Origin of the sequence: Sharpea azabuensis DSM 18934, from assembly GCF_000702165.1 — a bacterium.
Lineage (GTDB): Bacteria > Bacillota_I > Bacilli_A > Erysipelotrichales > Coprobacillaceae > Sharpea > Sharpea azabuensis.
In genome coordinates this window covers 1-46,767 of the sequence record NZ_JNKU01000018.1, presented here as the reverse complement: position 1 = coordinate 46,767, position 46,767 = coordinate 1, and the positions used below count along the sequence as shown (strand labels likewise).

The 46,767-nt window shown below is 38.2% G+C and carries 47 protein-coding genes, 1 rRNA gene and 1 pseudogene; 38 read left to right on the top strand and 11 right to left on the bottom strand.

The annotated features are described in order from the left end of the window. The coding region (locus T529_RS0105395) for an IS30 family transposase (protein ID WP_156032170.1) at window positions 1–271 on the top strand (271 nt) is incomplete at its 5' end. Window positions 272–322: 51 nt separating this feature from the next. Here T529_RS0105395 and T529_RS0105390 read toward each other — a convergent pair. Beyond that, window positions 323–859 carry a hypothetical protein gene (locus tag T529_RS0105390; RefSeq protein ID WP_033162592.1) on the bottom strand — a complete coding sequence of 179 codons (537 nt, stop codon included), beginning with the start codon at window positions 857–859 and terminating at the stop codon, window positions 323–325. Between the two features lie 556 nt (window positions 860–1,415). On the opposite strand from T529_RS0105390, the gene T529_RS0105385 reads away from it, so the two are divergent. Continuing rightward, window positions 1,416–1,823, top strand: a complete 408-nt coding sequence (locus T529_RS0105385) for a C-GCAxxG-C-C family protein (protein ID WP_033162591.1) — start codon at window positions 1,416–1,418, stop codon at window positions 1,821–1,823. 76 nt (window positions 1,824–1,899) lie between these two features. Here T529_RS0105385 and T529_RS0105380 read toward each other — a convergent pair whose 3' ends face one another. Beyond that, window positions 1,900–2,748 carry an AraC family transcriptional regulator gene (locus T529_RS0105380; RefSeq protein WP_033162590.1) on the bottom strand — a complete coding sequence of 283 codons (849 nt, stop codon included), beginning with the start codon at window positions 2,746–2,748 and terminating at the stop codon, window positions 1,900–1,902. A gap of 182 nt (window positions 2,749–2,930) precedes the next feature. On the opposite strand from T529_RS0105380, the gene T529_RS0105375 reads away from it, so the two are divergent. The 7 genes from T529_RS0105375 (at window position 2,931) to nudC (ending at window position 11,569) form a co-directional block, all read left to right on the top strand. Continuing rightward, a complete protein-coding gene (locus T529_RS0105375) occupies window positions 2,931–4,199 on the top strand; it encodes an ABC transporter substrate-binding protein (RefSeq protein ID WP_033162589.1) in 1,269 nt (422 codons plus the stop codon). A gap of 18 nt (window positions 4,200–4,217) precedes the next feature. Next, a complete protein-coding gene (locus tag T529_RS0105370) occupies window positions 4,218–5,090 on the top strand; it encodes a carbohydrate ABC transporter permease (protein WP_033162588.1) in 873 nt (290 codons plus the stop codon). Beyond that, the gene (locus tag T529_RS0105365) at window positions 5,090–5,920 is read left to right on the top strand and encodes a carbohydrate ABC transporter permease (protein WP_033162587.1); all 831 of its coding nucleotides are present in this window, start codon (window positions 5,090–5,092) and stop codon (window positions 5,918–5,920) included. Before T529_RS0105370 ends, T529_RS0105365 begins: the two co-directional genes overlap by 1 nt. A gap of 29 nt (window positions 5,921–5,949) precedes the next feature. Next, window positions 5,950–8,136, top strand: coding sequence for an alpha-galactosidase (locus T529_RS0105360; RefSeq protein ID WP_033162586.1), 2,187 nt, complete (start codon window positions 5,950–5,952; stop codon window positions 8,134–8,136). Further along, window positions 8,123–9,229, top strand: coding sequence for an ABC transporter ATP-binding protein (locus T529_RS0105355; RefSeq protein ID WP_033162585.1), 1,107 nt, complete (start codon window positions 8,123–8,125; stop codon window positions 9,227–9,229). The genes T529_RS0105360 and T529_RS0105355 overlap by 14 nt, the downstream gene beginning before the upstream one ends. Before the next feature lie 151 nt (window positions 9,230–9,380). Then, window positions 9,381–10,196, top strand: coding sequence for a TIGR02452 family protein (locus T529_RS0105350; protein WP_033162584.1), 816 nt, complete (start codon window positions 9,381–9,383; stop codon window positions 10,194–10,196). A gap of 542 nt (window positions 10,197–10,738) precedes the next feature. Further along, window positions 10,739–11,569 carry an NAD(+) diphosphatase gene (nudC, locus tag T529_RS0105345; protein ID WP_033162583.1) on the top strand — a complete coding sequence of 277 codons (831 nt, stop codon included), beginning with the start codon at window positions 10,739–10,741 and terminating at the stop codon, window positions 11,567–11,569. 27 nt (window positions 11,570–11,596) lie between these two features. Here the strand turns inward: nudC and T529_RS0105340 are convergent, their stop codons facing one another. Further along, window positions 11,597–12,970 (bottom strand): aminopeptidase, encoded by a 1,374-nt coding sequence (locus tag T529_RS0105340; RefSeq protein WP_033162582.1) that lies wholly within the window; start codon window positions 12,968–12,970, stop codon window positions 11,597–11,599. Window positions 12,971–13,061: 91 nt separating this feature from the next. Here T529_RS0105340 and T529_RS0105335 point away from each other — a divergent pair, with 91 nt between their 5' ends. Together T529_RS0105335 and T529_RS0105330 are read left to right on the top strand one after the other, a co-directional pair. After that, complete coding sequence (locus T529_RS0105335; RefSeq protein WP_051646869.1) at window positions 13,062–14,783, top strand: glycoside hydrolase family 2 protein; 1,722 nt, start codon at window positions 13,062–13,064, stop codon at window positions 14,781–14,783. Continuing rightward, complete coding sequence (locus tag T529_RS0105330; protein ID WP_033162581.1) at window positions 14,776–15,723, top strand: AEC family transporter; 948 nt, start codon at window positions 14,776–14,778, stop codon at window positions 15,721–15,723. The genes T529_RS0105335 and T529_RS0105330 overlap by 8 nt, the downstream gene beginning before the upstream one ends. Before the next feature lie 13 nt (window positions 15,724–15,736). Here T529_RS0105330 and T529_RS0105325 read toward each other — a convergent pair whose 3' ends face one another. From T529_RS0105325 to T529_RS0105310, 4 genes are all read right to left on the bottom strand, one after another. Then, a complete protein-coding gene (locus T529_RS0105325) occupies window positions 15,737–16,441 on the bottom strand; it encodes a gamma-glutamyl-gamma-aminobutyrate hydrolase family protein (protein ID WP_033162580.1) in 705 nt (234 codons plus the stop codon). 74 nt (window positions 16,442–16,515) lie between these two features. Next, window positions 16,516–17,028, bottom strand: coding sequence for an ECF transporter S component (locus tag T529_RS0105320; RefSeq protein WP_051646868.1), 513 nt, complete (start codon window positions 17,026–17,028; stop codon window positions 16,516–16,518). Window positions 17,029–17,082: 54 nt separating this feature from the next. Then, window positions 17,083–17,718 carry an HD domain-containing protein gene (locus T529_RS0105315; RefSeq protein WP_033162579.1) on the bottom strand — a complete coding sequence of 212 codons (636 nt, stop codon included), beginning with the start codon at window positions 17,716–17,718 and terminating at the stop codon, window positions 17,083–17,085. Further along, complete coding sequence (locus tag T529_RS0105310) at window positions 17,711–18,409, bottom strand: deoxynucleoside kinase (RefSeq protein WP_033162578.1); 699 nt, start codon at window positions 18,407–18,409, stop codon at window positions 17,711–17,713. Before T529_RS0105310 ends, T529_RS0105315 begins: the two co-directional genes overlap by 8 nt. 151 nt (window positions 18,410–18,560) lie before the next feature. Between T529_RS0105310 and T529_RS0105305 the strand changes: the two genes are divergently transcribed. The 22 genes from T529_RS0105305 (at window position 18,561) to T529_RS0105200 (ending at window position 40,901) form a co-directional block, all read left to right on the top strand. Further along, window positions 18,561–19,955, top strand: coding sequence for an MATE family efflux transporter (locus T529_RS0105305; RefSeq protein ID WP_033162577.1), 1,395 nt, complete (start codon window positions 18,561–18,563; stop codon window positions 19,953–19,955). Between the two features lies 1 nt (window position 19,956). Next, window positions 19,957–20,829, top strand: a complete 873-nt coding sequence (locus tag T529_RS0105300) for a YitT family protein (RefSeq protein ID WP_033162576.1) — start codon at window positions 19,957–19,959, stop codon at window positions 20,827–20,829. A 57-nt stretch (window positions 20,830–20,886) separates the two neighbouring features. Further along, window positions 20,887–22,089 carry a class I SAM-dependent rRNA methyltransferase gene (locus T529_RS0105295; RefSeq protein WP_033162575.1) on the top strand — a complete coding sequence of 401 codons (1,203 nt, stop codon included), beginning with the start codon at window positions 20,887–20,889 and terminating at the stop codon, window positions 22,087–22,089. Between the two features lie 15 nt (window positions 22,090–22,104). Further along, window positions 22,105–22,425, top strand: a complete 321-nt coding sequence (locus tag T529_RS0105290; RefSeq protein ID WP_033162574.1) for a hypothetical protein — start codon at window positions 22,105–22,107, stop codon at window positions 22,423–22,425. Window positions 22,426–22,471: 46 nt separating this feature from the next. Then, window positions 22,472–23,257 carry an amino acid ABC transporter substrate-binding protein gene (locus tag T529_RS0105285; protein WP_033162573.1) on the top strand — a complete coding sequence of 262 codons (786 nt, stop codon included), beginning with the start codon at window positions 22,472–22,474 and terminating at the stop codon, window positions 23,255–23,257. A 41-nt stretch (window positions 23,258–23,298) separates the two neighbouring features. Beyond that, on the top strand, window positions 23,299–23,949 hold the full coding sequence (locus tag T529_RS0105280; protein WP_033162572.1) for an amino acid ABC transporter permease: 651 nt from the start codon (window positions 23,299–23,301) through the stop codon (window positions 23,947–23,949). 13 nt (window positions 23,950–23,962) lie between these two features. Then, window positions 23,963–24,733 carry an amino acid ABC transporter ATP-binding protein gene (locus T529_RS0105275; RefSeq protein WP_033162571.1) on the top strand — a complete coding sequence of 257 codons (771 nt, stop codon included), beginning with the start codon at window positions 23,963–23,965 and terminating at the stop codon, window positions 24,731–24,733. A 67-nt stretch (window positions 24,734–24,800) separates the two neighbouring features. Continuing rightward, complete coding sequence (locus T529_RS0105270; RefSeq protein WP_033162570.1) at window positions 24,801–26,606, top strand: ABC transporter ATP-binding protein; 1,806 nt, start codon at window positions 24,801–24,803, stop codon at window positions 26,604–26,606. Further along, complete coding sequence (locus T529_RS0105265; RefSeq protein ID WP_033162569.1) at window positions 26,603–28,399, top strand: ABC transporter ATP-binding protein; 1,797 nt, start codon at window positions 26,603–26,605, stop codon at window positions 28,397–28,399. Before T529_RS0105270 ends, T529_RS0105265 begins: the two co-directional genes overlap by 4 nt. Window positions 28,400–28,531: 132 nt before the next feature. After that, on the top strand, window positions 28,532–28,870 hold the full coding sequence (locus T529_RS0105260; protein ID WP_033162568.1) for a hypothetical protein: 339 nt from the start codon (window positions 28,532–28,534) through the stop codon (window positions 28,868–28,870). Between the two features lie 180 nt (window positions 28,871–29,050). Continuing rightward, complete coding sequence (locus T529_RS0105255) at window positions 29,051–30,268, top strand: iron-containing alcohol dehydrogenase (RefSeq protein ID WP_033162567.1); 1,218 nt, start codon at window positions 29,051–29,053, stop codon at window positions 30,266–30,268. 92 nt (window positions 30,269–30,360) lie between these two features. Further along, the gene (locus T529_RS0105250) at window positions 30,361–30,543 is read left to right on the top strand and encodes a hypothetical protein (RefSeq protein WP_033162566.1); all 183 of its coding nucleotides are present in this window, start codon (window positions 30,361–30,363) and stop codon (window positions 30,541–30,543) included. Between the two features lie 97 nt (window positions 30,544–30,640). Then, window positions 30,641–31,504: a patatin-like phospholipase family protein gene (locus tag T529_RS0105245; protein WP_033162595.1), complete on the top strand. Its 864-nt coding sequence runs from the start codon at window positions 30,641–30,643 to the stop codon at window positions 31,502–31,504. Further along, a complete protein-coding gene (locus tag T529_RS0105240) occupies window positions 31,488–32,399 on the top strand; it encodes a transglutaminase domain-containing protein (protein ID WP_033162565.1) in 912 nt (303 codons plus the stop codon). The genes T529_RS0105245 and T529_RS0105240 overlap by 17 nt, the downstream gene beginning before the upstream one ends. A gap of 54 nt (window positions 32,400–32,453) precedes the next feature. Further along, window positions 32,454–32,693 (top strand): hypothetical protein, encoded by a 240-nt coding sequence (locus T529_RS0105235; protein WP_033162564.1) that lies wholly within the window; start codon window positions 32,454–32,456, stop codon window positions 32,691–32,693. Continuing rightward, window positions 32,693–33,157 (top strand): hypothetical protein, encoded by a 465-nt coding sequence (locus tag T529_RS0105230; RefSeq protein ID WP_033162563.1) that lies wholly within the window; start codon window positions 32,693–32,695, stop codon window positions 33,155–33,157. Before T529_RS0105235 ends, T529_RS0105230 begins: the two co-directional genes overlap by 1 nt. Window positions 33,158–33,271: 114 nt before the next feature. Beyond that, window positions 33,272–34,054, top strand: coding sequence for a hypothetical protein (locus T529_RS0105225; protein WP_033162562.1), 783 nt, complete (start codon window positions 33,272–33,274; stop codon window positions 34,052–34,054). Window positions 34,055–34,111: 57 nt separating this feature from the next. After that, window positions 34,112–37,867 (top strand): chemotaxis protein CheB, encoded by a 3,756-nt coding sequence (locus tag T529_RS0105220; RefSeq protein ID WP_051646866.1) that lies wholly within the window; start codon window positions 34,112–34,114, stop codon window positions 37,865–37,867. A 23-nt stretch (window positions 37,868–37,890) separates the two neighbouring features. Beyond that, window positions 37,891–39,219, top strand: a complete 1,329-nt coding sequence (locus T529_RS0105215; RefSeq protein WP_033162561.1) for a replication-associated recombination protein A — start codon at window positions 37,891–37,893, stop codon at window positions 39,217–39,219. Further along, window positions 39,212–39,622, top strand: a complete 411-nt coding sequence (locus T529_RS0105210) for a peptide deformylase (RefSeq protein ID WP_033162560.1) — start codon at window positions 39,212–39,214, stop codon at window positions 39,620–39,622. The genes T529_RS0105215 and T529_RS0105210 overlap by 8 nt, the downstream gene beginning before the upstream one ends. A gap of 8 nt (window positions 39,623–39,630) precedes the next feature. Then, window positions 39,631–40,431: a TrmH family RNA methyltransferase gene (locus T529_RS0105205; protein ID WP_033162559.1), complete on the top strand. Its 801-nt coding sequence runs from the start codon at window positions 39,631–39,633 to the stop codon at window positions 40,429–40,431. A gap of 77 nt (window positions 40,432–40,508) precedes the next feature. Beyond that, window positions 40,509–40,901 carry a GtrA family protein gene (locus T529_RS0105200; RefSeq protein WP_033162558.1) on the top strand — a complete coding sequence of 131 codons (393 nt, stop codon included), beginning with the start codon at window positions 40,509–40,511 and terminating at the stop codon, window positions 40,899–40,901. Between the two features lie 187 nt (window positions 40,902–41,088). Here the strand turns inward: T529_RS0105200 and T529_RS13735 are convergent. Further along, window positions 41,089–41,461: pseudogene (locus T529_RS13735) on the bottom strand (IS1634 family transposase); the annotation flags it as partial. 57 nt (window positions 41,462–41,518) lie between these two features. Here T529_RS13735 and T529_RS13080 point away from each other — a divergent pair. Further along, the gene (locus tag T529_RS13080; RefSeq protein ID WP_156032166.1) at window positions 41,519–41,677 is read left to right on the top strand and encodes a hypothetical protein; all 159 of its coding nucleotides are present in this window, start codon (window positions 41,519–41,521) and stop codon (window positions 41,675–41,677) included. A 230-nt stretch (window positions 41,678–41,907) separates the two neighbouring features. Here T529_RS13080 and T529_RS13660 read toward each other — a convergent pair whose 3' ends face one another. Together T529_RS13660 and T529_RS13655 are read right to left on the bottom strand one after the other, a co-directional pair. Continuing rightward, window positions 41,908–42,249: a glycyl-radical enzyme activating protein gene (locus T529_RS13660; RefSeq protein ID WP_338010838.1), complete on the bottom strand. Its 342-nt coding sequence runs from the start codon at window positions 42,247–42,249 to the stop codon at window positions 41,908–41,910. Then, a complete protein-coding gene (locus tag T529_RS13655; RefSeq protein WP_338010839.1) occupies window positions 42,206–42,748 on the bottom strand; it encodes a glycyl-radical enzyme activating protein in 543 nt (180 codons plus the stop codon). Before T529_RS13655 ends, T529_RS13660 begins: the two co-directional genes overlap by 44 nt. A gap of 398 nt (window positions 42,749–43,146) precedes the next feature. Between T529_RS13655 and T529_RS0105190 the strand changes: the two genes are divergently transcribed. Then, window positions 43,147–44,130, top strand: a complete 984-nt coding sequence (locus tag T529_RS0105190; protein WP_033162593.1) for a Gfo/Idh/MocA family protein — start codon at window positions 43,147–43,149, stop codon at window positions 44,128–44,130. After that, window positions 44,114–45,148, top strand: coding sequence for a Gfo/Idh/MocA family oxidoreductase (locus tag T529_RS0105185; protein ID WP_033162557.1), 1,035 nt, complete (start codon window positions 44,114–44,116; stop codon window positions 45,146–45,148). Before T529_RS0105190 ends, T529_RS0105185 begins: the two co-directional genes overlap by 17 nt. A 104-nt stretch (window positions 45,149–45,252) precedes the next feature. Here the strand turns inward: T529_RS0105185 and T529_RS0105180 are convergent, their stop codons facing one another. Continuing rightward, on the bottom strand, window positions 45,253–45,930 hold the full coding sequence (locus tag T529_RS0105180; RefSeq protein ID WP_033162556.1) for a beta/alpha barrel domain-containing protein: 678 nt from the start codon (window positions 45,928–45,930) through the stop codon (window positions 45,253–45,255). A 126-nt stretch (window positions 45,931–46,056) separates the two neighbouring features. On the opposite strand from T529_RS0105180, the gene T529_RS0105175 reads away from it, so the two are divergent. Together T529_RS0105175 and T529_RS0105170 are read left to right on the top strand one after the other, a co-directional pair. Next, entirely contained in the window at window positions 46,057–46,326 is a 270-nt protein-coding gene (locus T529_RS0105175) for a dihydroxyacetone kinase (protein WP_033162555.1), read from the top strand. Between the two features lie 238 nt (window positions 46,327–46,564). Further along, window positions 46,565–46,767 (top strand): 16S ribosomal RNA (locus T529_RS0105170); the annotation flags it as partial.

Here is a 46,767-nt window from a genome sequence, read left to right as displayed (position 1 = left end):
CTTCGACAGAGGAAAGGAATTCGCAGAGTATGAAAAGATCGAAGCAGCATTAGGATGCAAAACCTATTTCTGTGATCCTTACTGTGCGTGGCAAAAAGGAACCAATGAGAATACGAACGGATTACTGCGGGAGTTTTATCCTAAAGGAATGGATCTGTCTGAAGTGGACCCGGAGGAATTGAAAAAGAATCTGAATTTAATGAATAACAGGCCACGTAAATGCATAAAATATAAAACACCTAAAGAAGAATTACTGGGTAACTCATCGTAGGTGTTGCACTTAATTTGACAAATCATCCATAAGAAAACATGAATCAATGATTCATGCTTGCGTTAAATAGTCTATAAGATTAACATTGCTGAGTTTCTTGTAATCATTTGATAATGCTTCAAAATGCCATTGAGTATCATTAAATACATTAAGGGCACTTTCAAGTAAATCAATATCATTAACTGATATCGTATACATATTGGCCCAAAGTCCTCCTTCATTTTTATGAAAGCTGATATCTAGCTGATGGACATTGCTTGCAAGAATCATCAGGTAGCTTGCGAGAGTGCGGGCAAGAATATCATGGAGCTTACTAGGAAGATATTTATGCGCCTGCTTTGTATAAAAAGACTGTAAGGCATCTGGAAGATTGTAAAGGGTGGCATATGTGGCATCAAGAACAATCCCTTCCTCTTCGCAATGCTCCATAAAGGCATAGAAATAATCAAAAAGAATCTGTATGGCATTGATTTCATCTTGTGAGAGATGCTTCTTAAAGCCTGTTAAGCCTTCATTGAGTTCACCACGATCAAATTCTTCATAAATACCTGCCATCATCTTAAGACGGTTATTTTGAAAATATTGCATACTATCACTCACTTTCCTCACTATTATAGCATCCTTTTTCATCAAACTAAAGCTATACAATTATTCCTGATAGTGATACGATAGGTGCACATAAGGAGGAAATATAAGTAACTAAAAACCGAATTAAATGTGAGTCAATGTACTCAAAGGCACTCAAAACCCAGAGTGTTAGTTGGTGACTTAAAACCACTGAAATCATAGGAAAGATAAGCCAGTGCAAGTTGAAATAGTCTTGTTAACTATAGGGTAGAACCTTGATGGTAATGATTGAGTAATGGTAGAAGTCTACGAAAACCAAGTAGCAAAAAAGAAAAATATCAAGAAAGGAAAAGCTATTTAGATGAAAACCTATATCTAATCAATGAAAAAGAATTTATAGGTATGTACCGATGGCTTAGTCGGGAATTTACGACTGTGGAGTGTACAGGAACTTGTGAGTAGCGTATTGCTTGCAATCGCCAAAGCATACACAATGAAACAGTAACTACAAATCGTGAGATTGTAGCGAATCATCTAGCATGTACACAATTGTATATGTTTTTAGTAGCAGAATTGTATGAGTAAATATTTAGATGAAGCGATAAAATTAAGAGCACGTACTGATCGTCATTATAACTGTGCCCAGGCTGTTTTCGTACCATTTGTAAAGGATGCCAATCTTGATGAAGAGACGGCTTACAGAATTGCTGCTAACTTTGGCTCAGGCATGAAGATGGCTTCTACTTGTGGGGCAATTACAGGTGGCTTAATGGTCTTGGGACTATATGGCGTAGATGATCCTGCAACAATCACCCAGTATTATAAACGATTCAAAGATGCCCATGAAGGCATGATGAACTGTGCTGATCTTCTTAAAGCAAATTTTGAAAAGGGTGGGGCAAAAAAGCCACATTGTGATGCAATGGTTTATGAAGCGATTAGTTATGTCGAAAATATATTGCAGGAAAGACATATTATTGACTAGAAGGGTGAAATGCTCTTCTTTTTTTATTGCCATATGAGAGATGTTTTGACATTAAACAAGCCTACAACAATATGCACTATCTTTCGCGATTCAGTTTTCGCCATTGTAAGGGAGATAAGCCATAAATGTTTTTAAAAGCACGAGAGAAATGAAGCTGATTTTCATAGCCAACAGCTTGAGAAATATCAGCAATATGCATTTCAGTTCTTTTTAAGTACTCACAAGCTTTAATCATACGGTAATTGAGTAAAAAGGATTGCGGTGTTTTACCGGTTTCACGCTTAAAAAGCTTGCCGAAGTAGGAACGGTTGAGACCAATGTTATTGGCAATATCTTCAATGGAGATATCGTACATATAGTTTTGTTCAATAAAGACCATTGTTTCATGCATATAATAATCAACCAGACGATTACCAGAATGTTGTTCAGTGATCTTGATTGAACGCATCATATTATCAAGCGTCAGATACAAATGACCAATTAAATCGAAAGGCGTGGAATTCTTGCTTGTAGCAATATGCATCATATGCTTTACCATTTCTTTATGCGTATCTTCATAGATATAATGATAGATTGGAGAAGAAAGTGTTAAACCGACTGTATCCAATGCTTCTTTGACACGTAAACCATCAAATTCAATCCACATATATTCCCAGGGATCATGTGTATCTGCAATATAAGTTGTAATCTGGCCAGGGAAAATCATGAAGCCATCACCAGCCTTTAAGCGATAGCTAACATCAACACCTTTATCATTAATAGCCCGCAGGATGCCCTTACCTTTTAAAATATAATGGAAAAGATAATGATTTCTTGTTGCTGGACCAAAGAGATGTGAAGGCTTGCATACTTCACCGCCATACTGATAAAGCGTTAAATCAATAAATGTCTGATTGGGGAAAATGGAAAACTGCCAGTCTTGCATATATATCACCTCAGATAGGATTATACCATGATGAGATTTAATATGACAATATTCGAGTGAATAAGCGAATAAAGGTATAAAAAAAGCGTTTTTAAGGTATTCTAAGTCGCAAAATGGAATGTTACACTATAGGTGCCAAATGAAAAACAGCTGTTGAGGTAAAAAATGAATAGGAGGTCACTATGAGACTCAAAAAAGTTATGCGTGTTCTTCTTACACTGACGATGGTCTTATCCATTGCAGGATGTCAAAATTCGTCTTCTAAGAAAACCACGATTGAAATTATTTCCTATAAGCAGGAGGCTGCAACCTATTTTGATAAAGTTGCGAAAGAATTCAATGCTACACACACTGATATTAAACTCAAGATCTCTTCACCAAATGATGCTGTTACAGTTATGAAAACACGATTTATTCGTGAAGACTATCCAGATATCATTGGTATTGGTGGTGACGCAACATTCTCAGAATTTGTTGATGCTGGCATTTTAGCAGATATCTCTGATTTTGGTGATATCAAATTGATCAAAAAAGCCTATATTGATATGCTTGATCAGCTCGAATATGTTCCTACAAAAGGTATCTATGGTTTGCCTTATGTTGCTAATGCTTCTGGTATTCTTTACAACAAAGACATCTTTGAAGAACATGGCTATAAAGTTCCTGATACGTGGAATGAATTAATGGCTTTATGTGAACAAATGAAAAATGATGGACTTTTGCCATTCTATTTCGGCTATAAGGACACCTGGACAACAATGGCCCCATGGAACTCATTAGCTGTTTCCCTAGCACCGGCTAATACAACACAAAATGTCAATGCAGGCAAAACAACATTTACGAAGGAATATGATGAAACAGCACAGAAGATCAAAACATTATTAAAGTATGGGGAGAAAGAAGTAGCTGCATATGGCTACAATGATGCTTGTACAGCATTTGCAAAAGGGCAGTCAGCAATGTATACAATTGGTTCTTATGCCATTCCTCAGATTCTTTCATGTAATCCTAAAATGCATATTGGCTCATTTGTAATGCCTGCCAATAATGGCAAAAATAAGAATTACTTAAACTCAGGCATTGACCTGATGTTTGGTGTGACTAAAGCCTGCAAAAATAAAAAAGCAGCTTATACAGTCTTAGAATACTTATTAGAAAAAAAGAACTTACAGAAATATATTAATGCTCAAATGTCATTACCTTGCCGCACTGGTGACTTTAATTTACCAAAGCAGTTTGATGACATGCGCCCATGGATTGAGAGTGGCAAGATGATTGACTATCAGGATCACCATTATCCATCAACAATGGGATGCGATGCCATTGTCCAGAGTTATCTCTTAAAGGGTGATAAGAAAGCCTTCTTAGCTAAATGGGATAAGGACTGGAAACGCTACAATCGTGACATTATCCGCAAGGTTCAAGAATACAATAAAACGCATCAAAGCTAGGAAAGGAAAAGAAATGTTATGAAGAAAAAAAGCAAACTTGACTTCGATAAAACATACGTCTGGATGACAATTCCTCTCGTTGCACTGTTCTTCTTATTTAATACATACCCACTGATCAAGGGCTTTTTATACAGCTTTACAAATTTCCGTGGATATGGGTCATATCAAAGTGTTGGTCTAAGAAACTATCTTGATTTATTTACAGATGCACGTGTAGACCATTCTTACTTATTTACATTTGGGGTTGCCATTTGTGTCACTATTCTTGTTAATGTGATTTCCCTTGTACTAGCCCTAGGTTTAAATTCAAAAATTAAGTTTAAGAGTGGCTTACGTGCCTTATATTTCGTTCCTAATATCTTAGGTGCCTTAGTTGTTGGTTACATTTTCAATTATTTCTTTACCTATATTTTGCCAGCTTTCGAGAAGATGTTATTTGGTAGTGGCAGTTCTATTCTTGCTTCACAAAAATGGGCATGGGTTGCAATTGTCATCGTTTGTGCATGGCAGGCTATCGCCATGCAAACAATTATCTATATCTCTGGCTTGCAGACTGTTCCAGAAGATGTTTATGAAGCAGGAGCAATCGATGGATCATCGGGATGGACGAAATTCAGAACTTTAACATTACCTCTCATCTTACCATTCGTTACCATCAACCTTGTTCTCACAATGAAGAATGCATTAATGGTATTCGATCAGATCATGGCCTTAACGAAAGGTGGTCCAGCTCAGTCAACAGAATCCATATCCTACCTCATTTACAATAATGGAATGTCCGGTGGACAGTTTGGATTCCAAAGTGCTAATGCCGTTTTATTCTTCGTTGTCATTGTGCTCATATCAATCTTCCAGTTAAAATTCATGGGTAAAAAGGAGGAACAGTTATAATGAAAAAGAAATATAATTGGCCAGTCACAATCCTCTTAATCTTAGGCTTAGTAACTGTCCTATTCCCACTCTATATCACTGTAGTCATTGCCTTTAAGCAACCTAGCGAAATGGGCAATAGTGTTGCTTCCATCTTGTCTTTGCCAAAATCATGGAGTTTGTCAAACTTTGCACAAGCAATGAAGGTAACGGATTTCTGGCATAGCTTATTGAACTCAGTCTTAATCACGGGCGTAACAGTCATCTTGTCCGTTCTCTTACATTCCATGGCTGGTTATGCCATTGGCCGTATGAAGAAACGCCATAAATGGTTTAATCGTGCTTATTTCTATATTGTATCCGGGATGTTTGTACCATTTGCCATCTTAATGATGCCCCTCGTTAAAGAAACAGCAGACTTACATATTGCGAATATTGTTGGTGTTATTGTTTGTTATTTGGTGTTCTTTATGCCTATCAATGTCATGTTATATAGTGGTTATCTGACAAATATTCCAGAAGCACTAGAAGAAGCTGCTAAGGTTGATGGAGGCACAACATGGTCAACATATTGGACAATCATTTTCCCAATTATGAAACCTATGCATGCCACAGTGGCAATCCTGACAGCTTTAAGTACATGGAATGACGTTATGACCCCATTAGTCATCATGTCTGGTTCTGGTGCTAATACATTACCTTTAGCTCAGCTTACTTTCCAGACACAATTTGGGACAAACTATAATTTAGCTTTTGCCTCATATTTATTAGCTTTATTGCCAATGTTAATCTTCTATGTATTTGCACAAAAGCAGATCTTGAATGGAGTAGTTAATGGGGCAGTAAAATAAACACTTATTAAGGATAAAGGAGTATTATTATGTCGATTTCAATCAATGAGCGAACATTCGCTTTACATACGAAAAACACAACATATATGATGCAAGCTGATGACTATGGTTATCTATTACATCTCTATTATGGAAGAAAGGCAATCCTGCCTCCTGAATACCTGCTTGTAAAGAAAGACCGTGGCTTTAGTGGGAATCCATACGATGCTTTAAAAGATCGTACCTACTCACTAGATGTATTGCCTCAGGAGTTTCCTTTTGATGGCAGTGGTGACTTTCGTAGTACTTCATTTTCCCTACATACGCAAGAAGGTGTTTATGGCTGTGACTTACGCTTTAAAAAAGCAGAAGTCATTCAAGGAAAGACAGTTTTAAAGGGTCTTCCTGCGATGCGTGAAGTGAATGCTGAATCATTGGAAATAACGCTAGAAGACTCCTTTCTTCACTTAGAAGTCATCTTGGCATATTCTGTTTATGAAGATGTGGATATCATTACCCGTAGTGTACGCATTATCAATCATGGTCAGCCAATTATTATTGACAATATCAAATCAGCTTCATTGGATTTTGTTTCTGGCAACTATGATGTTATAAGTTTTTATGGCCGTCATACAATGGAGCGTATACCTAACCGTCAAGCCATTCAACATGGCATTTACAAGGTCTCTTCAAAACGAGGCACCTCTAGCCATCAATACAATCCAGCCTTGATTCTCTGCAGTCATGATGCTACAGAAACCAGTGGTGATGCATATAGTATGAACTTTGTTTATAGTGGCAGTTTTGAGGCTTTAGTCGAAGGTGATCAGTATAATCAGAAACGTATGGCTATGGGTATTGCTGCCGATTACTTTGATTATCCATTAGGAAAAGAAGAAACTTTCTATGCTCCAGAAGTCATGCTAAGTTATTCTTTTGAAGGCTTAACGAAGTTGTCACAAAACCTCCATCAGGGTATGAACAAATATTTAATTCGTGACCCTTATCAGGGAGAATTAAGACCAATCTTAATTAATAGCTGGGAAAGCTGCTATTTTGATTTTGATGGTGAAGCCATCTATCAGTTAGCGAAAAGTGCTAAGGATTGTGATATTGATATGGTTGTCATGGATGATGGCTGGTTTGGCAAGCGTAATAATGATGATGCAGGTTTGGGTGACTGGTATGTTAATGAGGAAAAATTAGGGGAATCCCTAGCTTCCTTAACACATCGCATTCATGAATTGGGTATGAAATTTGGCATTTGGTTCGAACCAGAATGTATCAATGAAGACAGTGATCTTTATCGCAAACATCCTGATTATGCTTTAAAAGTACCCGGTCACAAGTTTATTCGTTCAAGAGATCAGCTTGTTCTTGACTTCTCACGTCAGGAAGTTGTTGATGCAATCTTTAATCAGGTTTGTGATGTTTTAGATCATGCTGAAATTGATTATATCAAATGGGATTTCAACCGAAGTATTTCTGATCTTTATTCATCAACAACGATGCAAGGCAAAGTAATGTATGACTATGTCCTAGGGCTCTATGACTTCTTAGCACGGCTTATTAAACGCTATCCTTCATTGCTGATTGAAGGATGTAGCGGGGGCGGTGGACGCTTTGATGCAGGAATGCTCTACTATACACCACAGATTTGGCTATCGGACAATACGGATGCTATTGACCGCTTAACAATCCAGTATGGGTCTTCATTCATTTACCCAATCAGTAGTTTTGGTTCCCATGTCTCAGCGGTACCTAATCATCAGAATGGACGAATCACACCGATGAATACACGTGCCGTTGTTAGTATGAGCGGAAGCTTTGGATATGAGCTTGATATCACCAAGCTAAGCGATGATGATAGAGCAACGATAAAGAATCAGGTTAAAACATTTAAAAACTATGCTTCATTAATTCATCATGGTCTCTATTACCGCCTAACAAATCCACTTCATGATGAAGTAGGAGCTTATGCTTTCGTTAGTGAAGATCGCCAAGAAGCACTCATCTTTGCAGTAAGAATCATCACACAAAGTGCACGCTATGCACATTTTATTAAAGTAGAAGGTCTTGAAAAGGATGCATGTTATAAGGATGATCAAGGTCACTTCTATGAAGCCAATGTATTAAAAACACAGGGCCTACCACTCATTATTGAACAAGGTGAGTACCAGGCTTATACAATACACTTAACAAAATTAAAGGGAGAAAAAGAAAATGGCAAGAATTAGTTTCCAACACGTGGAAAAAACTTATGATAATAATGTTACTGTTGTCCCAGATTTAAATCTCGATATCAAAGATAAAGAATTCGTCGTATTGGTTGGTCCTTCAGGCTGTGGGAAGTCAACAACATTGCGTATGATTGCTGGTCTAGAAAGTATCACTTCAGGTGAGCTGTATATTGGTGATCGCGTCGTCAATGAGTTACAGCCAAAAGATCGTGATATTGCAATGGTATTTCAGACTTATGCACTTTATCCTCATATGACAGTTTATAAGAATATGGCCTATGCTTTGCAGTTGAAGAAAACACCTAAAGATGAAATTGATCGAAAAGTCAAACATGCTGCAGAAATCTTAGGATTAACGGAATACTTGAATCGTAAGCCACGTGCCTTGTCAGGTGGACAGAGACAACGTGTTGCATTAGGACGTGCAATGGTGCGTAATCCAGAAGTTTTCTTATTAGATGAACCATTATCTAATTTGGATGCAAAGCTGAGAACAGAAATGCGTGCTCAGATTGCAAAATTACATAAGCAGCTTGATACAACATTTGTGTATGTCACTCATGATCAGACAGAAGCCATGACAATGGCAGATCGTATTGTTGTCATGAATAAAGGTGTGATCCAGCAGTTCGATACACCAGCACATATTTATGATCATCCAGCTAACTTGTTTGTTGCTACTTTCATTGGTTCACCAAAAATGAACTTAACAGACGTTCTTTTAGAAAAGAAAGGCAACACATATTATATTAAGAATGAAGATCTTCATTTTGCTATTCCTGCTGGAAAAGTCAATGCCACATTTGATCAGTATGTTGGCAAAACTGTTACATTAGGCATTAGACCAGAAGACCTACATATAGAAAAGATCATGGTCGATACTTACCCTGATGCTATCTTTAATGCAACTTTGGACTTGGTTGAAAATACTGGCTCAGAAATGAATTTATATTTTAATTATCATGGAAAGGATATGATTTTAAAAACACCATCACGTTTTGATTACAAAGATGGTGATACAATCTCAATGGCTATTGATAAGAATAAGATTCACTTATTCGATAAGGAAACGGGAAAAGCTATTTCATAAACATAAGGGTCAGCATATGCTGATCCTTTTTGATTATTCCAACTCAATTTGTGCTTGAGAGAAATAATTCAACATAAAAACAATATAATCAAATAGAATAGTAGGCATGTGTTTCTATTTTGTTTTATAATAGTAACAGGGGGGAATTGATATGAATCTTGGAAAAATCGCAAAAGAAACATTAAAGATTGTTGATCAGGGCTATTATGAAATAGATCATCAAGCACATTCACTGAAGCTATCAAGGGATGAAATAGATAAAGTTATTGTTGTTAAACCTGAGTTAGTCAGAGAACTCTCTGAGGAAGCAAGAGAATATGAGGGAGAAGGTATGATTCAGGTTGTTGGAAAGGACAGCTTTGAAGCTGCAAGATGTCTTAAAGATGACACAATCGTCCTGAATTTCGCTAATGCTCTTAATCCTGGTGGCGGATTTCTAAAAGGGGCTAATGCTCAGGAAGAAGCTCTTTGTCGTCATTCAACGCTTTTCTTCTCCATTGGCAACAAGAAAGCGAGTGAAATGTATCATTATAATTTTGAAAACTTGAATGGCTTTGATTCAGAATATATGCTGGTTTCACCAAGAGTAGAAGTCTTTAGAGATGCTCAAGGTCAGCTTGTTGAAGACTCATTTGTTACAAGTGTGATCAGCTATGCAGCACCTAACCTCAATGGCCGGGCAGGCCATATTCCACAACGTTATCTTATGCCCATTATGAAAATCAAGATCAGGGATTTATTGAATGTCTGCATTCATTTCAACTATCGCAATGTCGTGCTTGGGGCATGGGGATGTGGTGCTTTTGGCCATGATGCAAAAGAAGTTGCTAAAATGTTTTATAGTATTCTTGTTGAAGAAGAATATCGGGATCATTTTGATCAGGTCGTGTTTGCGATTCCTACATTTGCCTCATCACGCAAGAATTATGAAGCATTCGAGGAGGTCTTTCATCAAACACAATCATAATAAAAATAAAACGCCATTATTTGGCGCTTTATCAAGGTAAAGAAGCAGAATCCCGTCGGCATATGCCTGATCTTACTTCTTTCACGCCTTTATCATAGGGGAATGACATCATAAATGTAATATTTTAAATTTTGCATGAATGATATTGTTCTTTAATGTTTGGCGTATTCTCTATAATAGAATCTTTGATTATTAAAATGCACAAGGAAGAGTTCAATAACATAATCAAATACTTATACATAGTAATCGTAGTGATAGGCATACTGGTTCTCTCGTATATACCTTCTTTATCACTTCCTTTTGTTGTTAAAGGCATGATTTACTGTACTATTTTCTTGCTCGTAGTCTTAATTATAAAGAAAATTAGTAAAAAAACCTTAAGGGATTATTTGTATCACAATTCAATACATAAAAACAGGAGGCTTCGAAGGCCTCCTGTTGAATTTATTGGAGTGATGATAGAGTTCAAGAAGTATTCAAAATCTGTGTAGATGATTTTCTTTTCTTGGGCAATTGGTGTATTCTCTTTTTGAGGTGAAATTATGATACAGGATATTGAACCACATCAGCTCATCAATCCTTATGATCATGATTATGAACATGATGTAAGAGATGACGATGTTATTTTTATTTTTGATAATAAACGTGTTCTTGTCAAAGAGCATACGGACCATCTTGTTTTTCCAGTCAAGAAGGAATTAAAAGAGAAACATGACTATATCTTTCTTTTCAAGATTGATGATATTCGTTGTTATCTTATTCGTGATAATGAAGAAATAGAAGGCTATGTCTTTAAGGATGTCTGGTCATTAAGAACGGATGATAAGCATTCAGCAAGTTTCCTCTATGCCCTGGTTACAGCCTATCAGCTTGCGAACTGGTATGATAATAATCAGTATTGTGGAAGATGTGGCGACAAGATGATCAGGGTGAAAGAAGAACGTGCGCTATCATGCCCATCATGCGGGCATCGCGTCTATCCACGTATTGTTCCGGCGGTGATTGTGGGCATTATTGATGGTGATCGCATCTGCATTACACAATATGCTCAGGGTTATGGCCATAATGCATTGGTGGCAGGATTTGTGGAAATCGGGGAGACGATTGAGCAGACTGTGGAGAGAGAAGTGATGGAAGAAGTGGGCTTGAAGGTCAAGAATATTCGTTACTATAAATCTCAGCCATGGGGCTTTGTCGATGACTTGTTGCTAGGATTCTATTGTGATGTCGATGGAGACAATACGATTCATATGGATCGTAATGAATTAAAGATTGCTCATTTTGTAAGACGTGAAGATATTGTCTTACAGCCCGATCATCTTTCACTCACAAATGAAATGATGCAAAGATTTAAAGAAGGCAAGACATGTTAAAAGGGACTCGTGATGAGTCCCTTTTGCTTACTTCATATCTCTTAAGAATGCTTCATATGCTCTTACTGCTTCATAAACATCAGCCTTTGAACTGATTTCAGCAGGAGAGTGCATACATAATACGGCAAGACCAGCATCAATTACTTCCATGCCATAGTTAGCCATGATATAGGCGATTGTTCCTCCGCCACCTACATCAACTTTACCAAGTTCTGCTGTCTGGAAGGCAACATTGTTGTCATCCATCACTTTACGAATCTTAGCCATATATTCAGCATTGGCATCATTGCTGCCAGATTTACCTCTTGAACCTGTAAATTTGTTGAAGACAATACCTTTGCCTAGGAATGCAGAGTTCTTTGCTTCAAATTTATCAGGGAAGAGTGGGTCAAAGCCAGCTGAGACATCACTTGAAAGCATTGTTGAGTGTGCTAAAGTTCTTCTTACGGCAATATCACTTTCCTTGCCCATTAAGTAAAGAATTTCTGCAAGCATGTTTTCAAAGAAGTGAGAATGCATACCACTTGCTCCAACAGAACCAATTTCTTCTTTATCCACTAATAGTGTACATGAAGTTCTTGTTGGATTTTCGACATTCAGCATCGCAAATAATGATGTCCATGCACAAATCTTATCATCCTGACCATAAGCAAGAACCATTGAGCGGTCAAAGCCTAAATCTCTTGCTTTATCAGCAGGAACAACTTCAAGTTCAGCCGATAAGAAATCTTCTTCCTCAATACCATACATCTCGCTTAAAAGCTTCATTGTATTAGACTTAACACGTTCCTTAACATCTTCACCATTATCAGTGACAGAACCAACGAGTAAGTCTAAATTTTCCCCTTCAATAACAACATTAGCTTTCTTTTGCATCTGTTCTTGAGCTAAATGCACAAGTAAGTCAGTAATTGTGAAGACTGGATCATCTTCCTTTTCACCAACACAGACATTGACAACAGTGCCATCTTTTTTCACAATCACACCATGAATGGCGAGAGGAATAGTCACCCACTGATATTTCTTAATACCACCATAATAATGTGTATCAAGATAGCTAAAGCCCTGTGCTTCATAAAGTGGATTCTGTTTGATATCGAGACGTGGTGAATCGATATGTGCACCAAGAATATTCATACCATCTTCAATAGGATCAGTACCAATATTAAATAAAGCAATTGTTTTATTATTATAAGTTGCATAGATCTTGCTGCCAGGCTTAACTTCCTTGACATCCTTTAAATCTACATAACCAGCTTCTTGAGCCATCTTTGTTGCGAGGGTTACACATTCTCTTTCAGTCTTACCAACATTCAAGCAATTCTTATAACGTTCATTAACTTCATTCATGTTTCTCAACTGATTTTCATCATATGTTTCCCATAAAAATTTTCTTTCCATTTCAAATCCTCCTTGCCTATCTATTCTATCTTTTTTATACGCTACATTCAAGCAAATGAATCTATATGTTATACTTGTTGGGGTGATAAAAATGCAAGAACAAAAAAACTATCCACGTCCGCAGTTAAGACGTGATGAATATACAACATTGGATGGCTATTGGGATTATGGCTTTTCCATCAATAAGGAAATTGATGACTATGATGGTAAGATTCTTGTACCATATCCTCCTGAAAGTCAAAAATCAGGAGTTGAGCGTATTTTGCTTCCGGGCAATTATTTGCATTATCGTCGTACTTTTCATCTCACAAAACATGCGCATCAACGCCTTCTTCTCCATTTTGAAGCAGTCGATGCATATTGTGAGGTCTTTCTTAATGGCTGCTTCGTTGGGAAGCATGATGGGGGCTATCTGCCTTTTAGCTTTGATATAACCAATGAGATTGTTGAAGGTGAGAATGAGATTAAGGTGGTTGTCCAAGATGATACGGATTATGGCAATCATGCCAGGGGCAAGCAGCGCCTTCACCATGGAGGAATGTACTATACGCCAGTAAGTGGTATCTGGCAGACTGTATGGTATGAATGGGTTGATGAACAATATATTACAGATGTCTTGTTTAAGCCTGACTTACAAAAACAAGGTGTTTATCTTGAAGTCTGTACAATGGGTGATCTAGAAGATGTTGAAGTGATTATTCACCAGCCAGATACAAAAGAATCTACAACTTACCATATTCCTGCTTGTCAACAGGCATTCATCGCATTAAAAAATATTCAACTCTGGTCACCTGATCATCCATGTCTCTATGATGTAGAACTCATTTATGGTCATGATCATGTTACAAGTTATTTTGGGATGCGGGCATTTAGTCAAGTGGAAATCAATGGCCATCACTATATGGCAATAAATGGCAAGCCCATATTCCATTATGGCTTATTAGATCAGGGGTATTATCAGGGAACTTTGATGAGTCCACCAAGTGATGAAGCTGTTATCAAGGATTTGAAGCTTGTCAAGTCATTGGGCTTTAATACTATCCGTAAGCATGTCAAGATTGAAAATAGTCGTTTCTATTACCGTTGCGATCAGTTAGGTATTCTTGTCATGCAGGATATGGTCAATGGGGGAGAGAGATATGATGATCAGTTTGTCACTGTTCAACCCAATCTTTTTCCTGCTTTACAATCCAAGCGTGATGATCATAACTATATCCAGATGAAACGTCCTGATCCAGATAACCGAGCAGCATATTATCGTGAGGTCAAAGAGACAATAGAACATCTTAGGCACTTTGTGTCCATTGATACATGGGTTGCATTCAATGAAGGCTGGGGGCAGTTTGATAGTCAAGAAGTGACGGATTATATCAAGAAACTTGATCCAGAACGCTTTGTCGACAGTGCTTCTGGTTGGTTTGATATGAAAGCAGGGGATTTTCTTTCCATTCATAACTACTTCCGTCCTCTTCATCTTAAAAAGAGTCAACGCATCATTATCTTAAGTGAGTTTGGTGGGATGAACTATCAAATCAATAATCATTTCTATGGCAAAAAGAATTATGGCTATAAACGAGTTTCAAGTCGTAAAGATTTTATGATAGCCTACCGTAAACTGATGATCCGTGATATCATGAAGAACATCCCCCATGGTCTTGCTGGAAGCATCTATACCCAGTTTTCAGACATCGAAGATGAAGTCAACGGCTTAATCACTTATGACAGAGAAGTTGTCAAATGTGATCAGGAGATCATGAGAGGCATTGCTCAAAGAATCTATGGACTCTTTGACAGGGAGGTTGGAAATGAATAATTTGATTTTTAGTTTGAATGCGACAATGCCGGTCTTTCTTTTGATGGTCTTTGGCTATTTTCTTAATAGAATTGGCTGGATGGATGATGAACTGGCAGCTAAGCTCAATACCTTCGTCTTTCGTATCCCTTTGCCTGTGTTGCTTTTCCATCAGCTAGCAACAACAGACTTCATTAAAGCCTGGGATACTAAATTTGTCCTCTTCTGTTTCTTTGCGACATTTGCGTCCATTTTAATCGTTACGCTTTTATCAAGTCTTTTGATTAAACAGCGTGACCTTCAGGGAGAATTTATTCAGGCAAGCTATCGTTCAAGTGCTGCACTTCTTGGTATTGCCTATATTAGTAATCTTTATGGACGTGCGACCATGGCACCCTTGATGATTATTGGCGCCGTACCACTTTATAATATCATGGCTGTTGTAGTGCTTTCGTTAACAGAACCAGGAGCAGAAAAGCTCAACAAAGCTGTCTTAAAGAAAACCATTCTAGGTATTTTTAAGAACCCAATTATTATTGGTATTGTTTTAGGTTTCTTCTATTCCATCTTGAATCTTCCACTGGGCAAGATTCCTGATAAATTCTTAAGTGAAGTGGCAGCTCTTTCTACGCCACTCGGCTTAATGGCCATGGGAGCTAGCGTGGATGTGAAGAAAATTGGTGGTCAGCTTAAGAATGCCATTGTTGCTTCCTTTATTAAGCTTGTCGGCCTTGAAATCATCTTCTTGCCTCTTGCAATCAAGTTCGGCTTCAGATATGACAAGCTTGTTGCCATACTCATCATGCTTGGTTCAGCAACGACAGTATCAAGTTATGTCATGTGTCGTAATATGCATCATGAAGGCATTCTTACAAGCAATACCGTCATTCTTACAACAATCCTTTCAGCTTTTACACTCACGTTCTGGATTTTCCTGCTTAGAACATTACATACGATTTAAAAAGACTGTTGGCTTATTGGCCAGCATTCTTTGTGCTTGTGATGAATTGTTGGAAGATGAGACGGCTCTTTTCATCATTGTGGAAACTATGCTCAGGATGCCATTGAATACCCCAGATGAATGTCTTATTGGAAACGTCAATAGCTTCAATAAGACCATCTTCACTTGTTGCCATGACTTCAAGATGATTGCCAAGTTTTTGGATGGCCTGATGATGTCTGGAATTTACGCCAATTGTATCCTGCTTCAAGAGCTTTTGTAGAGGCGTATCTTGCTGAAGGGTGACTTGATGGCAAGGTGCATCATAGGGCTTAAGCATATCATGTTTGATAGAAGAAGGATGCAGGGAAGGCAAATCCTGATAGAGGGTACCACCATGAATGACATTTAAGAGCTGAAGCCCCCGACAAATACAAAGAGCAGGCATATCTTGATCGAGCACTTCCTTCATTAGCTTTATTTCAAAATAGTCTCTTGCCTCAAGATAGGGACCACACCTCTCTAACAAATCTTCGCCATAAAGAAGTGGATTAATGTCCTGACCACCTGTAAAAAGCACACCATCAAGATGAGGCATGATGGCTTCAATATCTACATTATAAGGTAAAATAATAGGAATCCCCCCGGATTTATTAATCGCTTCTGTATATTCAGGTAACATCCAATAGCTATGACGCTTTTCATCATATAAAGCAACAATGCCAATAATTGGTTTCATATTCTCACATCCTTTTTTGTCCATACAGTATATCTTGATAGATATGGAGTCAAGGAAAAAGATAGCCGCAACGACTATCTCTTAAACAACTGTTTCACTTTTCCAGCATTAAGTGCACCATAAATTATATAGAATGCAACCATATTCACAATCCCTTCAACAATCAGGCCAGGAGCCTGCATAAGACCAGTAGGCAAGGAGTGATAAATGATTGCCCCAACAAGAGAATAACCAATAATCCCTTCAAGTGTTCCAATGAGTGAGGCAAGTAGGAGATAGGGTGAATGAAGGGAAGTTACCTCCTTCTTCCCAATTATACCAACAAGATAGCCCATCAGGCCTTTTAAGAAAAATGTTGGAATAGCCCACATACTCCAGCCGCTAAGCAAATCGGCTAAAGCTGAACCAACACCACCAATAATGAAGCCAGCTTTTTCATTTAAGAACATCGCAAACAAGAAAACAAAGCAGTTTCCTAAATTCGCATAACCTAGGGGAATAGGAATTTGAATGAACATTGTGGAAATAAAGACAATGGCAATACCTAAACCATAAATGGCAATATGGTAAGTCTGATTATGTTTCATGGCAAGACCTCCTAGGCCAATTATAGAAAAATCCTATTTATTGTAAAGAGGAATCTATTTCTTGCCTTCTACTTCATCAAAGAATTCTTCTAAATAGTTTACCATGAACTGATGACGCTGATCAGCGAGAACTCTAGCACACTCCGTATTCATCATATCCTTAAGAAGTAGGAGTTTCTCATAGAAATGATTGATTGTACTTGATTGATGCTGACGATAGCTTGCTTCATCCATGTTGCGTTCTGGCTTTTCATCATTGTAGAGAGGACGGTTGTGGTTGCCACCAAAGGTAAATGCCCTGGCAATGCCAATTGCTCCAATGGCATCAAGACGATCAGCATCCTGTACAATCTTGCCTTCAAGTGTAGAAGGGGACTTGCTTTGATTGCCCTTAAAGGAAACATCCTGAATAATCGCAATGACTTCTTCCTGTGTTGCTTTATCAATGCCATATCTATTCATCAATAAGCGGGCATTTTGATAGTTGATGCTTTGCGTTAGCTTGACATCATCGACATCATGAAGAAGAGCAGCTAAGCTCACAATCTCAAGATTGGCGTGCTCTTGTATTGCGATATTGTTGGCAAGCTTATAGACACGCATTGTATGGTTAAAGTCATGACCACTATAATCATCCTTAAAGAATTTTTGAAGATCGCTAAGTAAGCTATCAAGAACTTCTTTAGTCATCAAGCTGCATCCTTTCAAGCTTCAGCATTAAGCTGGCATATTCATCTTCATCAATCTTGCCAATTTCCAGAAGCTTGTCATCAATGCTTTTAAGAACAATCTTACGGTCTTCAAGAGAGTTGACAAAGTCATATTGGGATGCATCGATGGTCATCTTTGGGGAAGCATCATAGGCTTCATACCAAGGGGTATAATGTTCTAAGAGGTTGATATAGTATTCTCTTAAAGTTGGATCATTCTCTATCTGTTCATAATCACGACCACGCTTTTTAATATGAGCAAGCATTGTTGTGATATCGATATCAATATGGACAAGAAGATCGGGTGCTTTTTTATGGGCGGCATAGGGAAGTTCTTCCATCATGTTCTCAAGAAGGTCATCGTAGACCTTGACTTCTTCTTCATTGCAGCGCCCCATTTCCGCATTCATATGGAAGAAGAGGCTGTCTTCATAGATGGAACGATCAAGGACATTGTTGTCATTGGTCATCGCTTCTTTGATCATCGCAAAACGCTTATTTAAGAAATAAATCTGAAGTAGGAAGGCATAATGGTTGGGATCTTTATAGAAAAGTGGCAAAATAGGATTATCGCCCACGGGTTCAAAAAATGCTTCTGTTCCAAGATGCTTGGAAACAAATGTCGTTAAATTGCTTTTACCTGCGCCAATAGCGCCAGACATAATTATCATCAATACTGTAACTCCTTTTTCTAGAATCTAACTGAGTATAATATGTTTTGCTTCGGCAAACAACCATGACGATAAAGATTTCCTAATTTAGGAAGTTGCTTTTTGGATAAAGGAAAGCGTGCTATACTACGAACGAAAAGAAGGTATGAATATGGATAGAAAAACACAGGAACAATATGAAAAACTTGTCTTAACACCTATTAAAGTTATCATTCCTCAGCTTGCCATTCCAACCATTATCTCGATGATGGTATCAATGATCTATAATTTAGTTGATGCTTATTTTGTCGGCAAGATTGGGACGGCGGCGGCTGCTGCGGTGGGCATTTTAATGAGTGTTCAGGCCATCTATCAGGCAATTGGCTTTATGTGCGGTCATGGCTCTGGTTCCAATATTTCTCGTCTCTTAGGGCAGGGCCGTGTTGATGAAGCTAGCAACTATGCTTCAACAGCGTTTCTGATGTCAATTGTCATCACCACAATTCTCACTATTCCAGCACTTATTTTTATTACCCCACTCATGCATATGTTGGGCTCAACCACAACCATTCTTCCCTATGCGAGAATTTATGGCTATTATATGTTGATATGTGGGCCTGCATTAGCGGCAAGCTGTGTCTTGAATAATATCATGCGTTATGAAGGCAAAGCATCACTGGCGATGATTGGGTTGGTATCTGGTGGTGTTTTGAATATGATCGGTGATCCCATCTTTATGTTTGGCTTGAAGATGGGCATTCATGGTGCTGGTCTTTCAACGGCACTTTCGCAATATGTCTCACTTGGCATTCTCTTCTATATGTTTTATTCAGGCAAGACCATCAGCAAGATTTCTTTCAAACATTTCCATTTACGCAAACTTGCCATTGGTAATATTGTCTCAAATGGATTACCAAGTTTACTGCGTCAGGTGCTTAACTCAGTTTCTACCATGACTCTTAATATTGCAGCCAATCCTTATGGCGATGCAGCCATTGCCGCAATGACGATTGTTGGACGTATTGTCGCTTTCTTTGCCTCAATGATGGTTGGTATTGGCCAGGGCTATCAGCCTGTTGGTGCTTATAATTATGGGGCAAAAAAATATAAACGTATTCGTCAGGGCTTCTATTTTACATGGGGGCTAGGGGAAATACTTTTAATGGGGGCAGCGATTGTCGGATTGCTTTTTTCAAGAGAACTTGTTAGTATATTCAGGGATGATCAAGCCGTTATCGCAATTGGTGTAAGAGCTTTGCGTTTTCAGTGCTTTGCTTTGATTTTGCAGCCTTTGGGCATTGTCTGCAACATGATGTTCCAGTCCATTGGTAAGGCAAAAATTGCCAGTCTGCTTGCCTCACTAAGAAGTGGGCTCTACTATATTCCTGCACTTATCATCTTACCAATGTTCTTAGGTATCACAGGGGTAGAAATCTCGCAGTTAGTTGGTGATGCACTGACTTTCTTGACATGTGTCCCAATTGTCATACGCTTCTTTAGACAATTACCAAATAAGAATATCGAAACGGAGATTGATCACGCCTATCAACAAGCAAAGGAGGAATAGTATGCGTCGTTTTGAATTTGTCATAAAAATTCTTATCGGATTATTATTGTTGGCACTTTCAGTGAATGTCTTCGTATTACCTTTTGGCTTTATTTCTGGTGGAACAACCGGTTTAGGTCTTATTGGCCGTCATTTCTGGCATTGGAATTTCAATATGGTTGTAACGGGTGTTAATATCATCATGTTTATTGTGGGCTTCATCTTTATGGGAAAGAAGTTTGCTGCTACAACACTCCTGGCAACATTTATATACCCTCTCCTTCTTGAAGTCACAAGTTATTTTACAGATCAGATTCACCTCACAAATGATCCTCTTATAGCCTGCGTGATGGGTGGCATTCTAGCTGGTGCAGGGATTGGCCTAGTCATTCAAAGCGGGGCAAGCACGGGTGGTATGGATATTCCACCCATTGTCCTCAACAAATTCTTCCACTGGCCAGTTGCTGTTGTGATGAATCTCCTTGATTTAACAGAACTCTTATTCCAGGCTACATTTTCTCCAATCACCAAGACAGTCTGTGGTATCATTATGCTTTTTACGACAACCTTCATCATGAATCGTATTCTGACATTCGGTCATACAAGTTATCAGGTTCTTCTCATATCCACACAATATGAAGCAATCAGAAATCTTCTCATTCATGATCTTGATAAGGGCTTGACTTTATTAAAGGTTGAAACAGGTTATCATTTGGATGATTCCAAAGCATTACTATCCGTAGTCAATCAAAAAGACTTACATAGCTTAAGAAGTGGTGTTTATGCGATTGATCCGCATGCCTTTATGATTGTCAGCAAGGTCACTGAAGTCAGAGGTGAGAACTTTACGGACTGGACAAAAATCAATAGAACAGAAAGATTTCTCAATTCTTAAGAAAAATATTGCACTCATGCAATATTTTTTTATAATCTTTTTTTGAGGTATTAAAAAATGGAAAACACAATTGTAACACTCAAAAAAGGTGAAGGTAGATCTTTTAAACAAGGTGGTTTATGGATCTATGATAATGAAATAGAAACAATTAAGGGAAGATTCAAGAATGGACATTTAGTCGAAGTACATGACTACAATGACTATCCATTAGGTATTGGCTATATCAACCAGAACTCTAAAATACGCGTACGCATGCTGAGCCGTAATGTGCAGCAGGAAATAAATGATGCGTTCTTTAAGATGCGTCTCTCTCACGCCTGGCAATATCGTAAAGATACAGTTGATACATCGAGCTGTCGTATTGTCTTTGGTGAAGCGGATTTCTTGCCTGGACTTGTGATTGATAAGTTTGAAGATGTTCTTGTCATTCAGGCCTTGACTTTGGGCATGGATTTACTCAAAGAGCGTCTTGTCAATTTGATGAAAGGAGTGCTGCAAGAAGATGGCATTACGATTCGTGGCGTCTATGAAAGAAGCGATGCGAAAGAACGTGATAAAGAAGGCTTAAGTCGTATTAAAGGCTTTATTGGAGAGCCATTTGCGACAAAGTTTGATATTGTGGAAAATGGTGTACATTATCATATTGACGTAGAAAATGGCCAGAAGACGGGCTTCTTCCTTGATCAAAAATATAACCGTCTTGCAATGCAGAGAATTGTCAAAGATAAAACCGTTCTTGATTGTTTTACTTATATTGGTACATTTGCCTTGAACTGTGGCTATGCTGGAGCAAAGGATGTTCTTGGTGTGGATGCAAGTGATTTAGCTGTTGAACTGGCCAATGATAATGCAAAACTCAACCATCTTGAAGACAAGGTACACTTTGAACAACATGATGTCTTTGATTTCCTTCCTGAACTTGTTGAAGAAGGAAAGAAGTTTGATGTTGTCATTCTCGATCCACCCGCCTTTACAAAAAGCAGAAGCTCCATCAAGAATGCCATCAAAGGCTATCGTGAAATCAATCGTGAAGGCTTAAAGCTTGTCAAAGATGGTGGCTATCTGGCTAGCTGTACATGTTCTCACTTTATGGATAATGAGAACTTTGTGAAGGCTATTGAGCAGGCAGCTCGCTCTGTCCATAAGCGTTTACGTCAGATTGAATTTCGTCAGCAATCACCTGATCATCCAATATTATGGGGAGCCAGTGATTCAAGTTATTTAAAGTTTTATATTTTTCAGGTTACGGATGAAAAATAGTTAGGGGAGATTTTTATGCGTCTTGATGAAATGCAACATATTCTGGGAATTACAAATGAAAACTTTGCACGATATCAAGAGAGTGGCTTGATACCTGTCAAAGAAAGCTATGACCGCAAGGACTTAGAAGACCTTGAGCTTGTGACAATCTTGGATTCAACACATGAAGAAGCACAGGAAATCAAGAAGTTCTTACAGAATATCTCTGATGATACGAAATATCGTATACTCAAGAAAGCACGTTATTCTTATTATGAAGATATCTATCGTCAGAATGATGAAGTCAAGGTTGAGGAGAATAAACTCTGGAAAGCAAAGCAAACTCATCAACAGTAGGCAAGCATTTCTATTTATGATATAATGCCACAAAAGGGGGATATTTATGAAGTTGAAAAGATTAGGGACAATCCTTTTAGCAGGATTACTCGCTGTTGGATTGACAGCTTGTGGAGGCTCTTCTTCAAAGAAAGCAGATACGTTTACTGTTGGCTTTGACCAGAACTTCCCACCATTTGGCTATAAGGATGACAAAGGAAACTTTACGGGCTTTGATATTGATCTTGCGAAAGAAACGGCTAAACGCATGAACAAGAAGATCAAGCTTCAGCCTATTGACTGGGATGCCAAGGACATGGAACTTGATAGTGGTACAATTGACTGTATCTGGAATGGCTTTACTATGAATGGCAGAGAAAACAAATATACTTGGACAAAACCATATATGAATAACCGCCAGGTTGTTGTTGTTAAGAAAGCTAGCAAGATTGCAACACTCAAAGACTTGGCGGGTAAGATCATGGAAGTCCAGAAAGACTCATCAGCCCAGTCAGCCATTGATGCCAATAAGGAACTGAAGAGTTCATTCAAGAATTATTTAAGTGTTGCCGACTACAATACAGCCATGATGGACTTAGAAAGTGGTGCTGTTGATGCAGTAGCCATGGATGAATTTGTCGCTAAGAAACAAATTGAAGGTAAAGAAAACACTTATGCCATTCTTGATGAATCGATTTCTTCAGAACAATATGCAGTAGGCTTCAAGAAGGGCAATACAAAGCTTCGTGATGAAGTAGAGAAAACGTTAATCGCTATGGTCAAGGATGGCACTTTTGCGAAGATCAGCAAGAAGTGGTTTAAAGCTGACTATGGCATTCTAAAAGCAAATTAAACCAAGCGTTGCTTGGTTTTTTTCTAAGGGGGATATTATTTATGAATTTAATGGATTTATTTGTCCAGCTAGCAGGTGGCATGGGCACAACGCTACAGATTTTCTTTCTGACACTCATCTTCTCTTTGCCTCTTGGCCTCATTGTCGCTTTTGGCAGAATGAGCAAGCATCTGATCCTTAAGAATATCGTACGCGTCTATATCAGCATTATGCGTGGGACACCACTGATGTTGCAACTTCTTGTCGTATACTTTGGCCCATACTATATGTTTGGCATAACGATCTCTCCAATGTATCGTGGTGTTGCTGTTATTATTGCCTTTGCTCTTAACTATGCTGCTTATTTTGCGGAAATCTATCGTAGTGGTATTGAAAGCATGCCTAAAGGACAGTATGAAGCCGCCAAGGTTCTTGGCTATTCTAAAACGGCAACTTTCTTTGTCATCATCCTGCCTCAGGTGATCAAACGCATACTCCCATCTCTCACAAATGAAATCATTACACTTGTCAAAGATACATCATTGGCTTTCTCGATTGCCTATGCCGAAATGTTTACAGAAGCAAAGGCGATTGCCGCTACAAGTCGCTCCATGATGCCATTTGTCGCAGCAGCAATCTTCTATTATATTTTCAATGCCGTTGTTGCTTTTGTCATGGAAACAATTGAAAAGAAAATGAGTTATTATGAATAAGGGAGAAGAGTGTATGAGAATATTGGATTTACAACACATTAAAAAATCATTTGGTGACAACGAAGTCTTAAAAGATATTGACTTGGCAGTTGAAGAAGGTCAAGTTGTTTCCATTATTGGACCTTCAGGTTCAGGCAAGTCAACATTACTGAGAATTGCGACATTCCTAGAAACAATGGATGATGGCACACTCTCATATAATGAAAAGCCAGTCGTAACTTCTATTAATCACATTGCCAGCTATGATCATAAAAAAGCTATTGAAGAAGCAATGAATACCTTTGGTCTCGTCTTCCAGAACTTCAATCTTTTCCCACATTTCACAGTTCTCAAGAATATCATTGATGCACCTATTCGCAACCAGAAACGAAATAAACAGGAAGTCATACAAGAAGCACGTGAACTCTTGAAGAAGATGGGTTTAAGTGATAAGGAAAATGCCTATCCATGTGAGTTATCGGGCGGACAGCAGCAGCGTGTTTCCATTGCCAGAGCACTTGCCTTAAAGCCAAAAATCCTCTTCTTTGATGAACCAACAAGTGCCCTTGATCCAGAGCTCACACTTGAAATTCTGAAGGTTATCAAAGAACTTGCAAAAGAAAAGATGACAATGGTTATTGTCACCCATGAAATGCAGTTTGCGAGAGATGTCAGTGATGTGATTGTCTTTATGGATAAAGGTGTGATTGTTGAAAAGACAACACCACAAAAGATGTTCACAAGTGACAATGAACGCACGAAGGCCTTTTTAGGCAAATATTATGATCAGCAGGAAACCCATTAGTTTCCTGTTTTTGCATATTACTATTAGATGAGAGCAAAATCCGTTATAATCAAGTTAAGGAGTGTCTATGAAAAAACAGTTTGAAAATAATCGACAATTAATTCTTTATTTCATAAAAGGCTCAAAAACCTATTTTATTCTTGCCATTCTCTTTGCCGCTGCAGCTTCACTTTTTGATCTTATTAACCCACGCATTATCAGCTTTACGGTTGATAGTGTCATTGGTTCTAAAAAAGCAAGCTTGCCTGCTTTCTTTAATGGCTTTATCCAAGGTGTTGGAGGGATAACATATCTAAAAGGCCATATCTATCTTATTGGTGTATTTGTAGTGATTGTTGCCATTATTGGGGCATTATTTCGTTATCTCTTTAGGCTTTTTAACAGCAAGGGGGCCGAGAAGTTTGTCAAGGTGATGCGTGATGGCCTATTTGAGCATATCGTTCACTTGCCTTTTGCCTGGTTTACGCATAATCCTACAGGAGATATTATTCAACGATGTACAAGTGACGTGGAAACTATCAAGCGTTTCCTTTCAGAACAGCTAACCCAGATGCTACGTATTATCATTATGATTGTTCTTTCTCTTTATTTCATGAGTACCATTTCCATAAAGATGATGCTGGCAGCTGCCATCTTTATTCCCATCATTGTCACTTATTCACTTTTCTTCCATAAGCGTATTGGTGCGACATTTGAAAAGGCCGATGAAGAAGAAGGCGTGCTTTCTTCGATTGCTCAGGAGAACTTGACTGGCGTAAGAGTTGTGCGTGCCTTTGGTCGAGAACGCTATGAACGACAGCGTTTTGAAAAGCAGAATACGATCTATACCAAGGCCTTCATGAAGCTTGATATCCTGATTACCTGGTTCTGGTCGATTGGTGATGGTATCTCAGGCTTGCAGCTCTTAACGATTGCAGCACTGGGCGCTTATTTTGGCGTCAAGGGAGACATCACAGCTGGTGATTATATTGCCTTTGTTTCCTATAATACCATGCTTGTCTGGCCAATTCGTTCACTTGGGCGTGTCATTTCAGATATGAGTCGTGCAAGTGTCTCAATTGATCGTATTCGTTATATTATGAATAGTGAAGAAGAAGAGGATGACAAGGATGCTATAAATGTCGATATGCATGGGGATATTGTCTTTGATCATGTATCTTTCCGCTATAATGATGATGGTCCACTTGTCTTAGATGATATTTCTTTTGCTATTGAAAAAGGCACAACGCTTGGTATCCTGGGTGGGACGGGCTCTGGTAAATCAACACTTATGTATTTATTAGATCATCTCTATGAGGTATCAAGTGGTCATATCTATATTAATGGTGTTGATATTAAACATATTAACCGTGATTATTTAAGAAAGAATATTGGTCTTGTCTTACAGGAACCTTACCTCTTTTCGAAAAGTATTGAGGAGAATATTGCTATTGGGATCCATTCTGCAACCATGGATGATGTTGAAGAGGCAAGCAAGATTGCGAGCCTTAATGAAGCCATCAACCATTTCAAGAATGGCTACAAGACATCGGTTGGTGAGCGTGGGGTAACCCTTTCTGGTGGTCAGAAGCAGCGTACAGCGATTGCCCAGATGGTCATCCGTAAGACCCCAATCATGATTTTTGATGACTCTTTAAGTGCTGTTGATAGTGAAACGGATATGAAAATCCGTCGTGCTCTTGAAGAAAATATCCATGATGCCACAGTCATCTTGATTAGTCATCGTATTACGACATTGATGCAGGCTGATCAGATTATTGTCTTAAATAAAGGCAGGATTGCTGAAGTTGGTAATCACCAGCAATTAAGAAGCCAAAAGGGTATCTATCGCAAGATCTGCGACATTCAGAATATAGGGGAGGACAATTCATGAGAAAATATCAATTCTTTGGCTTAAGAAAGATTATCCCTTATATCAAGCCTTATCGTAAGGAAATGATCATCATGGTGATTTTAGGGGTTGTTTCGAGCTTATTTGATAGTATCTATCCTCTCTTTAATCGCTATGTGCTTAATCACTATCTTGCCTTAAAGACTCTTGATACGATTGTCTATTTTGTTGCTTTATATGTCTTTGTTTTAGTCTTACAGGTGATTGCGAATTTTATTTCAAGTTATATGATTTCCAAAGTTGAACTCTATGTTGGCCGTGACTTGAAAAATGCGAGCTTCAATCATCTTCAGACACTGTCCTTTTCCTATTTTAATACAAATAACGTAGGTTATATTCATGCGCGCGTGATGAGTGATACGGATCGTATTGGTACATTAGTAAGCTGGCGTTTAATGGATCTTGTCTGGAATCTCTCCTACTTGATCATTGTCTTTGTCATAATGGCAAGAATCCATTTGAAGCTGACCTTAATCTTGATGCTGCTCATTCCTATTGCTGTCTTACTGATCATGTATTTCCAAAAGCACTTAGTTGTCTTGAATCGTAAGATCAGAGAAATCAATTCCCTCATCACTGCCAACTTTAATGAAGGTATCAGTGGGGCGAAGAGTATCAAAACACTCGTTGTAGAAGATACTGTACAGCATGATTTTGAAGAAGACTCACGTGAAATGCAGAAAGTCAGTATACATGCGACCCATTATTCAGCTCTTTTTGTATCCACAATATCTATTATGAGTAGCTTAGCTCTTGCCGTCGTGCTCGCTCAAGGAGGACGACTCAGCCAGGAAAATCTGATGGCTATTGGTACGCTTTCTGTCTTTATGAGTTATGCGATTGGCATGATTGACCCGATTCAGGCCATCGTCGAAGTCTTTTCGGCAATGATTCAAGCTCAGGCTAATATTGAACGCTTTAGTACTTTAATGGAAACAAAAAGTGATGTTGCTGATCGATTAGATGTCATTGAACGTTATGGCGATACCTTCCACCCAAAGAAAGAAAACTGGGAAGACTTGCATGGTGATATTGAATTCAAAGATGTTTCTTTCCATTATCCAGATGGAGAAGAAATGGTCTTAGAACATTTCAATCTCAAAGTCCCTCAGGGACAAAATGTCGCTATTGTAGGAGAGACAGGAGCAGGCAAGAGTACGCTTGTCAATCTTGTCTGTCGTTTCTTTGAACCAACAAGTGGTCAGGTGCTCATCGATGGAAAAGATGCCAGAGACCGTTCAACATTATGGCTTCATTCTCATATTGGCTATGTCTTACAGACACCACATCTTTTTAGTGGCAGTGTGCGTGATAATATGCGTTATGGCGCACCAGAAGCAACAGATGAAGAAATCTGGCAGGCACTTGAACTTGTCAAGGCAAGCGAGATTGTCAAGAAGATGGGAAATGGCTTAGACTCTGATGTTGGTGAAGGCGGCGACCTGCTTTCAACAGGTGAAAAACAGCTTCTATCCTTTGCCCGTGCTATTCTTGCCAATCCTGCTATCCTAGTTCTTGATGAAGCGACATCATCTATTGATACGATGACGGAAAAAGCAATTCAGGATGCCATACAGACAGTCATCAAGGGAAGAACATCCTTTATGATTGCCCATCGTCTTTCAACCGTCGTTGATGCAGATGTTATTCTTGTCGTGCGTGATGGCAAGATTGTGGAATCAGGCAAGCATGATGAACTGATGAAAAAACATGGCTATTATTATGAACTCTATAGCAGGCAGTTTGAAGAAATCCAGACTGAAAAAGCTCTCTAGTGTTCTTAGCTTTTACAAAAAATGCCCTTTATAAGAAGAAAAATTGTAAAAGTTATTTAATTGTCTTGAACAAGCATTGAAGTTTATTAAGAATTGATTATCATTAAAGATGTAAAGAAAGAGGGTATAAGTATGAATTACAAACAGATCGTTGAAAAGGCTCAGGAAAGCTATGCAAGATATTTTAAGAATGTTGAACCTTTAACAGAAAAGAAGACAAATGATGTTGTTGTTGATCGTCAGAAAGTTGAAGAAGTCATTGCTCAGGGTGAAGCTCATATGGCTGCTATCAACAAGATCAAGGAAGAAATGAAAAAAGAAGCTACAGAAAAAGCTATTGAAAGTGAAGAAAAGATCTTTGGTGTTCCTGAAGCTACAGAATCACTTGATCATATGACAAATGACTATGTTGCTTATCAGGAAAAGCTCAAAGATTTAAAAGCTAAGCTTGAAACTTTAAAAGAAAAATAATGGAAGTGAAAGGATATCTTCGTGATATCCTTTTTTACTTATACTGATAAAAGTAATATACATAAAAACTATAGCGATTTCACCCTTTCTATACTTGAAAAATAAATCTGTAGGCGTTATACTATAGGTGTTGTGAAACAAATCACATAATAGAAAACAATAAAAAAAGGAGATAATATTATGCAGAGATTTACTTTACCTAGAGATCTATATCACGGAAAGGGAGCTCTAGAAGCATTAAAAACATTGGAAGGTAAAAAGGCAATCATTTGTGTTGGTGGTGGCTCAATGAAACGTTTTGGCTTCTTACAGAAAGCTGAAGACTATTTGAAAGAAGCTGGCTTTGAAGTAAAGTTATTTGAGGGTATTGAATCAGATCCATCTGTTGATACAGTTATGCGTGGCGCTAAGGCTATGGAAGAATTTGGTCCTGACTGGATTGTTGCCATTGGTGGTGGCTCTCCAATCGATGCTGCTAAAGCTATGTGGATTAAATATGAACATCCAGAATGTACATTCGAAGATATGTGTAAAGTCTTCGCTTTACCTAAATTAAGAAATAAGGCACATTTCTGTGCTGTATCATCAACTTCAGGTACGGCTACAGAAGTAACAGCTTTCTCAATTATTACAGACTACGAAAAAGGTATTAAATATCCAATTGCAGATTTTGAAATCACACCTGATGTTGCCATTGTTGATCCAGAATTAGCAGAAACAATGCCACAGAAACTTGTTGCACATACAGGTATGGATGCAATGACACATGCCATTGAAGCCTATGTTTCAACAGCTCATGCAAATTACACTGATCCACTTGCAATATGGGCAATTCGAATGATCAGAAGAGACTTAATCAATTCTTATAATGGTGACATGACAGCACGTGACAATATGCACGATGCACAGTGCTTAGCAGGTCAGGCATTCTCAAATGCTTCTCTTGGTATTGTTCACTCAATGGCTCATAAGACGGGTGCCATCTTTGCTGATTATGGTGCTCATATCATCCATGGTGCTGCTAATGCAATGTACTTACCAAAGGTTATTGCCTTCAACGCTAAAGATCCAGAAGCAAAAGCAAGATATGCACAGATTGCTGATGAATTAAAACTTGGCGGCGAAACTGCTGATGAAAAGATTGCTAACTTAATTGCCTTATTAAGAAACATGAACGATAAGCTTAATATTCCACATTGCATTAAACATTATGGCAAGGATTCTTATCCAACAGAAGAAGGTTTCGTACCTGAAAATGTCTTCTTAGAAAGATTACCTGAAATTGCTAAGAATGCCATTGCTGATGCATGCACACTTACAAATCCACGTAAGCCAACTCAGGAAGAAATGGAAAAATTATTGAAAGCTTGCTACTACGACACTGAAGTAGACTTCTAATAATTCAGGAAGGAAGAAATTCCTTCCTTTTTTGTCATTTGCTTGATTACATCTTAAAACTGACTAAAATAGTAAAGAGAAGGTGAAATGAAATGATTGCTTTCGAAACTTTATTTGCGGATGATCTTTTAAGAAAGGATAAGAACGAAGAATTTGATGAAGAAGAAATGAAAAAAGATCTTGTTGCAGATGATTCTTCCTATTGCCTTTCTGATGATGAAGAAATATGCCATCATCAGATTATCAGCGAGCATTTATCATCATTACACTTATGATTGAAGAAGATACCAGGAGCTCCTGGTATTTTCATTTAGAGTATAGATGTGGTCAGAAATAGACATTTATGTTAGAATGCCACGTGAGGTGAACAAAGTGAAGATTGGATTAGTAATGGAAGGCGGAGCTAATAGGGGCATGTTTACTGCTGGCGTGCTTGATGTGTTAATGGAAAATGGGATTGAACTTGATGCTTCAATTGGTGTTTCAGCAGGTGCAGCATTTGGCTGTAATTATGCTTCTAAGCAGATTGGACGTGCTATACGCTACAATAAGCGATTTGCGAAAGACTGGCGTTATGCTTCATGGCGCTCGTTCTTTTTAACGGGTGATCTCTATGGAGCAAAGTTTGATTATGAAAAGCTGCCCTATGAACTTGATATATTTGATTATCAGGAATTTATGAAACATGATTTTTATTGTGTTTGTACAAATGCTTTAACAGGTGAGCCTCTTTATTACCATTGTGATGAGGACGATAAAAAGACAATGCAGTATATTCGTGCTTCGGCAAGTATGCCCGTTGTCTCACATGCTGTTGAAGTTGATGGTATGAAGTTATTAGATGGAGGTATTGCTGATAGTATTCCATTACAGTATTTTGAATCCATTGGCTATAAGAAGAATGTTGTCATTCTCACACAGCCATCATCTTACCGCAAAGGGCCAATGAAACATACACATATGATGAAGCTGTTATTGAAAAAATATCCAGCCATCTATCAGAAACTCAAGAAGCGCCATCTTGCTTACAACAAACAGCTAAGCTATATCAAGAAGCGTGGAGAATATGGTGATGCATTTATCATTCAGCCACCTTTTAGTCTCAATATTCCAGCGCTTTGTCACTCCGCGCAAGAAAAAGAGCGTGTGTATAGAATTGGTCGCCAGCAGGCTCTTAAACAGCTTGCAAGCTTGAAGCATTTTATTAATGAGGCAAGAAATGAAGAAGATCATTAAGACGCTTATTGTCGTTGCCCTCATTCTAACTGCTAGCTATGGAGGATTGGTTCTCTATAACCGTTTGCAGGTCGATGGTGGTCAGCAGGTCAATGATATGGTTGCCTTCTTAAGCAAGAAGACTGGCATTATTGCTGATGATGAACATTTTTCCGACGATGTGTCAGCTGGTAATTTGTTACGTAGGAAGATGATTAATCGTACCCATCATATCGATATAACCTATTTCAGTAGACAAAAAATAGATGCCCAAGAAATCGCAAAGAATATTTATCAAGAAGCAATCAAACATACAGGTGTTCCCAATGAAGGAGACTATCTGCACTATTCTCTTTCAAGAGTTACGATTTCCTCAAAGCGTACACGTATTATTAATGGATATCATTATGATTTAGCTTATGATATAAACTATCGTACAACCTTATCTAAAGAACAATTGATTGATAAAAAAGTTAAGGCTATAGTCGCTCATGTGAAGGGAACGAATTATCAGAAGATCAAGCAGCTTAATGACTATCTTGTCCATCATATGTATTATAGTGATCGTGGCCGTGGGGACCAATATACAGCCTATGGTGCTCTCGTTAATGGACATGGTGTTTGTCAGGCCTATACTTTAGCGTACTATCGTTTGCTACTTGAGGCGAAAATTGATAATCGAATGATTACTGGCCTGAGCGTCCAGCCAACAGGACGAGAAAATCATACATGGAATATCGTTAAGCTAGGCAATCGCTATTATGATGTTGATGTTACCTGGAATGATGCAGAAGGACGTAAAAATATGTATTTCTTAAAAGGTGACTTGCAGTTTAAAAAGAGTCATCATGCTGATGACATTTATAAAACAACAGCCTTCCAATCAAAATATCCACTTTCTTTATACGACCACTAGTGATCACTGGTGGTTTTTCTTATTGAGCTATGTTAGAATGAGTGAGGTGATTCTATGGAAAAAATAAATTTAAAAAATATCAATGACAAAGATATTGATACAAAACGTCTTTATCAGAGTTATCTTGTCTTACTTGCCCAATATAGCGGCCTTGTGCAGGCAGTTGAACCAACTGATGAAGAACTTGAGGAAGCACAAAATCGCATGGAACTGACATTGAAAAATCGTTTAAGCGAGCTAGAACTTGGGGCAAAGATTGCGATGGAACGTGTTGGTGAGGAGTATGATGTATAATGAAGGAAATGATGGGTATTCTCAAGATTGATGAGAACAACAATGTGACTTATGAACAAAATCATGAGGTTGATACAAACAGACTGAAGGAGTTTTTCTTTTATGCCATTGCCCAATTTGTCATTCATAAAAATGTCAATGAAATGACAAAACAGGATGCTCGCTTTGTCTTTGATGCTTTAAGCTTTATGAATGAAGTTTCAAGCTTTGCGAATGCGAAGATTAATCTTGGCTTGTGTCCACCAATCAGGGACCATCAGCTTGAAAGCAAGGCATGTGAAATTGGCATTGCGCAAAGTGATGAAGGACATCTGATTTTTGTATCGGATGATAAAGAACTGCAGCCTATGCATATGCTTGTTGTTATTGGTGGAGCGATGGGCTATCTATTAGCTCTTGAAGATCGAATTGATGTTTATGAACAGATTGTTGAAACAAGCTTTCAGCATGCATATCAGAGATAAGCTGGCTTTTTTGTTATCAAAATAGTTTGTATTATGCTTATTTTTTTAGTAATTTCGTGATTCATACTACATGTTTTTACTTGGGGTGTGTATAATACTATTAGGTGATAATGCATGGACGAGAGAACATTAAGAATGTTTGAGACCAAGTTTGAGTATACAAAGGAAAAGCTTGCTACTTTGGAAGAAGCAATAGATGAAAAAACCAAGCAAGGCGTAGTCATCAAGGCAATGTATGATGCAAAACTTGGTGATTTGATCTATGAACGTACAAAACTTTTCTATCTATGCCAGTACTTGAATAAACGTGTCTCAATTGTAAAACAATATAGAGAAAGAGGAGAATATATATCTTCAACAATGCTTGATGCAATACTTGAAAGTATGCGTGAAGAGAATATCAATAAACTGGCTGAGTATAAGGAGAAAGTGGAAGCGAGTAAAAGATATCTCGAAAGCGATGATGTTGGCTTTTATGAGAAAGGCATTATCTATGATCAATATAAAGAAATCATCTATAAAATCCATCCCGACTTGCATTATTATACATCACCGACGAATATGAATATTTTTAAAAGAGCACAGATGGCTTTTATTGCCAATGACTATGTTGCATTGGCAGATTTAAACCGTCTTGCCTGTGAGAATAATGAAAATCTCACTTTTAAAGAAAAACAGCTTCTACTAGAAAAAATGGAAAAGCTCATCCAACAAAAGAATATCAAACTTGAATGGATTCCTATTCGCGCCCCATTTGATAAACAGGAGCTTGTTAAGGATGAAGCTATGCTTAATGAAGAAAAGAAAAGACTGATGCATGATATAGAACAATTTGAAATGATCAAGAAACAACTTGAAGAAATAATTGGTCAGATTGTCTTAAAGACAGATGCTTAAATCTTTTTATATAATGAATTTACTTAGAACTATGAACTATTTTACAGGAGGATAATTATGAATCAATCTAATGCAAAGACTACGCTTGTGGCAAAAAATGTAGAAGTAAGGCCACATTGTGTCGTAGGAATTGGCGCAAGTGCTGGTGGGCTTGAAGCTTTGCAGCAATTGCTGACTTTCTTGCCTAGCGACACAGGAATGGCTTATGTCATCATTCAGCATCTTTCACCGGATCACAAGAGTTTACTGGTGGATATTTTAGGAAAATATACTTCCATGCCGGTAGTGGAAGCCAAGGATGGCATGAAGGTTGAACGTAATACCATCTATATGCTGCCACCTAAATATAATATTGAGATTGTCTCAGATACACTTTATTTAAGCGAATATAATCATACTCATATTAATCATCCTATTGATATCTTTTTAAGATCGCTCGCAAGTGCTTATGAAAACAAGTCAGTCGCTGTTATCTTGTCAGGTACGGGCAGTGATGGCACAAATGGCATTCGCTCCATCAAGGAACAGAATGGTGTAATTATTGTCCAATCACCTGAATCGGCTAAATTCGATGGCATGCCACGTAATGCAATTGCTACAGGATTTGTCGACCTTGTTCTATCACCTGACGCTATTGCAAGAGAAATGAGTCATATTTCTGCAAGCATGATGAATGTCAATAAGGATATTGAACTCACTGACAATGATTTAATGAATAAAGTTTTTTCAATACTGCAGTCCGTTACCAATGTCAACTATACTTATTATAAGCAGACAACTGTTCTAAGACGTATTGAAAGAAGAATTGTGATTACACATAATCGTAATTTAAAAGAGTATGTCACATACCTGAATAACAATCCTGAAGAAGCAAAAATTCTCGGTAAGGAAGTCTTGATTGGCGTTACTCGTTTCTTTAGAGATCCGGATTATTTTGATGTATTGAAGGAACGTGTTGTCAAGAAAATCGTGCAGGAAGCTTCACCTAGCGATTTGATTCGTGTCTGGGTTGCTGGCTGCTCAACTGGCGAAGAAGCATATTCCATTGCCATTCTCTTTGCGGAAGTAATGGAAGAATTAAATATGCAAAGAGATATCAAGATCTTTGCTACAGATCTTGATGCTGATAGTGTTAATTTTGCCGGTCGAGGTGTCTATGGTGATAATATTATTGAAGATGTTTCAGTGGCGCGTCTCTCTCGTTTCTTTACAAGACGAGGCAGCAAGTATACTGTCAATCATGAAATCAGAAGAATGTTGATCTTTGCCCAGCATAATGTCTTCCAGGATCCTCCTTTTGGTAAGCTAGATTTAATTAGCTGTCGTAACTTGTTGATTTATTTCCAGAATGTCCTACAAAAGGACCTCTTCTCGATTTTCCATATGGCATTGAAAGATAAGGGCTTCTTGTTCTTAGGACGCAGTGAATCCGTATCTACATATGATAATGTCTTTAAGGTTTATTGTGCTAACGAAAAGATCTTCATTCATGATGCCAGTGGCAAGATGCCTAAGCATGATCGCATCAGCTATTCATTACAGTCGGTTGAAGACTATCTTTCTCCTGTTGCTACATATCATACTTCTTCACGTGATGTTGATCATCAATATTCTTCACAGGAACTTGATACGAAAGTGCTTGAAGATTTAATGCCAGCCTGTGTTGTCATTAATGAAAAAAATGAGCTAGAACACAGTTATGGTGATTGTTCGCTCTTTATTACAATCCCAACTGGCAAGGTCACATTGGATATCTTCCAGCTTGTCCGTAATGATTTGAAGATAGCTGTCAGCAAGGCTTTAAAAGAAGCGCGTGAAAAACAGAAACGTGTGGCCTATGATGAAGTGCCTGTATTACTTGAAAAAAATCCTGAATATATTTCCATTGTCGCTACACCGCTTACTGATAAGCTTGGTGATCGTACTTCAATGACGGCAATTGCCTTTATTAGAGAAAAACGTCCAGTGACTAAGGATATGTCTGTCTACAAGGTTGATACTGCTGCAAGTGAGCGTATTAGTGATCTAGAGCGAGAACTTTCTATCACTCAGGAAAATTTGAAGAATACAGTAACAGAACTTGAAAGTGTCAATGCGGAGCTGCAGACTGCTAATGAGGAACTTTTAACCGCTAATGAAGAATTGCAATCTTCCAATGAAGAATTACAATCCGTCAATGAAGAGCTTTATACAGTCAATTCCGAATACCAAAGCAAAGTCCAGGAACTTGCTAGTGTTAATGATGATATGGCTAACTTCCTATCAACAACACTGGTTGGTATTATCATGGTTGACCGTGATCTTAATATTTGTAAGTTTACTGAATATATTACATCTGAGTTTAACTTAGCTGACCAGGATGTTGGTCGCTCGTTACGCTATATTGCTTATAACTTTGCAACAATCAATCTCATTGAGCTTTGTCATCAGGTTCTACTTGACCTTAAGCCAGTTGAAATACATTGTGCTTCTGTGACAGGCAAGACATATCTCTTACGTATTTCACCATATCGTGCCGTAAGTAAGCAGGAAGATAATAAGGCACCAGTTTCTGGCTTGGTATTGACTTTTGTTGATACGACATCACAAGCCAACAGCATGGCCCAGGTTGAAGAAATGGCCAAAGCGCTTAAAGCAGCTACCGAGAACTCTAAAGCGAAGGAAGCATTCCTTTCCCATATGAGTCATGATATGCGTACGCCGATGACGGCAATTAGCGGCTTAACAGATCTTACTCTTCATATGAATTTACCAGAAAAGGCTAGGGATAATCTAAAGAAAATCGATATTTCTTCTCACTATCTCTTAAATATGATTGAAGAGGTGCTTGAAACAAGTCAATTGAATGCAGGCAAGATTGTTCCTGCTTTTGAGGTGATGAATGAGAATTCTGTATTTGATGATGTCAATGCCATCATCTCACCTAAAGCCAAAGATTCAAAACTACATTATGAATCACATTTTGAAAACTGTCAGGGCCGTTATGCCTTAATTGATAGCGAACATCTGACTAGAATACTCGTCAACATATTAACGAACGCCCTCAAGTTTACGCCTGAAGGTGGCCATGTATCATTCAATGGCAAAGCAAGCTATAAGGATGGCAAGGTTACACATGTCTATACAATCAGTGATGATGGTAAGGGCATGAGTGATAATTTCCAGAAACGTATGTTCCTGCCATTTGAACAGGAAGATGAAGTCAATGAGACAAGAGATGGAACAGGACTTGGTTTATATATTGTTAAAACGCTTGTTGATCTTCTTGACGGTACGATTTCATGTAAATCAGCACTTGGCAAAGGTACAACATTTACATTGACATTCCAGTTTGACTTAGCAACTGATGAACAGATTCATATCAGTGAAAAAGCAAATGATTCATTTGAATCAATCATCTTGAAAGGCAAGAATGTCCTGGTTGCTGAAGACAATCAGTTGAATGCTGAAGTGATTATGGAAATACTAGCTGAAAAGGGTGTGCATTCGGAACTGGCTCGTGATGGTGAAGAGGTTGTTGAAATGTTTATTAATGGTGGTGCCTATCATTATCAGGCAATCATTATGGATATCATGATGCCAATCAAGAATGGCTTTGATGCGGCAAGGGAAATCAGATCCGTTGATTCACCGGACGCAATGACTATCCCAATTATTGCCTTGACAGCTGATTCTTTCGCTGTAACAGAAGAGAAGTGTTTAGCTGCTGGCATGAATGGCCATCTCTCTAAGCCGATTGATACGGAACGACTCTTTATGTTGTTGTCACGTGAGTTTGAAAGAGTAGAAAAACAAGATCAGAAGGAAGCTTAGGCTTCCTTTTTTGTGAGGTAAGTATGGAACAATTAAGTTTATTTGAAAATGAGAATGAGCCCTTGGCAAGTCGCTTAAGACCTGAGAATTTAGAAGAGTTTGTGGGTCAGAGGCATTTGCTTGGTAAAGATAAAATACTTTATCGCTTGATTGAAAATGATCGTGTTCCTTCAATGATATTCTGGGGACCGCCCGGTGTTGGCAAGACAACACTTGCACGCATTATTGCGCATCAGACATCAGCTCGTTTTATAACTTTTTCGGCTGTTACAAGTGGCATTAAAGATATCAGAAATGTCATGCAAGAAGCAAAAGTAGCTCATATGCAGGGGGCTAAGACGATTATTTTTGTGGACGAAATCCATCGCTTTAATAAAGCCCAGCAAGATGCTTTCTTGCCCTATGTTGAAAATGGCAGTATAACACTGATAGGTGCAACAACAGAAAATCCATCTTTTGAAGTCAATAGTGCCTTATTGTCAAGATGTAAGGTCTTTGTCTTAAAGCCTTTAAGTGAAGAAGATCTTGTTGATCTGATAAAAAATGCCCTGCATTCACCAAAGGGTTTTGGCAATCTTACAACAGATATCACTGATGATATGATTCATGCCATTGCACAATTTGCGAATGGGGATGCAAGAAGCGCTTTAACAACACTGGAAATGATCATCTTGAATGCACCGGAAGAAAATGGTGTTATTCATGTAACAAAGGACAATATTATCCAATCAACAAGTAAGAAGTTTCTGCTTTATGACAAGCAAGGAGAAGAGCATTATAATCTCATTTCTGCTTTGCATAAATCCATGCGTAATTCTGATCCTGATGCGGCCATCTATTATTTGGCAAGAATGCTTGAAGCGGGAGAAGATCCAATATATATTGCTAGAAGAGTGACACGCTTTGCTTCAGAAGATATTGGTCTTGCTGAACCTAAGGCGTTAGAAATCTGTGTTGCTGCTTATCAGGCCTGTCACTTTATTGGTATGCCAGAGTGCACCGTCCATTTAACAGAAGCCGTTACCTTCTGCGCACTTGCTCCTAAAAGCAATGCCCTTTATCTTGCTTATAATCAGGCGGCAATGGATGCCAACAAGACAATGGCTGAGCCGGTGCCATTAGTCTTGCGAAATGCCGAGACTAAACTTATGAAGGATTTACGTTATGGGGAAGGCTACCAGTATGCCCATGATGCACCAAATGCCATCACTGCAATGCAATGTCTGCCCGATAGCTTGAAGGATAGAACCTACTATCAGCCAACAAATTATGGACTAGAAAAGCGTTATAAAGAAAAACTCAAAACAATTAAAGAATGGAAGAAAGCACATCAAGAGGATGACAATGATTAGAGAAATAAAAAAAGGAACACAAATATTCAGCAAGAAAGCTAAAAGAGCGACATTGAAAGATATTGAAACAGGTCAAGACCTGTTGGATACATTAATAGCGCATAAGGATGAATGTGTTGGCATGGCTGCCAACATGATTGGTATCAATAAAGCAATTATTGCGATTAGTATGAGTAATGTACAATATGTCATGTATAATCCCCGTATTATTAGAAAGTCAGGTAAATATCTTACGCAGGAAGGCTGCCTTTCACTTGATGGAATGAAAAATTGCATGCGATATCAGGAAATTGATCTAGAGTACAATGATGCAAACTTTAAGAAAGTTCATGCCCATTTTAGTGGCACCATTGCCCAGATTATTCAGCATGAAATAGATCATTGCAATGGAATTGTCATTTAGGAGGCTTTATGATTATAAAAATCAAAGATATCGAAGATGAACGCGTAGATGTCTATAGAAATTTAAGAGAACGTGAACTTTCTCATATCTATGAACCAGATCCTGGCTTGTTTATTGTAGAAAGTCCCAAGATTATTGAACGGGCACTTACTGCTGGGTATCAGCCAGTTAGCGTCCTGATGGATGAAAAAATGAATGATGAACACCTTGCCCTTCTTGCACACTTAAAAAACATTCCTGTTTATGTTACGAGCTATAAAGAGCTTACAAAGCTTACTGGCTATACGCTTACTAAAGGAGCAATGTGCTTAATGCAACGTCAAAAGCTATTATCGCTTGAAGAACTATTACAAAATGCAAAGCGTATTGCCGTTATGGATAATGTGGAAAATCCAACAAATGTGGGAGCAATAATGCGCTCAGCGGCAGCAATGAATATGGATGGCGTCATATTAACCAATGGCTGTGCCGATCCTTTATATCGAAGGGCAAGTCGTGTCTCGATGGGAACTGTCTTTCAAATCAAATGGACAATTGTGCATACTGGCTTATATGAGAAGCTGCATGATTATCAGTTTAAAATTGCTGGACTGGCTTTAAAAGATGATGCCATTGATATTCGCAATAAACAACTCAATCAAGAAGAGAAGCTGGCTGTTGTTCTTGGCAATGAAGGAGATGGACTTTCTGATGAAAGCTTGCAAGCAATGGACTATAAAGTCATTATCCCAATGCATCATGGTGTTGATTCCCTAAATGTTGCTGGGGCTAGTGCAGTTGCTTTTTATCAGCTTGCTCACCATGAGTAATATGATTATTCTTTACAAGAAGCCTTTTTTTCGATAATATGCGTATATTGTGATGGGGAAAGGAATGAGGGATTGGAATGAATGAGATTGTCAGATATGTAATTGGTGGGGTCACTTCATCTGTCGGTGAGTATCTTTCATACTTACTTGCATTAAAAGTATTGAGATTTAGTCCCTATATTGGTGTAATCATTGGCTTTATTGTCAGTACGCTTATTTCATTTGGATTTAATGAATTCATTGTATTTAAGAAAAAGCCTGGAGAAACACGTAATCGCTGGCATGCATTAATGAAGAACTTTATGACCTATCTTTCAACTGGTATTTTCTTAAAAGAATTCCTCATGTATTTATTTATTGATAAAGCTCATTTCTCTCCAACATATGCTCCAATCATTATTCTTATTATTATTGCTCCACTTAATTATCTCATTGCAAAGCTCTGGGCCTTTAAGACGCATGCAAATTAAAATATATTTTGAAAATAAGATTTTCAAAAAGGATCAGCACAAAATAAAATAGACGCATAAAAATAGCGACATCATACATATAGTGAATGATGCCGCTATTTTGTGGTATAATCTCATGCTTTACTGCTAGAAAACTGATAAAGGCGAAATGCATTGATATAATCAATGCTTTTTACCTTTTTGTTTGTTATTTCAGCTTCGTACTTTTCTTTGCGTTAACGACCTGCTGAAATTTTTTCAGATATTTCTGTGTAATGATTTCCCTTGATGGCTGGAAGCCGAATGATTCGGCCAGCGCATCAACAATCTCCGTCCGGGTAAATGATGGAATGTAGTTCGTTCCATTCAGGTGTGATGTTGAAGTCATGAAGCGTGCTGAACACTTCGTCGCATGTGTATTTCTCGTTCAGGTATTTCTTCTCGAGAAGGTGCCCGTTAATTGAGTTCTCCCTTGAGACGTACATCGGTCTTGTCTTAAGCTCGCTCTTCATTATCTGGAAGCTTTCCTCGATTTCCCATCGCTGCTTGTTGGATCTTATGATCAGTGACAGGTCACTGTTAATAATGGTCATTCTTTTTTTGTTTCAGTTTAGCTTATTTTAAGGTGGCTAAAGCGTATGAAAGTAAATGTTGATTTAATAGGAGAGATCAGTTGGATGAAAGAAAAAGGAGAGGCGCTTGAAAATGGGCTCTCCGAAAAAGACATGATTACTTATATTTATGTCTTTTTTTTACTATTTACGTTTAAATACAAGAAAGAGATGATCACACCATAATGCAATGAGAATAAGAGGTCGACTGAAGACTGTAAAGCGATAAAAGTTAGAAAAGAAGACATCAAAATTTCTCAAATAGTATTCATATGCGAAATGGTCAAACAGATAGAATGCAATAAATATGATGGAAGCTATGATGAAGAATAGGCGATGTTTTTTTCATAAAGACTCTCTCCTCTCTAAAAAGTATTATCATAGCTGAAAAAAATAGCCAGCTTATGATATGTGACTTAGAAAAAACAATCAATGCCCTGATTAGTGAAGATTTGTTGGTAGGAAAGAAGGTCTTCGGGATGTAAGGCTTTTGTATTCTCGTAGGCATAATTGCGGTGAAGCAATTGATATTTCTTTTCACCCATTTGATGGAATGGCAAGAGCTGGACTTTCTTTAAGCCTAATTCTTTTAAGTGTGTGGCAATTAACTTTGCATCGTCTAAAGAATCGTTGAAATGAGGAATGACTGGTATACGTGGGAGGATTTCAATGTGTTGTTCAATAGCCCATTTGAGATTCTTTCTGATAAGCTCATTACCAACCTTTGTTCCTGCTTGATGTTTTTTCAGAATCGGCATGCTTGATATCAAAGAGTAATAAATCAAACATCGGAGCAAGTTCTTGGAATACGTCTTCAGGCACATATCCTATTGTTTCAATCGCAAGATGAAGATTGTGCTTTTTCAAGGCAGAAAGTAATTCACGTAGGAAATCAGGCTGACTCATGCCTTCACCACCGGATATCGTAATACCCCCACCGCTCTCTTCATGGAAAGGCAAGTCTTGAAGACAGATTGCCACAACCTCCTCAACACTCTTATATTCCCCTTCATTACTTAAGGCATGTCCAGGACAATTCTTCACACATTCTAGACAGCCGATACATTTATTGAAGTCTACATGAATGCATTGATCCTGATGTGTTAATGCATGCGTAGGATAGAGATGAACACAATTGAGACAATGCAGGCAGTCTTCTTGGTGATAGAGGACCTGAATCTTTGCCAGATGGCTTTCTGGGTTTGCACACCATTGGCATCTTAAAGGACATCCTTTTAAGAATAGTGTTGTCCTGATGCCAGGACGTCATGAATGCTGAACTTTTGTATATTAAATAAGATACCATTACTCATAAGCTATATCTCCTTCGCGATTATTGTAGCAGTTTGATGGCGAGGGATAAATAAAACTTACGAATGAAAGCTAAATATCATTTAATTGAAATAATATTGACTAATTTCTAAATAATGCTACGATATACTTGTAGAAAAAGTGATGTATATTTCAAATGAAATTAAAAGGAGAAGCTTATTGAAAACAAAGAACACTTTGGTCAGCATACTGATCGTATGCAAGCATTCCGTGAAGAAGTACTTGATAAAGAGCGTGCAATGATTGTCACAAAGGTTTATAAAGAAATGAAGATAAGCCAAAAGTGCCTTTGTTTTATGATAGAATGTAAACAGGAGGATATTATGAAGTTAGGTATTCTAGGTACGGGCAAGATTGTTGAAGAAATGTTGCCGATGTTAGTTGAACAGGATGTGGAGAAAGTTTATCTATTTTCAACCAAGCGAAGTGAAGAGAAGGCAAGCATGTTAGTAGAACGCTATCATCTTGATGGTCATTTTGTAGATTTTAAAGAATTGCTTGAGAGTGATGTTGATACGATCTATATTGCGTTGCCTAATAGCTTGCACTATGCGTATGCTAAAGAAGCTTTGCTGGCAAATAAGCATGTCATTTGTGAAAAGCCAATGACAAGTACGATTGAAGAAGCAAGAGAACTTGCTTGCTTGGCAAGAGAGAAAAAGCGTATTCTTACTGAAGCTGTAACACTCTATGCAATGCCAGCAGTCATGAGCTTAAAAGAACATTTAAATGAAATTGGTCAAATTAAAATTGTTTCTTTAAACTATTCACAATATTCAAGCCGTTATGATCGTTTTAAAGAAGGCATTATAACACCGGCGTTTGATCCTTCTAAATCAGGAGGAGCGCTTTATGATATCAATGTTTATAATGTGCATTTCGCAATCAATCTTTTTGGCAAGCCAAAAGATGTTGATTATTATGCAAATATTGAAAGGAATATTGATACTTCAGGCATTCTTTTAATGGACTATGGTCAGTTCAAGTTGAGTGCAATTGGGGCAAAGGATACAGCTGCACCATTAGTGAATACAATTGAAGGCGATAAAGGCTATATTACTATTCATTCACCGGTTTCGCGCATGACACAATATACTTTACATCTACATTCAGGTGAGGAGTATCTCTATGACTTTGATGAAAAGAAGCATGCGATGAGCTATGAATTTAAAAGAATGATTACAATGATCAAAGAGAAGAATGATCAGCTTGCAGAAGAAATGATGGAAAACTCATTAGCTGCTAGTGAGGTCTTAACAACGGCAAGGAGAAAGGCGGGTATCGTATTCGATGCAGACAAAGATTAATGTAGGATTTATTGGGGCAGGGAAATCAACCCATCGCTATCAGGCACCCTTTATCTTAAGAAGAAGCGACAAGTTTACAATCAAGACGATCTGGGCAAGACATCTTGATCATATCCAATGGGAAAGAATTCCCGATGTCAATTACACGGATGATTTAGAAAGCATGCTTAACGATAAAAAAATAGAGCTTATTGTTGTCTCAACACCCGTCATGCACTATGAATATGCCTTAATGGCACTCGAACATGGCAAGCATGTGCTTGTGGAAAAGCCATTCACGACCACAAGCGAACAGGCAAAAGAGATTTTTGATCTCGCTAGCCAAAAGGGCCTGATGGCTATGTGCATCCAGAACCGACGCTTTGACTCCGACTTTTTAACAACTCAAAAAGTCATTGAATCAGGTAAGCTAGGTGATATCTATGAAGTAGAGATGCATTATGACTATTACCGCAAGGATGTGGTGGATGCGACTGATCACTTCGATAGCTATCTCAGCTTCCTATATGGCCATGCCTGTCATACGCTAGATCAGGCACTAAGCTATTTTGGCAAGCCCGATGATTATCATATGGAAGTCAAACAGATTATGGGCAAGGGAAGAATGAATGACTACTTTGATATTGATTTCTATTATGACAATGCCCTCAAGGTGACAATTGCCTCATCCTATATGCGCATAAAGCATCGCCCAAGATTTATCGTCTATGGCACAAAGGGGATGTTTGTGAAGGTCACTGAAGACCGCCAGGAGGCAGATCTGAAGCGCTTCTATATGCCAACTCTCGATCATCCAGACTTTGGCATGGACCGTGAGGAACATTATGGCACGATCACTTATTATAATGAACATCAGGAATATGTCGAAGAGAAGGTGCCAACAGTGACTGGTGACTATAGCCGCATGTATGATGCTATCTTTGAGACGATAAGAAACCACAAGCCTCAACTTGTGACACCAGAACAGACATTACTACAATTGAAATTGCTTGAAGAAGGCATTAGTCAATGCGAATAATTGAGAGAAACTTAAAAGACCGGGCTGTTACTTATGTAACATGCCTGGTCTTTTGAAATGAACAAGAATCAATCCTTTGGTATATGTATAGTTAAACGAACTGATCATGGTTCTCTATATTTTTGCATCATGCTTTTAAAAAGTTCGGCAGTCGTTGGTGGTGTATAGGTGATGGCATTGGCACCAGCTTCAATCGTCGCCCTAATGCTTTCTTCGCTCTTACCGCCACTTGCCATAATGGGAATATCAGGATGCTCCTGACGTATTTTTGCGACAAGGCTGGCAGTGTTAGCTCCTGCTGCAACGTTGAGAATGGTTGCTCCGTGTCTAATTCTTGATGAAATATCTGTTTCTGGACTTGTTACGGTAATGATGACAGGAATATCTACCACCTTGCTGACGGCAAGAAGGTTAGGATTTGTGATTGGTGAATTTAAGACAACACCCATAGCGCCTAGACTCTCCACATCTTTAGCGAGTCCAACAGTTCTTAAACCGCTTGTTGTGCCACCTCCGACACCACAAAATACAGGTGTATAGCTTGCTTCAATGATTGCTTTAGAAATGGCCTGCTGTGGGGTAAATGGATAGACGGCAAATACTGCATCGGCATCACAGTTGCGAATAATCGCAATATCTGTTGTAAAAACAAGAGACTTAATGCGTCTACCAAATATAACGATACCACTTGCTTCACGAATAACTGGTGGCATTTCTAGTATATTATGTCTAAGCTTAGTTGTGATATAAGGAATTTTCTTTTTATCGATTTGTTCTTCCATTTTACTAGCCTCCCTTTAACCACTATATTATAACATATTCACTTGATTATAAATAAGTTACAATCATCTCATTTAAAAGATTTCAACAATTGTGGTATAATACTTCTGTCAAGGAGGATTGAACAAATGGATAATGAAAGAGGATCATTAGAATATCGTTATGATACACAGTTATTGATTGAAGGCCATGACCTAGATGAAGATGATATTCATGATTACATCACAGAACATTTTAAGGGTGACTGCTTACTTGCAGTAGGGGATGAAGATTTAATTAAGATCCATTTCCATACGAATGAACCTTGGGATGTTTTAAAGTATTGTCGTACACTTGGTGAGATTTATGATATCGTTGTTGAAGATATGGATCGCCAGGCAAGAGGACTCAAAGGATAAAAGAGAGGGAACTCTCTTTTATTTTGCCTTGTAGAGGCTATATTTTTATTTTAAGCAACTTTTTTCGCAAAAAGATGAAAAAAGGCTTTACAAGAAAAACATGCGATGGTATAGTAAATAAGCATTCAGCAGTGAGTGCAAGCCGAACACTGATAACTGAACAGAAACACGTCAGATAAACAAGAAAAGACATTCGGAAGAATGCAAGCAATAGAGAGAGCTAGATGCTCTCCATGAGACGATGGAGAGTTTGATCCTGGCTCAGGATGAACGCTGGCGGCGTGCCTAATACATGCAAGTCGGACGGAGCGCTTCGGCGCTCAGTGGCGAACGGGTGAGTAGCACATGGGCAACCTGCCCTTCAGAGGGGGACAACAGCTGGAAACGGCTGCTAAGACCGCATAGGCGCGGACGGGACATCCCGTCCACGTTAAACGTCCT

Bases quoted from the DNA above. Each gene is read 5' to 3' on its own strand.
- T529_RS0105390 (WP_033162592.1), bottom strand. From the start codon at position 859: ATGCAATATTTTCAAAATAACCGTCTTAAGATGATGGCAGGTATTTAT.
- T529_RS0105385 (WP_033162591.1), top strand. From the start codon at position 1,416: ATGAGTAAATATTTAGATGAAGCGATAAAATTAAGAGCACGTACTGAT.
- T529_RS0105380 (WP_033162590.1), bottom strand. From the start codon at position 2,748: ATGCAAGACTGGCAGTTTTCCATTTTCCCCAATCAGACATTTATTGAT.
- T529_RS0105375 (WP_033162589.1), top strand. From the start codon at position 2,931: ATGAGACTCAAAAAAGTTATGCGTGTTCTTCTTACACTGACGATGGTC.
- T529_RS0105370 (WP_033162588.1), top strand. From the start codon at position 4,218: ATGAAGAAAAAAAGCAAACTTGACTTCGATAAAACATACGTCTGGATG.
- T529_RS0105365 (WP_033162587.1), top strand. From the start codon at position 5,090: ATGAAAAAGAAATATAATTGGCCAGTCACAATCCTCTTAATCTTAGGC.
- T529_RS0105360 (WP_033162586.1), top strand. From the start codon at position 5,950: ATGTCGATTTCAATCAATGAGCGAACATTCGCTTTACATACGAAAAAC.
- T529_RS0105355 (WP_033162585.1), top strand. From the start codon at position 8,123: ATGGCAAGAATTAGTTTCCAACACGTGGAAAAAACTTATGATAATAAT.
- T529_RS0105350 (WP_033162584.1), top strand. From the start codon at position 9,381: ATGAATCTTGGAAAAATCGCAAAAGAAACATTAAAGATTGTTGATCAG.
- nudC (WP_033162583.1), top strand. From the start codon at position 10,739: ATGATACAGGATATTGAACCACATCAGCTCATCAATCCTTATGATCAT.
- T529_RS0105340 (WP_033162582.1), bottom strand. From the start codon at position 12,970: ATGGAAAGAAAATTTTTATGGGAAACATATGATGAAAATCAGTTGAGA.
- T529_RS0105335 (WP_051646869.1), top strand. From the start codon at position 13,062: ATGCAAGAACAAAAAAACTATCCACGTCCGCAGTTAAGACGTGATGAA.
- T529_RS0105330 (WP_033162581.1), top strand. From the start codon at position 14,776: ATGAATAATTTGATTTTTAGTTTGAATGCGACAATGCCGGTCTTTCTT.
- T529_RS0105325 (WP_033162580.1), bottom strand. From the start codon at position 16,441: ATGAAACCAATTATTGGCATTGTTGCTTTATATGATGAAAAGCGTCAT.
- T529_RS0105320 (WP_051646868.1), bottom strand. From the start codon at position 17,028: ATGAAACATAATCAGACTTACCATATTGCCATTTATGGTTTAGGTATT.
- T529_RS0105315 (WP_033162579.1), bottom strand. From the start codon at position 17,718: ATGACTAAAGAAGTTCTTGATAGCTTACTTAGCGATCTTCAAAAATTC.
- T529_RS0105310 (WP_033162578.1), bottom strand. From the start codon at position 18,409: ATGATAATTATGTCTGGCGCTATTGGCGCAGGTAAAAGCAATTTAACG.
- T529_RS0105305 (WP_033162577.1), top strand. From the start codon at position 18,561: ATGGATAGAAAAACACAGGAACAATATGAAAAACTTGTCTTAACACCT.
- T529_RS0105300 (WP_033162576.1), top strand. From the start codon at position 19,957: ATGCGTCGTTTTGAATTTGTCATAAAAATTCTTATCGGATTATTATTG.
- T529_RS0105295 (WP_033162575.1), top strand. From the start codon at position 20,887: ATGGAAAACACAATTGTAACACTCAAAAAAGGTGAAGGTAGATCTTTT.
- T529_RS0105290 (WP_033162574.1), top strand. From the start codon at position 22,105: ATGCGTCTTGATGAAATGCAACATATTCTGGGAATTACAAATGAAAAC.
- T529_RS0105285 (WP_033162573.1), top strand. From the start codon at position 22,472: ATGAAGTTGAAAAGATTAGGGACAATCCTTTTAGCAGGATTACTCGCT.
- T529_RS0105280 (WP_033162572.1), top strand. From the start codon at position 23,299: ATGAATTTAATGGATTTATTTGTCCAGCTAGCAGGTGGCATGGGCACA.
- T529_RS0105275 (WP_033162571.1), top strand. From the start codon at position 23,963: ATGAGAATATTGGATTTACAACACATTAAAAAATCATTTGGTGACAAC.
- T529_RS0105270 (WP_033162570.1), top strand. From the start codon at position 24,801: ATGAAAAAACAGTTTGAAAATAATCGACAATTAATTCTTTATTTCATA.
- T529_RS0105265 (WP_033162569.1), top strand. From the start codon at position 26,603: ATGAGAAAATATCAATTCTTTGGCTTAAGAAAGATTATCCCTTATATC.
- T529_RS0105260 (WP_033162568.1), top strand. From the start codon at position 28,532: ATGAATTACAAACAGATCGTTGAAAAGGCTCAGGAAAGCTATGCAAGA.
- T529_RS0105255 (WP_033162567.1), top strand. From the start codon at position 29,051: ATGCAGAGATTTACTTTACCTAGAGATCTATATCACGGAAAGGGAGCT.
- T529_RS0105250 (WP_033162566.1), top strand. From the start codon at position 30,361: ATGATTGCTTTCGAAACTTTATTTGCGGATGATCTTTTAAGAAAGGAT.
- T529_RS0105240 (WP_033162565.1), top strand. From the start codon at position 31,488: ATGAAGAAGATCATTAAGACGCTTATTGTCGTTGCCCTCATTCTAACT.
- T529_RS0105235 (WP_033162564.1), top strand. From the start codon at position 32,454: ATGGAAAAAATAAATTTAAAAAATATCAATGACAAAGATATTGATACA.
- T529_RS0105230 (WP_033162563.1), top strand. From the start codon at position 32,693: ATGAAGGAAATGATGGGTATTCTCAAGATTGATGAGAACAACAATGTG.
- T529_RS0105225 (WP_033162562.1), top strand. From the start codon at position 33,272: ATGGACGAGAGAACATTAAGAATGTTTGAGACCAAGTTTGAGTATACA.
- T529_RS0105220 (WP_051646866.1), top strand. From the start codon at position 34,112: ATGAATCAATCTAATGCAAAGACTACGCTTGTGGCAAAAAATGTAGAA.
- T529_RS0105215 (WP_033162561.1), top strand. From the start codon at position 37,891: ATGGAACAATTAAGTTTATTTGAAAATGAGAATGAGCCCTTGGCAAGT.
- T529_RS0105210 (WP_033162560.1), top strand. From the start codon at position 39,212: ATGATTAGAGAAATAAAAAAAGGAACACAAATATTCAGCAAGAAAGCT.
- T529_RS0105205 (WP_033162559.1), top strand. From the start codon at position 39,631: ATGATTATAAAAATCAAAGATATCGAAGATGAACGCGTAGATGTCTAT.
- T529_RS0105200 (WP_033162558.1), top strand. From the start codon at position 40,509: ATGAATGAGATTGTCAGATATGTAATTGGTGGGGTCACTTCATCTGTC.
- T529_RS13080 (WP_156032166.1), top strand. From the start codon at position 41,519: ATGAAAGTAAATGTTGATTTAATAGGAGAGATCAGTTGGATGAAAGAA.
- T529_RS13660 (WP_338010838.1), bottom strand. From the start codon at position 42,249: ATGCCGATTCTGAAAAAACATCAAGCAGGAACAAAGGTTGGTAATGAG.
- T529_RS0105190 (WP_033162593.1), top strand. From the start codon at position 43,147: ATGAAGTTAGGTATTCTAGGTACGGGCAAGATTGTTGAAGAAATGTTG.
- T529_RS0105185 (WP_033162557.1), top strand. From the start codon at position 44,114: ATGCAGACAAAGATTAATGTAGGATTTATTGGGGCAGGGAAATCAACC.
- T529_RS0105180 (WP_033162556.1), bottom strand. From the start codon at position 45,930: ATGGAAGAACAAATCGATAAAAAGAAAATTCCTTATATCACAACTAAG.
- T529_RS0105175 (WP_033162555.1), top strand. From the start codon at position 46,057: ATGGATAATGAAAGAGGATCATTAGAATATCGTTATGATACACAGTTA.